Here is a 54,666-nt window from a genome sequence, read left to right on the forward strand (position 1 = left end):
GAAAAAAGCTGGAGAGTCATCTCATTTTGTCTATCTTTTTGACATAAGTGTGTTAGAATGGGAGTGCTTTTTTATTCTCAAATCGGAAGGAAAAGATTCTCATGTCTTTAAGAAATCGGACGGACTGGCAGGAAGCGCTTCGTGCCGTCATGCCCCTGTGCTTCAGCTATATTCCGGTAGGTTTGGCCTGCGGTATGCTGCTGCATCAAGTCGGGTTTAATCCGCTGTTAACTGCCCTGCTGTCATTGGTGGTATTTTCAGGCGGTGCTCAGTTTTTAGTGGTTTCGTTGTTAGCGGTTCATGCTTCGTTTACGTCAATTATCTTGATGGTATTGTTTTTGGAATTGCGTTATGCCTTGTTAGGCTCAAGCTTATCTCACTTTTTTAAGCAGGAGCATCGCGGCTTTCTGGCGCTGTTTTCCCAATCCATGAATGATGAGAATTATGCAGTAAATTATTTAAAATACTCCACCGAACCTACTTGGAATCGCACCCGGGCGCTTTTGGTTAACTGGTTCTCCCAAGCTTCGTGGGTAGTGAGTACGGTATTAGGTACGGTTTTCGGGGCCTTTATCAATGTAGATACGGAATTGGTGCATTTTGCTTTAACGGCGATGTTTATTTTTATGTTTATGATGCAGGTGAAAAACAAACTGCTGCTGGCAACCGGTTTGTTGTCGGGTGCTTTAGCGGTATTCTTCATGTTGCTCTTGAAAAATACCTTTGGTCTGATTCTGGCAACGGTGATTGCTTCATTGACGGGATATTGGTTGGATACGTGTTTGAGAAAGCCGACGTCAGGCAAGGGTGACGATGATTTTTTTCCAGTAAGGGGTGAGGAGGTTCATCATGAGTAATCTGTATTTACTGCTGTTGATACTATGTCTGTTCGTGGCCTCCTATATTCCCCGGGTGTTTCCGATGCTGTATTTTTCCCAGCGCAAGGTGCCTGAATGGTTCAGTGAATGGATGAAGTTTGTCCCAATTTCGCTGTTTGCGGCTTTGGTTTTCAAGGATGTCTTTATCAGCCATGAGCATTTTGAAATTGGCGGCAATATTCGAATTATTGCGATGTTTTTAGTGGCCGGGGTTGCCTACAAAACCCGCTCAATGGCTTGGTCAGTGATTACTGGTTTAGCTGCTGTTTTCCTATTGTCTTTGCTATAAAAAACGAAGGATCTAAGCACCGGAAATTTCCGGCGGCTTAGATCCTTCGTTTTATTATTTAGTTAGCTGTTATCCTTGGTATTCAGCTAAGGGGCGGTAGGTTAAGACCTGCATTTTACGGTAAAATTCAGAAGGCAGTTTTTTCCAGGCCCGCAAGAGCTGCATAAAGTAGCTTTGATCGGCTTTAATAACATATTCGTTTAATAATAGCCCAAATGATTTGCGTTGATCTTGTTTTAGCATATTTTCGTAAGCCTCTTTGGCTTGTTCTTCATTTTCAGCAACATATAAAGTACGGACTTCCACATAGGCGCCTTCAATACTTTGCGTCTCCTCGATAAAATAAATGGTTCTAGTTTCCTCGCTCATTTAAATCATCCTCTCCATACATATAGAATAACCTTTGTTCTTGAATTAATTGTGAACGAATTGGTCTTTTTATCTTGTAAATTCCCTAGGTTTTGGTAAAAAAATGCTAAAGCGGCTGTGTCATCTACACTAAAATCGTAGTGTTTTTGTGAGCAGTATGGTGAAATTTCGTTGCGTTAAGGAGGATTACTAAAGAAATAATAAGTTTTCGTCATCTTCTACAATCAGTAAGTGGTTCATTTGCCTTCAACTCCTTTTTGCATAATAATAGTACCAATATGTTATGAACTGTGTTGAAGTGTTGTTCATTTTGAGTTAACAATGCTCTGCTAATTTAAGATAAATCAAACGATAAAGGGATGAAACGATGTTAGAACTAAAGGATATAAAGAAGTATTACCACGTGGGGGACACCACTACCAAGGCTCTGGACGGAGTATCGGTGGCTTTTCGCCGCCAAGAATTTGTGGCCATTCTTGGTGCCAGCGGATCAGGTAAAACGACCTTGCTGAATGTGATCGGCGGCTTGGATAATTACGACACCGGTGATATGGTGATCAACGGCAAGTCCACCAAAACCTTCAAGGAATCTGACTGGGATGCCTACCGAAACAACTCGATTGGGTTCGTCTTCCAAAGCTACAACTTAATCAGTCACTTAGGCATTATTGACAACGTAGAATTGGGGATGACCTTAAGCGGTGTGCCCAAGGAAGAAAAAACGCAAAAGGCTGAGGAAGCTTTGCGGCGAGTTGGCTTGGCGGATCATATGCACAAAAAGCCCAACCAATTATCGGGTGGACAAATGCAGCGGGTGGCGATCGCTCGGGCGCTGGCTAATGATCCAGACATTTTGCTCTGTGATGAACCAACCGGTGCTTTGGATACTGAAACCAGTATTCAAATTATGAAATTGATCGAAGAACTATCCAAGGAAAAACTGGTGATTATGGTTACCCATAACCCAACCTTGGCGGATGAATATGCCGATCGCATTATCCGTTTTTCCGATGGACAAATTTTGAGCGACTCTCATCCCCATCAAGAACGACCAAAGCCCGATCAATTCAATTTGAAACGGACGAAAATGAAATTCATGACGGCTTTGAAGCTGTCCTTTAACAATTTACGTACCAAAAAAGGTCGGACTTTTTTAACCGCCTTTGCTTCCAGTATCGGGATTATCAGTATTGGGATCGTGCTGTCATTATCCAGCGGCTTCCAGACTCAGATCGATCAGACCCAATCCGAAACCATGGCGAAGTTCCCGATTACGATTTCGCAAGTAGCCACCGATAGAAGTGGAAGACAGGAAGATGCGCTGGGCTCAGATGATGGATCGTATCCCAACACGGATACCGTTACTGCCAAAATTAGTGACCAGGACCGGGCGCAGCATACCAACAAAATCGATCAGGAATATGTCGATTATATCGAAAATATTGATCCAAATCTAAGCAACAACATCGGTTTCACTCGTTTAGTAGGAATGAATTTGTTAAGAGATGTGAATGGCGATGTGGAACCAGTGAAGCTGTCCAACGATGCTTCTGACAGTGCTAGCGCTGGGATGACCAACGCAATGGCCAACATGACCGGCGTCGGTGTTTCTTCTTTTCCGAAGCAATTGAGCGAAGGCAGCAGCAGTTTCCTGGAAGAGAACTATGATTTGTTAGATGGTGCCTATCCTAACTCACCAACGGATGTGGTTTTAATTGTTGATGGCAATAACAATACCAACATCAATTCATTGAAGAATTTAGGCTTTGATGTAAAAGATGGTGAAAAACTTAATTTCGACCAAATCGTAGGAACCAGCTTCAAGCTGATCCACAATAATGATTACTATACCGAATTGCCAACCGGGAATTTTGTCCCAAATACGGATTACAACGAGATTTACAACAACGGCAATAACCAAGAAATGAAGATTTCCGGTGTCCTGCGGGTGAAAGAAAATTCCACCATGAACTTGCTGGCACCTGGAATTGCTTACAGCAACGAATTGACCCAACAAATTGTGGATGAAAACAAAGATTCGGCAATTGTCCAAGCTCAACGGGACAGCGAAACCAACGTAATGACCAATGAACCATTGGATGACAGATCGAAAGAAAGCACTTTGGCTTATCTTGGCGGTGACAGCATCCCTTACAGCATCATGATTTATCCAAACAACTTCAAAGACAAAGAAGCGATTTTGGATTACTTAGACGACTACAACGATGGCAAATCCAAAGAAGACCGGATCATTTACCAAGATTTAGCCGGTACCATGACTGAATTAACCGGTGGTTTGATGGATGCTATCACCTATGTATTGATTGCCTTCGCTGGGATTTCACTAGTGACCAGCATGATCATGATCGGGATTATCACCTATACTTCTGTGATTGAGCGGACTAAGGAAATCGGGGTCTTGAAAGCATTGGGAGCACGGAAGAAAGATATTACCCGGGTGTTCGATGCCGAAACCTGCATTTTAGGTCTGGCTTCCGGAACGTTAGGGGTAGTCCTAGCTTGGGCAGCGACTTTCCCAATCAATCTTGTCTTGTATAATATGACGGAGTTGGAAAATGTAGCTCAGCTGAACCCAATTCACGGCGTCATCTTGATCCTTGTTTCAACCGTTCTAACCATGATCGGCGGACATATTCCAGCAAGAATGGCTGCTAAAAAAGATGCAGCGATTGCTTTGCGGGCGGAATAAAACGAAAAGATCAGTACCTTCAATTCAGAGGGTACTGATCTTTTTTGCGTTAGCCGTAAATAATTGTGTTGATTGTGCTTTGATCCAATCCCTTCAAGACTTGAATCAGCATTTCCCGCGCAGCATCGAAGTCAGCGATGCTGAACATAGTTTGGTGGGTATGAATGTAACGGCCGCTGACGCCGATTACGCTGCTGGGGATTCCTTCATTGGCAGTGTGGGCTGCGCCGGCATCGGTTCCGCCTTTGGACACAAAGTATTGGTAAGGAATATTATGAGTTTCAGCGGTATCCAGCAAGTATTCCCGCAATCTTGGCAATAAAATCATGCCGGGATCTTGAATCCGCAGCAAGGTTCCTTCCCCTAAATGACCAAATGTACCATTGGTAGTCGTTAAGTCATCGGCGGCCGAGCAGTCCACCGCAAAGAACAAATCTGGTTTGAATTTTGTGACAGCAGGTTTCGCCCCTCGCAGGCCAACTTCTTCTTGCACATTGGCACCGGCAATCAGAGTATAATCCAAAGTTTCCTCTTGCAAAGTTTCTAAAGCTTCCAATACTACCGTGCAGCCGTAGCGGTTGTCCCAAGCTTTACTGATAATATTTTTGCCGTTGGCGGTTTTGATGGTTTCTACTTTAGGAACGATCGTGTCGCCAGGCAGGACGCCGTATTCCAACGCTTCGTCTCTAGATTCGAAGCCAGCATCGAATAAAATGTCTTCTACCTTAACTTGGCTTTGTCCGCCGGTTCCTCGTAACAAATGGGGAGGGACGGAAGAAGAGATGCATGGATAATTACCTTTTTTCGTTTTCAAAGTAAAGCGTTGTGCGGAAACGACATAGGGATTCCAGCCGCCAAGTGGTACAACTTTGAACAATCCTCGTGGTGTAATTTCCGTCAACATAAAGCCAACTTCATCCATGTGGGCCGCCACCATTACCCGTGGTGCGTCTTCGGCCGCTTGTTTTAGACCAAAAATTCCACCTAAGCCGTCTTGCTGAACCTTATCCACTAGTGGTGTCAGCTCTTTTTTCATGTAGGCGCGAATGTCGTCTTCAAAGCCGCTGGTGCCTTGTAATTCGGTTAATTCTTTGATGCGTTTATACGTAGATTCCTGCATAGAAATCCTCCTTTTTCTTTTATCTTAATCATTATAATCCTTTTTGATCATTCTGTAAGGTCTGACTTTTGTATGAGCGAATTATTGGTCATGAAAAATAAAAACGAGTAAAGTAAAGTTAAACGGACCTACAATTTTTCTCACTTAAAGAAAGAAGGAAATGTTATGTATACAGATTTGAAAAACAAAGTTGCTGTCATTACAGGCGGATCAAAAGGGATTGGTACAGCCATTTCCAAACGGTTCGGGCAAGAACAAATGAATGTTGTCGTTAACTATCATTCCGATGAAAATGGCGCCAACGAAGCGGTAAAAATTATCGAAGAAGCCGGCGGAAAAGGCGTTGCGGTTCAAGCTGACGTTGGAACTGAAGATGGCGTACAAAAACTAATTGATACTGCGGTTAAAGAATTTGGCGATCTGGATGTTTGGATCAATAATGCCGGTATGGAAAATCAACACGAAACTCATGAATTACCATTGAAGGATTGGGAACGCGTGATTGAAGTGAACTTGACTGGGGTCTTTTTAGGTACAAAAGCGGCCTTGAATTATTTCTTGGAGCATGACAAAAAAGGTAATATTATCAATATGTCTTCCGTTCACGAACAAATTCCTTGGCCTACCTTTGCTCACTATGCCGCATCAAAAGGTGGGGTAAAACTTTTCTCTGAAACAGTAGCGATGGAATATGCGGCTCGCAATATCCGCATCAACAACATTGGACCTGGTGCGATTAACACACCAATCAATGCTAAGAAATTTGCGGACCCTGAACAATTAGCAACAACCACCAGCATGGTGCCAATGCAACGTATTGGTGAACCTAGTGAAGTTGCGGCAGCTGCTGCTTGGTTAGCTTCCGATGAATCTAGCTATGTAACCGGCGTAACACTGTTTGTTGACGGTGGTATGACCTTATATCCAGCCTTCCAAGGTGGACGCGGATAAGGTAGAATGGAGTGGTGACGTATGAATATTTTAATAGCGCTGCTTCCGGCCATTGGTTGGGGAATTCAACCGCTGATTTTGAAAAAAATCGGCGGTCGTCCCACCAATGAAATTTTAGGTACCGGGATTGGTACACTGATTGTCGGAATTATTGTTTATTTCTTTTTCTCTGGGCAAAGTGTTTCTTTTAGCACCTTTATGATCGCATTAGCTTCCGGCGCTTTTTGGGTGATTGGTCAAACCGGGCAATACACGGCCTTTAACCTGTTGGGGGTTTCCCGCACGATGCCGATTTCCACCGGGATTCAATTAGTTGGGACTTCCTTAATCGGGGTGCTGGCTTTTGGTGAATGGGCTGGAACGACGTCGAAAATTATCGGCTTCGGCTCGATTGTACTGCTGATAATTGGGGCAGCGATGACTGCTGTGACTGAAAACGCGGATAATAAAAGTGGAACCACCAAGGGCTTGATTATTCTGGCGACAACTAGTGTGGGGTATTGGGTTTACAGTGCCTTGCCAAAATTAGTTGACGCACCAGGAGATGCGATTTTCTTCCCGCAAATGCTGGGAGTATTTATCGCAGCGATGATCTATGTGGTATTGAAACAACCAAAAGCCTTTGCCAGTGATAAAAGCTGGAAAGCATCAATTGTCGGGATTATCTTTAGTATTTCGGCTTTTGCTTACATCTTTTCTGCTCAAAGAAATGGCGTAGCGACTGCTTATGTAATTACTCAATTAAACGTAGTGATTGCGACTTTAGGCGGTATGTTCATTCTCAAAGAGAAAAAGACACCGAAGGAATTTCGCTTTACTTTGATTGGCTTAGCCTTAATTGTCATTGGGAGTGTAACGACGGCGTTCTTATAGAAAGGAGGAGTTGACCGCGATGTATATTACCATTAAAAATATCTTTCGTTTGGTATTGGTCATTGGTTGCGGTTGGGGAATTGCTTTATTGTTAGGTTTGTTTGAAGGCCGCTTTGAAGTTGGCCAGCTGGTATTTTACACGGTTTTAAGTAATTTACTGATTTTCTTTGCCTATCTTTTCTTAGTGATTAAAAGTCTGATCGACAGTGTGTCGCTGAAGCGTGCCTGGTCAGCGGATTTTTCACCTAACGTGATGGGCGCTTTAACCTTGATGATCGTGATTACCGGGCTGATTTATAACTTTGTCTTGGTACCGACGATTCCAGATACGGCTGAATATGCTGTCAATAATTTGTCAGATATTCTGGTGCATACCTTTACGCCGATCATGGTTTTTGTGGACTGGGTATTGTTTGCCAATACTAGCGATACGAAGAAAATCAAACCGTGGACTTGGGCGATTCTGCCATTAATCTATTGGCTATTTACAATCATACGAGCGCAAATTGGCGGACCGATTATGGGGTTCGGGAGTTATTACCCGTACTTTTTCATCGATGCCGATCAATTGGGCTGGGGTCGCGTGATTCTAAATGTACTGATATTAGTGGTGGTCTTTATCCTGTTCGGTTATTTGATGAAGCTGATTGCTTGGGTAACCAACGGATTTAAGCCATTTACGAAACGAAATCTTCTATAATAAGTCATGCAGCCTGCAGCCGATTGGTTACAGGCTGTTTTTTATCGAAAAGCTATGGTAAAATCAGGTGAGAATACGAAAGGGGTGTCATGTGTGTCGGTGACTCTGTAAAGCATCAGACTTGAAAATTTACAACTGTAATTGTAGTTGTTTATTTGTCGTGCCTTGCAGAATATGCCTATACTGACACTCGTTTGAATCGATACTGACAGTGTTGGCATGGCTTTTAGCTATGCTTTTTTTGCCGTTCATGCTTTTCGCAGTTATATAAGGTTAGAAAGCAATAAATCGTTTACGAAAGATAAATCAGTTCGAGCTGTTTAGCATGATGGTATGCGTATGAAAAATGAATCCCTCAAAATGAGTTAGCTGCCGTCCATGCTTTTCGCAGTATCTTTGGAGCGAAAGAAATTCACTAACTCATTATCTAAACATGGATTCGTACTGTTTAGCATGATGTATGCGTGACGAAAAATGAATCCCTCTTAGTGCTGTAAAAACAGCTACTAGAGAAATTGCATCGATAATACTAATCAAAACTGTTTAGCATAGCATGCGCACAAAATAATTCTGCAAGGACCTACTAACTATTTGGAGGTTTTTGAATTGAATAATGAAGAAAATGCACTGTCGAAAAAATATACGTTAAGAACATTAATTGGATTTGCGGTTCCCACTATGATTATGATGCTGTTTAATGCCTTGTACACTGGGGTGGATGCCATCTTTGTTTCTCGGTATGTCAATACCGATGCCTTGTCAGCCATCAACATCGTCATGCCGGTAACTAGTATTTTGTGGGGATTAGGGACCATGTTTGCTACTGGTGGAAGTGCTCTGATCGCTAAGAAGATGGGAGAGAAAAATGACAAGGAAGCCCGACACAATTTTACTGCAATTATTGTAGTGGGCTGCTTGTTAGGCGTCCTGTTGGCAATATTGGGAACGGTCTTTCTGGATGAGATAATTACAGCGTTAGGTGCCAACGAAAATGTCTTGCCTTATGGTCGGACTTACATGGGATTATTAATCTGGTTTGCGCCAGCTATTTTGATTCAAGTGTTGTTTCAAAATTTGTTTGTTACGGCTGGGAAACCGGAGATGGGTTTGATTGTCATGATCGGTGCAGGCGTGGCCAATCTTGTGTTGGATTTCCTGTTTATTGCGGTATTGAACATGGGCATCTTGGGTGCAGCTTTGGGCACCGGAGTTGGCTATTGTATCTCAACTGTTGCTGGATTGGTTCTGTTTTCGCAACGGAAGGGAACCCTGCATTTTTCTAAACCGCAAATCACTTTACGGGAACTAGGATTGTGCTGTTACAACGGTTCATCAGAAATGGTGACGCAATTAGCGACGGCGATCACTATGTTTATTTTGAATATCACCATGATGCGCTATGCAGGTGCAGATGGCGTGGCGGCCGCAACGATTGTCGGCAACACACAGTATTTGTTTACTACTTTGGTGCTGGGCTTTTCAATGGGAGTGGCCCCTATCATCAGTTATCAGTTTGGTGCCCAAAATCGGAGTGAATTACGGCGGATCATCAAGCTTTGTCTATTCTATGTAGTGGCGATTTCGGTGGTACTGTTTGCAGTATGTGCCCTGACTGCCCCAATGATTTCCGGTTTGTACACTGAAAGAGGATCGGAAGCTTACGAAATTGCGGTGAATGGCTTCCGGATTTTCACCTTCAGCTTCTTGTTTAGCGGGATTGCGGTCTTTACTTCCGCGATGTTTACCGCTTTGTCCAACGGGAAAATATCGGCTATTTTGTCTTTTGTGCGGACCTTTGCATTGCTGACGGTATTTTTGTTGGTGCTTCCTCGAATTTTAGGCGTGAACGGGATTTGGCTGGCGACACCGCTGGCTGATTTTATTGGTGCTTTATTGGCGATAAGTTTGCTGGCAGCTTCTCGGAAAAAGTATTTCGATGTTTAGGCTGTGAGGGAATAGAATAAATCGAAAAATCCTGTCCTTTGTAAATTAAGGGACAGGATTTTTGGGTGCTGGGTAATAAAGCAGCTGGTAACGGATGGTTTGCTGATTGGTGTGTGGTTCATTTTGTCCGAACACTTTATCAGCCATTTGTTTTAGTTGTTGGGATGAATAGTCATCCTCAAAATAGGCTTCGAAAAATTCACGAGTGATTTCTTCGGTAGAAGTAAAAACAAAGTCCCGAGTATTGAAGGATGTGCCGGATTCTGCTAAAAACTGTTGATAGCTTTCCATTAAGTTAGGCTCTTCATTAGCAGGTTCATAAGGCGAAAACAGGCTATCCGTTTGCTGGACTAATCGCAGGATCAAACACCAGCCATGACTTTGGTTGGTAAAATTTAGTAGGTCATCTTTGGTGATTAATGCTGGATTCATCGCGGTAAAGACCACGTCGAAAGTTTGTGAGTTCCTTTGAAAAAAAGTCTCCTGATCCTGGTGGATAAACTGAACATTTTGGTTTTGTTGCTTTGTTTGGGCAATTGCCAGCATTTCCTTAGAAAGATCCACAAAAGTATAATCCGTTATAACATCTTGAAAGCTCGTCAAATAGCGACCACTGCCACCAGCTAAATCCAAAAATGTGGCACTGGGCAGAATATTTTTCTCCAATAAAAACTGCTTTACAGCTTCGGCAATTGGAAAGTTCGATTCCTGCTGGATGCTTTCATATTCGGGAGCAAACTCATCCCAAAATTCTTCCAGCTCCTGCAAATTTTCGTCGGTCATAAGGCTTCCTTCTTTCTGCCCAATAGTATACCATTAGTAATAGAAGAGAAAAAGAAATGGGGAGTTTGATGAAACTAGAACACGTAGCAATGTACGTCCATGATTTGGAAGGCATGCGGGCATTTTTTGAAAAATATTTTGCGGCTAAGAGTAATGATATGTACCACAATACTAAAACTGGTCTGCAAACTTATTTTCTGACTTTTGACGATGGAGCACGTTTGGAATTAATGACTCGTCCAGAAGTTGAAGAGGGCGCGCCATCTTTGTACCAAGCCGGCTTGATTCATTTGGCTTTCAGCGTTGGCAGCAAAGAAAAAGTTGATGCCATGACTAAGCAATTTTTGGCAGACGGCTATCAAGTCTTGTCCGGACCGCGGACAACTGGCGACGGCTATTACGAAAGTGCGATTGTTGCTTTGGAAGGAAATCAGATTGAGATAACTGAATAAGCAAATAAAGCTAGGAAACACTGGGGAGACAATCCTTCAGTGTTTCCTAGCTTTTATTTGTTGTTAGCAAAATAGCTGGTGATAGCCTCTTTTATATCTTTCATATTCCCCATGTAAACATCTTGGAAGGGCAAAGAGATTCCTTTTTTCGTAATCCCATCATTCAGATATTTTTCACTCAAATGCGTGTAGATAATCAGATCGGCTTCGGGAACCTCATTGCTGGCGATATCGTAGCTGATAAATTGAAGATCAATTTCTGGCAGTAAATCAGCCTTTAATTGTTCCTGGTATTTCTTTGCCCCAAGGCCAAACCCAAGGCCACCGACGAAAGCACTCGCGTTTCCGTGAGCATTAATTGAATAGATCCAAACTGCTTTTTTCATGATTTCCTCCTTTATACACGTTGTATTCACTATTTAAAATATAGCACGTTGAAAATATAGTACAAGGAAAAACTAAAGGTTAGATACGAAGCGTTATTAACTAATGTTTTTTGAAAAAACTTTTTATACAAAAGGCTTGGAGAAGTCTTTTTAATTTACAATCATACTGAAATTTATTTCAATGTTGAAAAAAGTATTGTACTCTTTCGTGAAACGTGGTACATTTTATATGAAATTAATTTCTGTAATGAAAAAAATGCTACGTAGTGAAAAATGGAGGGTATTATGACAACGATTGAGGTAAGTAAGTATATTGATCACACTTTGTTGAAAGCGGATTCCACAAAAGTACAAATTGAACAGCTGTGCCAAGAAGCAAGTGAGTATGGATTCAAATCAGTTTGTGTTAATCCTTATTGGGTTTCTACGGCTAATGAATTACTAAAGGATACAGATGTGTTGGTTTGCACAGTTATCGGGTTTCCTTTAGGAGCGTCAACTAAAGAAGCCAAAGTATTCGAAGCAGAGGACGCTCTTGCTAAAGGTGCCGATGAATTAGATATGGTCATCAACATCGGTGCGTTGAAAGATAAAAATGATGAGTACGTCAAAAATGAGATCAAGGCACTAGCAGATACAGCACATAAAGCTGAAAAAATTCTGAAAGTCATTATCGAAACAAGTTTGCTTACTGAGGAAGAGAAAGTAAGAGTTAGTCATCTTTCTTTAGAAGCAGGTGCTGATTTTGTAAAAACATCAACCGGCTTTTCTACTGGTGGAGCGACAGTTACTGACGTAGCATTAATGCGGAAAACAGTCGGACCTGATATGGGTGTGAAGGCCAGCGGCGGAGTAAAAAGTGCCGAAACGGCTCAGCAGATGATTGAGGCAGGGGCTACACGCTTAGGTACCTCGTCAGGTATCGAAATTATGTCTGGCATTAAATAAGGGAGGATTGGTATTTATGAAAGCTGTGAGAATGTACGCTGTAAAAGATTTGCGAGTTGAGGATGTACCAAAGCCTGAACCGAAAAACGATGAAGTTCTATTAAAAATACATGCGGTAGGGGTTTGTGGTTCGGATATACCTAGAGCGTTAATCAAAGGGCCTCATGTATTGCCAATTACATTAGGGCATGAATTTGCTGGAGAAATTATTGAACTGGGTTCTGATGTTAAGGAATGGCAGGTTGGTGATCGAGTAGCAGTGGCACCACTGATTCCTGACTATGAAGATCCTTGGAGTAAAAAAGGCATTTATTCTTTATCTGAAGGCTATAAATATTATGGTTCAAGAAATGACGGCGCTTTTGCCGAGTACTTAGCAGTTAAAGCACTGAATTTAATCAAGTTAGCAGACAATGTTCCTTATGATTGGGGTGCAACGATTGATCCAGCAGCCAATGCCGTTCATGCGTGTCTGCGGGCTGAATTAACCAGTGAAGATAGCGTAGCGGTATATGGGATGGGTGCGATTGGATTATTCGCTGTTCAATATGCCAAAGCCAAAGGTGTGAAAAATATCTTTGCGATTGACATCGACGACCGCAAATTAGAAATCGCCAAACAAAGCGGAGCAACTACAACGATTAATAGTAAGAATGCCGATGCAGTCAAAACGATTCTCGAAGCTACCGATAATCAAGGGGTGAATGTTTCACTGGAAATGTCGGGTACGGAAATTTGTCAGGTTCAAGCTGTTCAAGCCGCTTCTAAAATGGGCAGAGTGGTCTATCTGGGTATCAGTAATGCTAGTCTGACATTCCCGAAAGAAACTGTTGATAAGATTTTGCGTTACCAAGTCAATGTGATGGGCAGCTGGAATTCATTTTCTGATCCTTTCCCTGGTATCGAGTGGACCGAATCAGCTGAGCTTATGGCTAAAGGATTGATGAATCCAGAAATTTTTATTACCCAACGCTTAGGATTGGATGATGTTCCAGATATATTTAAGCAATTAGATAAGAAGGAATTGTATTTTATCAAAATCATGTTTTATCCAAATGATTAATCGGTAGACGATAGAAAGCGGAGGTATAGTATGAAATCTTTTGTAATGGATGAGAACCGAGATTTAGTAGTCAAGGAAATGGAACAGCCGGTATTAGGCAAAGATGACATGATTGTAAAAATCAAAACGGCATCTATCTGTGGAACGGATATGCGAACCTTTCTTAAAGGCAGTCCGAAAATTGATCCACCCAGAATTTTAGGTCATGAATTTTCTGCTGAGGTTTGCGAAGTTAGTCCTTATGCTGAAGAATTAGGCTTTAAGGTAGGTGACCGGGTAACAGCTGCTCCAGCAATCGGTTGTGGTGAATGCTGGTCCTGCAAGACGGGACATACCAATATGTGTGATGACTTGAAAACATTAGGCTTTCAATATGAAGGATCTTTTGCCGAGTATATGGCCATTCCTAACCAAGCACTAAAAATGGGAAATGTGATTAAGCTGCCGGACACAATTGAAGACGACGACGCAACACTGATCGAACCAGCTGCTTGTGCATTAAATGCTCAAAGCTATCTGAATATTTCCGCAGACGAGTATGTTGTCATTTATGGAAGCGGTCTTATCGGTTGTATTCATGCAGAACTGGCAATGATCCAGGGAGCCAAACAAGTTATTATGATTGAACCGATCGAAAGTCGTGGACGCGTGGCTGAAAAAATGGTTCCAGGAGTGAAGTGGTTAAGTTCAAATACGGAAAACATGGCCGAAGAAATCACAAAGTTGACTGAAGGACGAGGCGCCGATGTAGTGATTACGGCTACTTCCTATGCACCAGTTCATACAGAAGCTCAAGTGATTGCTGCGAAAAGAGGCCGCATTTCGTTATTCGGTGGGATTGCCGGGGATGGCAAAGGATACCTTGATTCCAATCTTATACATTACAAAGAATTGCAAATCTTCGGTGTGCATGCGACGACGGTGGATTTCATGAATGAAATCAAAGAGTACATTCTTGCGGGTAAACTGGATTTGAAAAAATATATTGAAAAAGAGGTTGTGATTGATGACATCTTAGAAGGATTTGAGTCAATCAGAGACGAAGGTACTATGAAGGTCGTTATTCATTTCTAGACTAGGAGGTATGAAAAAACCAATGAGCATAAAGTATCCAAAAATATACTTAGTACTAGATAATTGCTTTGCCTTGAAGCGGTGGGTCGAGCCAGCTGAATGGATGAAAATAACCAAGGAAATTGGTTTTGATTATGTTGAAGCCAGCTTCGACAATGAAATTGATTTCTTGTATGCCCCTGACAGTTATATCGAGGAATGGTTTTATACGCTAAAAGAGTGTGAAGATCAATATGGGGTAAAGGTGGTAAACTTCCATACGGGTTATCAAACTTATCGGACGATTGGCTTAGCACATTCGAATCAGGCATATGTTGATGGACTCGAGAATATCTGGTTCAAAAAAGCGATTGATAAGCTATCAAAAAGAGGGAATGGACTAGGTTTTGCCTTCCATGCCGTTCCAGATAATAAAATGAAGAGCAAAGCAGCCTATCGGGAAAGTGAAGACCAAGTAAGGGATTCATTAAATAGACTGTGCGACTATGCTGATCAAGTTGGTGGTACTTGTAAATTAAGTATTGAGGCCATGTATGCACCTCATCAACCACCTTGGACAATCGCAACGACAAAAGAATATTTGAATTATAATCCTGATTTGTACATCACAGTTGATGTCGGTCATATGATTGGTCAGAAAAAATTCCAATTTCCGTCATTGGATGAAGTCGAGCAGGCAGTAAATGAACGTAAAAAACTGGAAAAACCAAGCTTTGTCTTGTTCTCACAAAAGGCCTGTGAAACTTGGGAGCAGCTTAAGGCTAAAGATACAGTTGCTAAAGAAGAAATTGATACTTTCTATAAACTGATTTTAGAAGATGACTATCTTTATTCGAAGGATGCTAGAGATGCTGATCCTTATGCTTGGCTGGAGGAATTAGGTTGCTATTCGCCAATTATTCATTTGCAGCAAACCAATGGGATCTCAGCTTCTCACGCGGCATTTACCACGGAAACTAATCGAACAGGAATTATTGAACCAAAGAAAGTGCTGCAGGCGATTAAAGCGTCTTATGAGAAAGCCCACGAGAATCTTCTTTATGAGGAAGAAAAGAAAGTGGAGGCAATCTATCTTTCCTTTGAAATTTTCTCGTCTAATACAGACACGACACAAGAAATCAAGGATCGGCTAAAGGAAACATTCGATTATTGGCGGCAAGCAGTACCAGCTGATGGCCTGTCGTTAGATGAACTGGTTTAAAAAATGGAGGTGCAGGTATGGAGCAAGATATATTAGATAATTTAGTCGTTTTTCTTGATGGCAGCTACGATAGCGAGTTTGATCTTTTTAAAAAGATTGTCGAATCGGATAAGGTAAAGCACTTCGTCAAAGACAGCTATTACGAAGCAATCACTGCACGAGAAAAAGAATATCCTACAGGTATTTGTGGACCAGTGATTGATTTTGCGATTCCCCACACAGATCCAGAAAATTTAGTAAATCCTTTTGTAGCAATCATAAAACCGTCAGCTCCGGTAACTTTTGAACCAATGGGAATGGCGGAAGAAAAAGTCCGAGCTAAGCTGATCTTGATGCTGGGAGTCAATAAAGATGGACAGCAAATCGAATTATTGCAAAAACTAATGAGCTTTTTCAGTGATGAAGCTGAAGTAACCAGTGTTATGAATGAAACAGATGAAGAAGCAATTAAAGCAAAAATGAAGGCAGCATTATCATAAAAGAAAGAAGGAATTTATTATGGCAAGAATTATTGTAGCATGCGGATCAGGTGTCGCAACTTCACAAACGGTAGCTTCAAAGGTAACTAAGCTTTTAAAAGAAAGAGGTTATAAGGAAGTTGTAGAAGCAGTAGATATCAAATCCATCAAGCAGCACATTAAAACGGCGGATATCTATATTGCAATTACCAAACCAAAGGAACAATATCCGATTCCAGTCTTCAACGGGATTGCCTTCTTAACAGGAATGGGCATGGAAGAGGAACTGAACAAGATTATTGAAGTTATTGACAGCAAGTAAGTATTTGTCTGGAGAAGAATAGTCGGAATTGGATGGTTCTTCTCCAGAGCTTTTAGGAAATCTATTGATTATTGAAAAAGAGTATCGCAAAACTTGGAGGGAAAAAAGTATGGAACTATTGCAAAGTATTGTGAACTACGTGTTGGACATGGGCGCTTCAGTTTTCGTTCCCTTGATTATGCTGGTTATTGCACTGATTGCTAAGATGAAATTTGGAGAAGCCTTTTCTTCGGCACTAACTTTGGGAATCGCCTTTGTTGCAATGAATTTAGTTATTGGATTTATGATGGAATATATTGGCGGAGCAGCTGAAAGTCTTGCGGAAAATACTGGTGTTAATCTGACAGCCGTAGATGGCGGTTGGCCGGGAATGGCCGCTATTTCATGGGCCTGGCCGTTTGCCTTTCTGATGTTTCCATTGCAGCTAGGGATTAATATATTAATGCTAATGTTTAACTTGACTAAAACGCTGAATGTAGACATGTGGAATGTTTGGGCGAAAATCTTCACTGCCGTAATGGTATCTTACATTTCTGGAAGCATCATTGCTGGTTTTATTGTCGCTGCGATTCAAATTGTTGTTGAACTGAAATTTGGCGATTGTATTGGTAAACGGGTGGAAGAGATTACTGGTATACCTGGTGTTACAGTACCTCATTTCATGGCATTAATCGCTGTAATTATGTACCCGCTAAATCGAATCCTTGATTTTATTCCAATCTTTAACAAAGAAATCGATGCTGATTTCCTAAAGGATAAAATTGGAATTCTAGGCGAAAATCATGTAATGGGTGCTATCATCGGGTTGGGTTTAGGTCTTGTATCAGGGTATGGTGTGCAAGGATCACTAATCCTAGCAGTTCAAGCCGGTACTGCTTTGCTGTTGTTCCCTATGATCTCGAAACTATTTGCACAAGCACTTTCTCCAATTTCTGATGCGATCTCTGAAACTATGAGGAAACGATTCAATGGTAAGGAAATCTTTATTGGTTTGGATTGGCCAATTATTGCTGGAAGAAGCGAATTATGGGTAGCCGTTACGTTGACTATTCCGGTATTTATTCTTATGGCTATAATTTTACCTGACAACGGTGTCTTACCTTTTGCTGGAATCATTAATCTATCCTTCGTCATTGGAGCGATTTTGTTAACGAAAGCTAATCTGTTAAGAAGTGTTGTTTTAGGAATCATCTCTACGCCAATCTTTTTATATGCAGCAACTTATTTTGCCCCATATATTACTCAATTGGCAACATCGACAGGAGCAGTTGCGATTGAATCTGGAAAAATGCTGACTTGGAGTTCAATGGGAATTCCAGATTTCATTTTTATCTTTTCAAAAGCAGCACAGCTTAATTGGTGGGCAATTCTATTAGCACTTGTTTGGTTGGGATTGTTCGTATTGTTGTATCGAGATATTATGAAAAAAGACAATGTAACAGCAGCTGATGAAACAATCGCTGCCGAAGTTGAGGATGTATAAAACCGAATAAATCTAGAAGAGGAAGCTTGATTCCGTTTGAGCTTCCTCTTTTTTAAATCGAAAATAATTGTTTCAAATCTAAAAAATACATTAAGGAACTCTATCGTTTTGATTGAACAAGCCACTATTATGATTAAACTAGCCATTTGGAGTAAATTAATAGTATTATCGTAAATGAAAACGGTACTAGTTTTTTTGGATTTCAAATACTTATTTTGCAAAAGGGGTAGGGTGCTATGTCAGACGATTTAATGTTTAGAGTAATAAAAAGGTACTATATTTTAAAGGAGAATCAAGATACGATTGCTCAAAGTGAAAGCACGTCAAAATCGACCATTTCAAGACTGCTAAAGAAGGCGGAAAAACTTGGGTATGTCAGACATGTTGTAGATGTGCCAATCAAATCACAAGATCATCTTGAGGGGAAATTAATCGAAAAGTATGGTCTAAAGAGGGCCAGAGTAGTACCAACAGATGATTCAGATAATCTTGGTTTGATTATGTTCAACGTAACCTTAAGTGCTGGTCAATTTTTGAACCAGATTGTTAAAGCTAATGACATTATCGGTGTCTCTTGGGGGGAAACCATGACGGCCTTCGCTAATAACCTGCCAGAGTATGGTGGAAAGATTAGCAATGTTCAAGTGGTTCAGCTGAATGGGTCAATCTCGGAGCAAAGAGAGTTGATGAATGGCGACAGCATTGTTAGAAGGATTGCGGCAAATTACGATGCCAAAGGGTATGTCTTACCAACACCATCGTTTGTTGACAGTCCAGAGGTAGCCGAGGCATTAAAAAAAGACAGTATGATCAGTAAAAACTTTGAGTTGATGGAGAAAAGCAACATAACAATTTTTAGTGTGGGGTCTATGCGAGACAATTCTGTACTGATCGAAGCTGGCTATTTCACCAAAGAGGATTATGCTGAGCTTAGAAAAAATGATTATCGGGGAGATATTTGTTCCCGCTATATTAAAAGTGACGGCAGCTATGTAAATGATGATTTGTACAACCGTGGCTTAGGAATTTCGTTAGACTCGTTGAAAAAGAAGGAATGCAACATGGGGCTAGTGGCCGGAAAGGATAAATCTCAAGCAGCGATTGCTGCCTTAAAGGGAGGTTATATCACCCATTTATTTATCGATGAGGATACTGCTGAAAAGATATTGGCGGAAGACTAATTGGTTTATCAAAAATTATCAGTTGTTGTATTCCAAAGCACAATCATTTTGAAGATGATTGTGCTTTTTCGATCCTTAAAATGAATATTGGCTAATGGTCTAATGCCATAAGTGGTACAATCTATAGAAGTGACAAAAAATACAAAATGTTCTAAGGTGAACCAATGACAAATATAAAACTTTTTCTAAAAAGAGACATGCTGTTTGCTGTTTCAGGCTTGCTGGCAGTGATTGCTTGTTTAGTGGGGCGGTTGTCTCTAAATTTTATTGATTTCCATGTAATCCTTACTTTACTGGGGTTGATGGCGGTAATCAAGGTGTTGGAACGGCTGGGGGTATTGGATTATTTTGCTGAGAAGATTATCCAGATTTCCCATACTAATCGCAGTTTAATTCGGAATCTGGCTTTTTTGGCCTTTTTTTCTTCGATGATTTTGACCAACGATATTGCCATATTGACCTTGTTGCCGGTGTTTTTGAAGATTGTTCAAAAGACGCCGCAATTCAAAGAGAAGATTATTGGTACGACTTTGATTATTATCGCCGCTAATTTAGGCAGCAGCTGTCTGCCCTTTGGTAATCCGCAAAATCTTTATTTGTTTGCCTATTATCAGATGAGCTTTGGGGATTTTTTAGTACTGCTGTTGCCATTTTTCGGTCTGTCGATCGTGGCATTATTGGTGGCTTGTCAATTTATTCCTAATAAGCAGCTGGAGGTTGTGCCGCAAGAGCGCAGGGCGATCGAAAGGAAAAATTTAGTACTTCCAACGGTGGCGATGATAGTGATGATTTTGTCGGTGCTGCATTTGTTTCCTTATCAAGTGGCGGTGATCCTTGCCATTTTGGCGGCCTTTTTCTCTGATCGGGAAGCTCTTAAGGAGGTTGACTACCGCTTATTAGGCACCTTTGTTTTCTTCTTTCTGATTGTGGGCAATCTGGGGGAAGTGTCGGGTTTTGTAACGATGATTCGCAGGATGCTGGGCAGCTTTACTTCGGTGATGTTTAGTTCGGCCTTGATTAGTCAGGTGATCAGCAATGTTCCGGCGGCCCTGCTGCTGGCACCTTTTACCCAAGAAGCCCATGCGTTGGTTTTGGGTGTAAATATCGGTGGGTTAGGGACCTTGATTGCTTCGCTGGCAAACTTGATTGGCTACAAAGTCTTTGCTGTTTATTTCGTGAAGGAAAAAAAGCAGTTGGTCAAAACCTTTACCATTATTAACGGCATTTTCTTGGTGATTTTCCTAGTATTTTTTTATGGCTTGCAACTGATTGGCGGCTAAAAATGAATAGCAAAATGACAGCAAGGTCTCTTTAATGAGGCCTTGTTTTTTAGTCTTATTTTAAATAAATATTGAATATAAACTATCGAAAAAATTTAAAAACCCCTTTACTTATTAAATAACCTGTGTGATAATTCAAATGATATTGAGAATCATTATCAGTTAAATCGTTAGGAGGAATGTGTATGGAAAAGGCAAGCGTGGGTTATTTGTTTAAGTTGGCTGGGAAATCCAGTATTTTGCTGCTGTTTTCTGCCATCTTTAGTATTATATCGGGAATTATGGACTTTGTGCCCTTGGTGATGTTGTATCGGGTGTTGATGTTTTTATTTGGCGATCAGCCGAATATTGACTTGGCAAGACAGTATGCGATCTATGCCGGAATCGCTATTATTGTAAAATTTTTGGCGATGCTAATTAGCGGGTCGCTTTCCCATATTGGGGCGTTTAATACTTTGTATGAGATTCGCAAGCAGTTGAGTATTCATATCGCTACGTTGAATTTAGGTTTTTTCACTAAGACGACTTCGGGAAAATTGAAGAAGACGATTATTGAAGATACGGAGCGGATTGAACAGATGCTGGCCCATCAGGTACCGGATTTGGCGAAGGCGTTAGTAGCGCCGTTGTTGATGTTTGGCTATTTATGTACCTTGCATGTGGGCTTGGCGTTGTTCTTATTGCTGCCGATTGTGTTGGGTCTGGCGATCATGGCTTTTGGGATGCGCTTCAGCAGTCGCTACATGGCGTGGTATCAAAAGCTGGTGGCTCAGCTGAATTCTTCGATTATGCAGTTTATTAACGGGATGAATGTGATGAAGTCCTTCAACGTGACGGCCAAAGGCTTCAAGCAGTATTCCGATACGGTAGAGGAATATCATGAGATGTGGACGCAATGTTCTAAGGTGCAGTCTTGGCCTTACAGCATGTTCTTAATCATGATCGAATCGGGTCTATTGTTCAGCTTTCCGTTAGGCGGCTGGATGTATTTGCAGGGCAGCGTTGATCTGCCCACCTATCTGTTTTTCTTGATTATGAGTATTGTGTTTCTTTCTTCCTTCAAAAGCTTAAGCGGCTTTATGGTGGCAATTACTCAGATTTTATCGGGAACGGAAAAAATCAAAGATATCATGGATCTGCCACAGCAGCACTTTGGTCAAACCAATCAAGTCTTGGATCAAGTGGAAGTGGCCTTTGAACATGTGCATTTTTCTTATGAAGAGGATGAAGTCCTGCACGATGTGTCCTTGACGATTCCGCCGAATACGCTAACGGCTTTTGTTGGGGTGTCAGGTTCTGGGAAATCAACGACGGCTCAGCTGGTTCCGCGTTTTTGGGATATCCAAAAGGGTCAGATTCGTTTGAATGGCCATTCGATTTCAGATTTCGATGAGCCCAGCTTGATGGAATCCATGAGCTTTGTTTTCCAGGATGCTTTTATGCTGAGCGACACGATTCGCATGAATATTTCTGTGGGGAAAGATTCGGCTACCGAAGAAGAAATTCACGCGGCGGCTGAAGCGGCACAAATTCATGACTTCATCATGAGTCTGCCGGATGGCTACGACACGGTGATGGGGGAAGCGGGTATTAAGATGTCTGGCGGCGAGAAGCAGCGGATTTGTATTGCTCGGGCGATTTTGAAAAATGCGCCGTTGGTTATTTTCGATGAAGCCACCAGCTTTACCGATATTGAAAATGAACGCAAAATTCAGCTGGCTTTAAATGAGCTGCTGCAAAACAAGACGACGATTATGATTGCCCATCGCTTGAATACTATTAAGCATGCTGATCAGATTTGTATCTTTGATCAAGGGCGGATTGTTGAACGGGGCACTCACGAGGAGCTGCTGCTGCGCAAGGGAACGTACGCGAAGCTTTGGGCAATTTATGCAGAGGAGGGGCAACATGATTAGTATTATTCGGAATGTAAAATTCGTCACTGGCGACAATATCAAACTGCTGTATAAACCCTTGTTGTTATCGATTTTGGATGCCTTCTTCAATATGGTTTTTTACTCGGTGATGATTTTGGCGATTGTGAACTTGGTGTCGGATCGTTTTACTCAGACCTTCTTTTTCCAAGGGTTGGCGGTTTTAGTGGTGGTCTTCATTTTGCGGGCGATTTTGGCTAAATATGTCTTCTTCTCGCTGCAAATGAACAGCTCAGCGATTGCTACGGATTTGCGCTTGCGTTTGGCGGATCATGTGCGCAGCTTGAATTCAGGCTATTTTAATCAAAACAGTGTCGGCAAGCTGACCAGTTACTTTTCTACCGATATTTCTGATTTTGAACAGGTCTTGTCTCATCATTTGACGGATTTTGTGAAGGCGATGTTTAGTATTTGTGTCTGTATGCTGGGTGCCTTGATCATTGACTTCCGCTTCGCTGGAGTACTGGTGATTATGATTGCGGTGGCTTTGCCCTTGATGATTAAAGGCGGCGCCGTGGGGAACAAAATTGCACCGGAACATCGGAAAAAAATGAATGACGTGATTTCGCGAGTAGTAGAATACATTAACGGGATCAAAACCTTCCGTTTGTATCAACTAACCGGTACCAAATTCCAGCGTTTGGATGATTCCTTTGTCGAATTAAAGAAATCCTCGATTCGCGTGGAATTGTCGATGATGCCTTATGTGATGATTTTCTCCACAATCGTGTCCTTTATGATTCCAGTGGCTTTAATTTGGGGAACCAATTTGCTGCTGCAAGGGAACACTTCGCCGCAGCAATATGTGGCGGTACTGATGCTGAGCGTGTCTACCTCCAGTCAGCTGATGGTGATTGGGATGCTGTATCCGGAATTGAAATTCATGGCAAAATCGGCGGATAATTTGCGGCATATTTTTGAAACCCAGCCGTTGCCTTATACGAAGGACAGCTTTGAGAGCAGCGATCATACGATTGAGTTTGATGATGTTTCCTTCAGCTATGAAAATGATGTACCGGTGTTGAAGGACTTGTCCTTTACGGTGGAAAATGGCAAGACGACGGCGTTGGTGGGGCCATCTGGTTCTGGTAAATCGACGGTAATCAGCTTGATTTCTCGCTTTTGGGATGTCACAACAGGAAACATCTCAATTGGCGGCGAAAATGTGCGGGAGGTTCGTCCCGATGCGCTGACCGAAGAAATCACCAGCGTGCTGCAGGATGTTTATCTATTCAATGATACGATTTTGAACAACATTCGCATTGCCAAGCCGCAAGCCTCGATGGAGGAAGTGGTGCAGGCCAGCCGCTTAGCTAACTGTCATGAGTTCATCATGCAGCTGGAAAACGGCTACGACACGATGGTAGGTGAAGGCGGCTCGACCTTGAGTGGTGGGGAAAAACAACGGGTTTCGATTGCCCGGGCGCTGCTGAAGGATGCACCGGTGGTCTTGCTGGATGAATCGACTTCCAGCTTGGATGCGGACAACGAAAAGGAAATCAATTTGGCTTTGGATCGGTTGATGGAGCAGAAGACGGTGGTAGTAATCGCTCACCGTTTGAATACCATCATCAATGCCGATCAGATTATCGTTTTAGCCGATGGAGAAATTTTGGAAAAGGGAACACATCAGGAGCTGTGCAACATGAGCGGCTGGTATGCCCAAATGATTCACGAGCAGAAGGTTGCCCGTACGTGGGTGATTGGTGAGCCAATGGAGTTAGAAGAAGCGAAATAGAAGTGGAGACTCTGGCGGGGGCTGGAGTCTTTTTTGACTAGTAGAACGAAATCTTTGTGATTTCGTTGACAACTGGTGGAGAACCCTTTACAATAAACTTATGACTATGAAAGTAATTTAAGTCATAAGTTTTTTAAGGAGAGATAATATATGGCTAGAAGTTTTTCTGAGGATGAGAAAAAACGTATAGGTCAAAATTTAATTATTGAGTGTGAAAAAAGTTGGGCCAGCTATGGTTACAAGAAAACGAATATTGATCAACTTTGCGGGAAGGTCGGTATTTCAAAAGGGGCTTTTTACTTATTTTTTGATTCAAAAGAATGGTTGTTTTGCAGCGTGCTGGATACGATTCAAGAACGCATGATGTGTTTGATTGCTGCAACAATGACTGAAAAGGTTTCTAAACAAAGTATTAGTCAGATGCTAAAAAAGCTCTATCTCGAATACGATAAAACCAATATTCTTACACAGCGAAACAATCCGGATTTTATCGCCTTCTTAAACAGAGCGCCCGAGGAATGGAAGCAGAAGAGTCGAATAATCAGCGACGATTTCATTATGAACAAGCTTTTTGATTCTCAGCTTCAGTTGAAAATGGAGAAGCAGAAGGCGGTGGGTATATTCAATGCCTTGCTTTCTATTGTGACTAATAAGGAAACCATTGGCTATGATCATTTTGAGGTTTTTTCTACACTGCTGGATAGTGTGATTGATAAGATTTATGAATGAAGTGCCGTTAGAACTTTGGTCAGTAAAGGTGACCGATGCAGTTGAAAGAAAATGGAGGAAGAGATGAAAAAACATAATGAGAAAATTATTGAACTGTCACAAGAATTATCTAAAGGAAATGTTCAAAAGTCATGGGAAACGGCCACGAGAGTGACACGCCCTTCCAAAGTAACGCAAGCTGCGTCATTACTAAGTACTACTTTAGGGATAGGGCTGCTGTGCGGTGGACTTATTGGGACGGTTGTAGGAAAAAATGTTATTGGATTAGGCAGTTTGGCGGTTGGTGCTGTGACTATAATATCAAATGTGAAAAACTTGAAAAGAAAGTAAAATTTCACGGGCCATTGTTTCACTTAGAAGGATGGCTTTTTTGTTTCAGAAAAATGATAGTCGTCTTTGTGAATTAGTGTTACAGGTGATAAATTACAATCATGATGAGAATTATGATTGGTAAAAATGTCAGTTCAGCTTATAATTAAAAGAATAAACTAGTGAACCATTGAAAAGGAGGTCCCCATGCACATTGAAACCGCAAACCATGAAGAGCTGCGTCCGTTTCTGACGGAACTGTTTGATACGCAACATCGCCAGCAATTTGGCGAAGAAGTCGTGATTGAAAGTGAACAAGAACTAGCTTTGTGTGCGAAAAAAGAAGATCAGCTGCTGGGGGGCATTATTGCCAAGTATCAGTACCAGACCTTGCATGTCTCCATGTTGGCGGTGGATTCTCAGGCGCGTCAGGGCGGAGTTGGCAGTGCTTTGCTACAGGCGATGGAAGAGCTGGTCTTCGAAAAAGGTGTCCAGACGATTACGTTGACCACCAAGGATTTTCAAGCGGTTGATTTTTATTTGAAGAATGGCTACGAGAAGTTCGCGGAGCTGGAGGATGTTCCGATGGTGGGAACTACCAAATATTATTTTGTCAAAAGGAGAAAATAGATGGAATTAGTTGTAATGCCAGAAGAATTGTCAGTCTTTCAAGTGGCTGATTTAGCGATGTTGGATTTAAGTGTTCGGCCGTTGTTTTTAGGTGTAACGGATGAAGAAAATTCAGTGGTGGCACCTACCGACAGTGTACCGGCAGAAACGATTCAACGAGCAGACGATTGGCGGGGCTTCAAAATTGCTGGGGTTCTGGATTTTGCGTTAGTGGGTATTCTGGCGAAAATCACGGGAATCTTGGCGGAAAAGGAAATCAGTGTGTTTGCCTTGTCTACCTACAATACCGATTATGTGCTGGTTAAGGCGGCAAGTTTTAAGGCTGCGATGGATACCTTGTCAGCTGCTGGATACGAAGTGAAGTAAAAAAAGCATTAGCGACAGTTTTTGTCACTAACACTTTAGCTGTAGACAAAGTTCCTGAAATGGAGGGCTGTCTGCAGTTTTTTATTTACCCGAAGACCGCCAGCATGGTAGAAATAAAGTTTCCAGCCCCATGCAGGATGATACTTGGGATAATGGAGCCATTGTATATTTTTTCGTTCAGCCAGCCTAAAAGCAAGGCACCCATTGCCGTAAAAACAAACATCAGCACGTGATACCACAGGCTAACTTCCATTCCGATCACCAGATAAAGTATATTGTGCATCAGTGCAAATAAAACACCTTGTAAAATAATCCCTGGAACCGTACCAAATTTGCTGCAAAGTCGTTTGCACAGGAACCCTCTGAATAGAATTTCTTCGGCTACTCCGTTGGCGATAAAATTCTCAATCAGCGCCGGCACGATAGCGGCTGCGCCCATTCCAGCATAAGCGTTGCCGGATACAGAGGCACTGTTTTCCAAATATTCTAACGATTTGGCATCGATCAGCTGAGTGAAATCAAAGCTGTAGAAGAAATAATACACAGCAGCGAAAATAATTAATACCCACCACTGACTTTTCAATTGTGGCTTGTATAACCCAATCCATTTGAAAAATCCAACTTCTTTTCTATGCCTAAAAAACCACCATAAAACCGGTATTAGTGAAAAAATGACTAAATTGACGATTGCACCTGTGATGCTTGATAAGATCTCTCCCATGATAATCTCCTTAAAATATGATGAGTAATTTTGGTGTTATGTGGGGCAGTATAGCACAACCATTGCCATTCGTCCATGCAGTTACTGCTGGGTTCTCAAGTTTTTTGCCAAATAAAAAGAGGAATCAGAACCCGATTCCTCTCTACTAGAAATAATAATACTGCACAAACAAAAAGGCGATCAGCACCAAAATGCTTGGCAAGAAGTTGGACACTCGGATCTTGGTGAGCTTAATGATATTCAAGCCAATTCCCAAAATCATCAAACCGCCGATGGCACTGATTTCGTGCATCAAAATATCCAGCAGCTCTTGCGGCAGGTATTTGACAATAAAGCTGGCGAAAATCGTGATGGCACCTTGATAAATCACAACCGGAAACGCCGAGAACAGCACGCCTACACCTAGTGAAGCCGTCAGCATAATCGACATGAATCCATCCATTACGGCTTTAGTGAATAAGGTCTGGTGATTGCCGGCCACGCCGCTTTCGATGGCGCCGATGATACCCATCGAGCCGATCAAGTAAATCAGGGTAGCAGTCACGAAGCCTTCCGCGAAATTACTATTACCGCGAGCGAATTTCCGCTCCAAATACAAGCCGATGTTGTTCATACCGTCTTCGATTTTTAAAAATTCCCCAATCATTCCACCAAGACAAATACTGATAATAATCAAAGTAAAAGAACTGGCCTGAATCGCCATTTGAATCGCCAGCGCGATAACTCCCAGCGCGATCCCCTTGGTGACCGTATCCTTGGTCTGTTCCTTCATATTTTTGAGGACGATGCCTGAAAGACTTCCTCCAATAATTGCTATTCCATTAACAATTGAACCCAACAAGATCATCCTGCAACACCCTTTCAGCGATTCTAAATATTCCGTGAGAATCGTATTAAAATCTTTAATCATCATACTAACATGACTTGTCAGATTTTGGAACAATTACATGAAAAAAGAGTGGAAAGATTTCCACTCTTAGCTGTGTTTTTCCCGTTTGGCTAAGGCCGGCATCACAAAGCCCAGGCCGATTAAAACCACGATTCCCACAATATTCAAAATCAATTGATGCCAGAACAAGGATGAGCCGTAAGCAGCATCCTGCGGCAGAATCCCGAAGAGCGTCGCCAGCACGGTAATAATCAAACACCACCAGCCGACAAAAATCGCCATCCGGTCATTTTTGATAAAGACATAATCCGATTGGAATTTCTGACTGTCCATGCGAATGCGGATAAAGGCATAAAAAATCCAGCAGGTAACTCCCGGCGAAATGATGCCGTTCAGATTCAGCAGCCAGTTGAAAATATCGTTCATATCCGGCAAGAAAACTCCCAACAGTAAAATAAACGCACTTAAACCAGTCGTCAGGATATAGCCATTAATCGGTAGTCCATCAGCGTTTAGCTTAGTCAATTTCTTCGGTAAAAATTGTTTGCCGGTATCCGAGATCAGCATGCGAGTCATGGCATCCAGCAAGACCGCCAACAGCGCACACATGTAAATAATCTGAGTTACCGCAAAAATGTACATCAAGGTGTTGCCTAAATGATAGAACTCACCCAACCGTTGGAAGGCATAATATGAGCCGTTCATTTTCAAATTGTTGGGCAAATTGTGAGCATCGAAGAACACACCAAGTGAAAAGGAACCAAACACCGTTAGGAAAATCGTCATCACCGTCAGCATCACCATTGCCCGCGGAAAATCCCGGTTTGGTTTCTTCATGCGAGTCACAAAAGGCGCCACCAGTTCGGCACCATTAATGGCATAAATCAACAGACCAATCGTCGTTAAATAATGCAAATCGAACTTCGGCAGCAGTGTCCGCCAAGTCATCGGTTGCGTTTCAATATGACCATTGGGCATAAACAGTGAAGTGAAGGTCATGATGACAAACAACACCGCTAGCACAAACATGGCGCCGCCGCCCAGGGTACTCAGCACTTCCAGCGATTTTTTGAAACGCTGCTGCAGAAAAATAAAGGCCAAGAAAATCACGAAGGTTAACAAGGCAAACATGGAATTGGACATGGTGTCCTCCATGGAATCATTGCCGTTGATCAGCCAGCCACCGCCTACCACGACGGCATTAGCGGTATCCACTACGTAAGGAATCGAAGCCGCCCAATAGGTCCAGGCGGTAAAGTAGCCTAGCCGATCGCCGCTAGTGCCTCGCACCCACGAACTCAGGCCGCCGCCTTCATGATTGAAGACCGAGCCTAGTTGACCTACCATCAGTGAATAAGGAATCACGTATAAAAGCAGTAAAATAATCCAAGAGGTAATGACACCCATCCCTTGGTTGGCAAAGTTGTAAATAATGTCGTCAAAACCGATCACGGTGACAAATGACATCAAGGCCAGCACCGGCCAGGAAATAAATTTTTTCTTTTCTTCCATCTAAAAGCCCTCCAAATTATGATTTTTCACAATCAACTGCGATATCACACGGAGGCTTGTTTCGATAGTCGGTCACCATCGAAGTACTTCCTTTCTACTATTATATATAGGTAAAATACGATTTATCTTGCCACAAAAGAAGAGCCGCCGTCAACTATTTAAGAAAAATAATTCTGAGGTCCCATAGACAAGCAAAGGGGAATTTGCTATCGTAGAAAAAATGCGAGAATGAGGAAGTGGTGAATAAAATGGGTGTGAAATTAAAAGATCTATTGCTGCTGCCGTCGCTGCGGGAAGCCGAAGTGATTGCTGGGCATAATAGTTTAACCAATACTGTAACATCTTTATCGTTTTTGGAAGTTTCCGATATGGATTTTTTTAACAATAATATTGCGCTGGAGCATGAGTATTATGCCGGCGAGCTGGTGATTACCTCGCTTTTCAGTATTCGCAACGATGTGAAGAAGCAGTGTGATACGATTCGTTATCTTCACAGCGTCGGTGAGGTCGGGATGCTGCTGTATTATGTAGGGATTGTGATTCCGAAGCTTTCCCCGGAAGTCATCAAGGTGGCCGATGAGCTGGATTTTGTGATTATTCTGATGCCGAAAAATAATGTGTCGCTGCGCTACAATGAAGCGATTGTGGAGATTATGTCGGAAATTCTGAAGGAGAAATCGCCGGACAATATCGTGAACGAAGTGTTGGAGAAGGCTTCTTTGCTGCCGGAGCATTTGCGGAGTGTTGAGATGACTCTGAAAATTTTGTCCGATATTTTGCGGGCTAATATTATTTTGACCAATGCCGATGGACAGGTGATTAACCAGATCAAATGGCCCCGGAATTCCACGATGGATGTGGCGCAATTTGTGAAACAGAATCCGATCGAGGACGGCTTGCAGGAGCAAAAGGATGAATTTTCCTTCTATTATAAAGAGATTTATCATAAGGACAATGGTGTCTTGAATCTGTACCTGATTCGCGAGCATAATCTGCTGACGCAAGTGGAGTGCGAGCAAGCGGTGGAGCTAGTCCGGGTTTCTTTGAATCTATGGGGCAAAAAGCATGGTGAAGTCAGCGAGTATGCTTTGCTACAGGCGATTTTAAATGATGAAAGTGAAAAAATGTACCGTTTAGCCAAGAGTCTGGCGGTGGATGTGAAGGCTATCGACATGATGTGGCTGCTGCAGCTAAAGGATTTGCAGCAGGAAAAGGAAATCAAAGCGGAGCTGCTGGAGTATGTAGCGAAATTTTACCGGACCTGTGTGGTGCAGGTGGTGGACAATCAGCTGGTGGTGCTTTTGGGAAATTATCGCCACAACGATTCCGAGCTGGAGCTGAGCAATGAGTACATGAACATCACCCAGTATCAGGAGCAGATCGCAAGCTTGGTTCTGTGCCCACGGATGCGCAATACCACCGATGTCCGCAATACCTACCAGCTGGTGAGTGAAGTGTCCGCTCAGGTGCCGACTGTTTTTAAAGCCCGCAAGAATTTCTCTATTAGCGAGATGCGGCAGGTTGCGTATGCCATTAAGATGGTGCAGTCAGGTGAAGCCGAAGTGGAAGGTTGGCTGGCGCTGTTGGAACCGATTATGGACAACCAAGAATACATGACCACCCTGTGCAGCTTTTTGTTGGATTCCAGCGCCGATTTCCAGCGCTGCAGCGAGCTGTTGTTTATCCATAAAAACACCGTTAAATACCGCATCAAAAAAATCAGCGAACTGCTGGGCTATGATGTCACGCACTTTTCCGAAAGCTACGAGTGCTACATCGCCTGCATGATTTACTGTATGATTAATCGCTAAGTCTAGACTCAGGTCTAGGCTTTTTTCAAATGGACTGGAAGCTTCTGCAAATCCAGCTGCCGCAAATTTTTCCTGAACTTGTAGGAAAGATAAAGTGCTCGTATATACAGATCGATCCCGATGGACAGCCAAATCCCGGCAATGCCCCAGCCTAAATATTGCCCCAACACCATTACGCCAATAATTCTCAAGCCCCACATACCCACAGCGGTACTGTACAGCGGCGACTTGGTATCCCCCATGCCTTGCAGCGAACCGGTGGTGATCAAGCTGATGGCTAAGCCGGGTTGATTAAAGGCATCGATCCGCAAAGCTGTTACAATCTGGGAAATGGCGGTGGCGTCATTCGTAAACACCCGAGCAAAATACGGGGAGCCTACAAACAAAATTACCCCTAAGCCGCTCATAAAAATGACCCCATACTTAGCAGCCAGAAAGGCCACTCGCTTGGCTTGCGGATAATCCTTCGCCCCGATGCTGACACCTACCAAAGTAGAGGCGGCCGTCGCCAAACCATAAGCCGGCATGTAGACGAAGCTTTCGATATTTCCCGCAATTGAATGAGCCGCAAAAGTTTTTGCCCCGATGGCTACAATTAGGCCGAAATACAGCACCTGACCAAGCCGCATGACCAGCCGTTCCAATGCTGCTGGAATCGACAGTTGGATTAGCGGTCGAAAATTACTGACGGAGAAGACTTCTTTGATAGTAAAAGCCACCGTCGATTGTTTGATTTTATTAAAAAGCAGGAGACAACCCAACAAGCGAGACACACTGGTGCCGATCGCTGTCCCTAAAATGCCTAACGCCGGAATTGGTCCGAAGCCAAAGATTAAAATAAAATCTAGTCCGACATTTAACAGATTCACCACGACGCTAATTTTCATCGGCGTTTTAGTATCACCGGTAGCTCGCAAGATACTGCCGAAAATGGTCATCACTGATAAAAAGATCGAAGTTCCGCCAACGACAAAGAAGAAGGTTAGTGAATAGTCCATCACTTGGGCACTTGCGCCCATCAGCTGTAAAATCGGCCGACCGAAAAGCAAAGTGCCAAGGCCAAACAATGCGCCGATTAAAATTGCCAAAAAGGTGGACTGCCGCGCGATCAAGGTCGCGTCCTCGGGTTCCTTGGCGCCGATGTGCTGGGCGATTAAGGAAGAACTGCCGACACCTAGCGCAATAAAAATCGCTAAATAAACATTTAACACCGAATTTGCCACACCAACAGCGGTTACCGCCAGTAAGCCGATCTTCGACACTAACAATGTATCAACAAAACCCACCAGCGTCTGTAAAAGGTTTTCGATTGTTGCCGGAATTGCCAGGTTCAGTAGTCTTTTTTCTAAAGTTGGTTCCATTTATATCACCTGCTTTTCGTTTATATGCCCTATGGGGGTATCTGGTATAATAAGCATATAAAATTGTTGGGATTTAGTCAATAGCTGAGGCTATTTTCTCGATTTACCAGCAGTTTTCGCCAAAGAATGGTTTACAATCAGTCTTCCCTCGTGCTATCTTTGTAGGAAACAATACGGAAAATCGTAAACAAAAAGCAGGGGAGACTGAACAATGAGTCATTTACCAGATCATCAAGTGGATGCGTTAGTGAAGCGGATTAATCGGATTGAAGGTCAGATCGGCGGCATCAAGAAGATGATTATCGCCGAAAAGCCTTACGATGAAATTATCATCCAGCTCAATTCGACTCGTTCAGCGATGCAAAACATCAGCAAACTCTTGCTGGAGGCGCAGGCGGACCATTCGCTGTTGAACGTGGCCGACGGTGGTTCCTTAGACAAAGAAATGGAAAAGCTGCAAAAAGTGATTAAGCAATATAATAGGATGAATTAGCATTAAGCTCATTTGCCGAGTTGGTCTAGACGGTTGTCTAGGCTTTTTTGGTGCTGATCTAAATAAGTAGACAGTTCTGTTTGCGCGATTTTTCATGGTTGTTCCTGTAAAAAGAATGATTTTTGAAGAAAAATGGCAGAAAACTCATCTTATTTTTATTTTGTGGGCATTTACTGGTAAAATAAAGAGAGGGAGGTGCGAGATGATCGAAACAGAACGCTTAGTATTACGAGAGTGGGGAACATCAAACCTGCCTGATTTGAAGCGTTTTTTACAAGATGCCGAGGTTATGTGGGCCTATGAGCATGCCTTTTCTGATGAAGAAGTGACGAATTGGCTGCAGTGGAATATGGATTCTTATCGAGAAAACGGCTATGGCCTGTGGGCGATGGTACATAAAGCGACCGGCGAAATTATCGGCGAGTGCGGCATCACACCGCAAACTGTCGACGGGGTTGTTTATCCAGAAATTGGTTATCACTTAGTCAAAAGCTACTGGCACCATGGTTATGCCGTTGAAGCGGCTCAAGCCGTGAAGGTCTGGGGCTTTGAAGAAAAGGAATTTCCAGAACTGATTTCTACAGTGCGGGATACCAACTTGGCCTCCATGAATGTAGCGATTCGCAATGGCATGATCGTGAAGAAACGTTATGTGAAGCACTATCGGGGGATTGATATGCCCCATTATGTGTTTAGTATACGTAACGAGAATTAGTCCCATTTTATTAGAAGAAATGAATATCTTATCAATAAGGAGGAATGTGATTTAATGAAGAAAACCTTCAAAGAAGTAGTAATGGCAATTGTACCTATGACAGTCTTGATTATCATCCTGACGCTGGTTTTTGCACCGTTGGGGTTGGAAGAGATGCTGACATTTCTAGTGGGCGCGGGAATTATGATGATTGGGATGACCTTGTTTTTGTTTGGCTCTGATTATTCCATGATGGAAGTCGGAGATTTGTTAGGGAAGTTTTTGATTAAAAAGCGGAGTTTACCGCTGCTGGTGAGTCTAGCCTTTATTATTGGAATTGTTATCACCATTGCTGAGCCTTCCGTTCAGGTCTTGGCGCAGCAAGTACGGGAAATATCCGACGGGGCGATTCCCCGCACGATTTTAATCGGGGTCGTAAGTGTCGGCACTGGGATCTTCTTAGCCTTCGCGGTATTGCGGATGGTCTTTAAGTTCTCTTACTTGAAAATGATGGCGGTAGGCTATGCTGCAATTTTAGTCGCCTCATTTTTCACCGATCCACAGTTTATGCCGATCGCTTTTGATGCTGGTGGTGTAACGACGGGGCCGGTAACAGTGCCCTTTATTTTATCCTTTGCCACCGGGTTAACTAGTATGGTTAAACAAGGCAAAAATGAAAATGACAGCTTCGGCATGGTGGGTGTTTCTTCACTAGGTCCGGTCTTGGCTGTAATGCTGTTGGGAGTGATCTTCCGATGAGCTTAGATATCAATGATTTGTTGGCGCGGATTTTGACTGGGATCGATGGAGTCACGTGGGATGTTGTTTTGTCAGTTGCTCCGATTGTTTTGATTTTTGTGGTATTGAATGCTACCAGCTTTAAGCTGCGGAAGCGGCGTTTTGCGACGATTATGAAGAGCTTTTTGATTACCACCATCGGACTGATTTTGTTCCTGCATGGGGTAAACATTGCTTACTTGCCGATTGGTCAGCATTTAGGCGGCGCGATTGCGGCCATGGACAACAACTGGATTTTGATTCCGTTAGGCTTTGCGATGGGTTTTCTAGTTGGCTTTGCGGAACCGGCGATTCACGTAATGGTGAAGCAGGTGGAGGACCAAAGCGATGGGCGGATTAAGGGCAATTTGCTGCTGGCTTCCATCTCAATTGGGATCGGGATAGCGGTTAGTCTGTCGATGTGGCGTCTGTTGGCGGGATTTTCGTTGTATTACTTTTTAATTCCAGGTTACCTTTTGGTCTTTATTCTTGGACGGAAAGTCGATAAAATGTTCTTAGCCATGGCCTTTGATAATGGCGGAGTGGCAACGGGTCCGATGTGTTCCACCTTTATTTTAGCGATGTGTGTCTCGATCGCTTCTCAGATCGAAGGCCGTGACCCGATGATTGACGGATTTGGCGTTGTGGCAATGATTGCTTTAACCCCTATTTTAACTACGTTGGTTTTAGGGTATATTTATAAGATGAAGGACGAGCGCGATCGGAAATTCAGACAGGCGATACAGGATAGTGAGGGAGAAGAAGATGAGTAAATTAGTAGCATTGGACTTGAAAATGATTGTAACGATTGTTGACGGAGGAACGGGACAGGATGTTGTTGATTTCTCAAAGGAAGCCGGAGCAGTTGGCGGCACCATTTTGCACGGCCGCGGTTCAGGCGTGCATGATACCGGGAAATTTTTCGGCTTGGAGATTCAGCCGGAAAAAGACATTGTACTAACCTTGGTACCAGATGAACTGGAGCTTGATGTGATGGAAACCATCGGCAAAGGCATCAAAATCGGTAAACCAGGCAATGGCGTATGCTTCTCAGTCGATATCGCCAAAGCGATGGGGATGACCTCGATTAAGACTTTTGGGGAAACCAAAACGATGGATGAATTGAATAGTTAAGATTAATGAACCGAGGCTGTCCGATGGGATGGGCTCGGTTTTTTTGTGGGGGATACTGCCTTCAAAGATCAATAAAAGAGATACCTGAGACCTTGCTTTCAGTCTACCGTTTTTTGTAATTACGGTAATTACATGGTAAAATTACTTTGTATGGAGGAGGGCTTACAATGGATACAGTAAAAACTAGAAAACAGGGAAATGCTGTAATGGTGACAATTGCCAGCAAATTTGATGTTCAAGCAGGGACTACTTACTACATCAACAAGGAGGAAGACGGTACGATTATTTTAATTCCTAAGGTGGAGGATTACTTTGCTGACGCATCGACGGGAGAATTTATCGATGATGAAGACGAATTAGCTAAAAATATTGAAGTAAAGGACAGCGATTTGGATGATTAATCAGGGTGCAATTATATATATTGATTTTGAACCATCAAAGGGAAGTGAGATCAAGAAAAGAAGACCTGCTGTTGTAATTAGCAGAACTGAGTACAACCAAGCATCCAATTTAATTATTGTGTGCCCGATTACTTCAAGCACTAAGGCGCGACCTTATTTTGTTGAAATAAACAATGAGAGTTTAAAGACTGGCAGCAAAGTCAATACGAAACAAGTCTATAGCCTTGACTACACATCAGCTGGCGGAAGAAATGTCAAAGTCATCGGACAGTTGACCAAGAGAGAGCTGTTAAATGTTGCACAGCATTTCATGTTGAATTTCAATTTTCCCATATAAAATGAACCGAGGCTGTCTAAAAATGGACAGGCCTCGGTTTTCTGTGTCTATGCAATTAGTTTACCAAAGAGCAAGCGGCTGTTTGGTAGTAGGTTCTGGATATAACTGGTCAATGACCGCTAGTTCGTCATCGCTTAACTGAATATCGGCTGCTTTTACGTTGTCCAGTACATGCTGCGGGTTGCTGGATTGTGGGATGGCAATAGTGTGACCGTCGCGGATGCACCAGGCCAGTAATAATTGGAAAATGGTGCATTGATGATTAGCAGCAATCGCTAACAGCTCCTGCTGGCTGGAAAAGTTCTTGCCTGATTTATCGCCTTTGGCCACTGGCGCATAAGCAATCAAAGGCATTTTGTTTTCTCTCATCAAAGGCAGCAAATCATATTCAATCCCGCGATCTCCTAAATTGTAACGCACTTGATTGGAGTCGCAAGCAGCGCCTTCTTTGAAGCTTAGGACTTTTTGTAGATCAGCTGCATCCAAATTAGAAACGCCCCAAGAACGGATTTTTCCTTTTCTTTTCTCTGCATCCAGCGCTTCGACGGTTTCTTGCAGGGGAATACTTCCTTGCCAGTGTAATAAATACTGATCCAAATAATCGGTTTTCAGCCGTTTTAAGCTTTTGTCCAGACTTTTTGATAATTTCGCTTTGGAGGCATTTTCCGGTAACACTTTTGAAATCAGAAAAAGGTCCTCTCTTTTGAAGGGCCCAATTGCTTCGGCTACTAGTTTTTCTGCCTTGCCCTGGCCATACATTTCGGCGGTATCAATGACTTGAAGGCCGTGCTCAATTCCGGTTTGTAAGGCTCGAATTTCTTCGTCTCGTTTTCTGGCATCATCTCCGGTGGTCCAAGTGCCAAAGCCAATCGGAAATACCGATCTTTCGGCAATCTTTACTAAGTTCATCGTTTTTCACATCATTTCTATTTTTATTCGGAGCTTCGTTATTACAATTTTAGCTTAAAGCAAAGGTAATCCAAACAGTCAATTTGCTTTTGCTTTTGGAAAATTGCTTGGTTCAGCTGCCTTTTGTGCTGATTCAACAGATTGGCCTGATCCCGTTGATTGCTTTGTTGAAAGCAATGGACAAACTGGTCAATAAATTCCTCGCTGCAGCCGGCGTCCTGCAAATTTGTTCTCATTTCTTCGATACAATAGTTTGTTTCTTTCATAATACCCACCCTTTGTTAATACCAATCATGTTTTTCATTTCGATCCAAGGCGTTCATTGCCGCCATTTCTTCGTCAGTCAGCTCAAAGTCGTACAGCTGGGTGTTCTCAAGGATATGATCCGGGTTGCTGGAACCAGGGATAACCACAACACCTTTTTGCAAATTCCACCGCAAAATGACCTGTGCTGCCGATTTTCTATGGGCTTCGGCAATTTCAGTGATGACTTCATCGCCTAATAATTCTCTGGTGTGACCGCGGCCGCCTAAAGGATACCAACCTTGCACTACAATGTCTAAATCTTGAATGTAGGGAATCACGTCATTTTCCTGATAGTAAGGGTGAATTTCGTTTTGCACCAAAGCGGGGGTAATGGATACCTGCGGCAAAAATTCCTCTAATTCTTCCACGTACCAGTTGGACAGTCCGATGGAGCGGATTTTTTCGTCAGTGACGGCTTGTTCCATGGCTTGATAAGCCTCGACATCGTTGCTGCCGGGGTGGTGCAGGAGCATCATATCCACATAGTCCAGATTCAGCCGTTCCAATGCTTGATCAATCGCGGTTTCGGCATCGTCAAACTGACTAGGATAAAGCTTGGTAATCAGGAAAATTTCTTCTCGTGGCACGTCGGATTGGTTGATGGCTTCCCCGATACTTTCTTCGTTGCTGTAAATATAGGCGGTATCGATTAAGCGCACGCCGCTGTCTAAAGCTGCCGTGACAGATTGAATCGCTTCTTCATCTTCTAAGCTGTAAGTTCCCAGACCGTTGATCGGCATGGTGTATCCGCTATTTAAGGTAACTTGCCGATTGTCAAAATCAAAGGCGCTGGCGTTTCCGCTGGAATTCGCTGTAGTAGTGCCTGTGGAATTTGCGGCTCCGGTATTGTCAGTAGATGAAGATGTATTTTCTGATTGACTGCAGCCGGTTATTGCTAATGATATTAGTAAAAATGCTAATCCTATTAGTTTTTTCATATGAACCTCCGTTTTTAGTGTGAAGTAAATTTGCTAGTTCACCTATTCTTTCCATAAGTGTAAGGGAGAGCTCCAGTAATTACCAATACTTGTTTTCTATAACCAGTTATGCTTGATAGTTATATCTAGGGTTGCTATACTGACGGTAATATAGAAGAAAGAATGTGATGAGATGGATATTCGTGTCCTAAATTATTTTTTAACCGTTGCCAGGGAAGGCAGTATGACTGGCGCTGCTCGGATTTTGCATGTATCTCAGCCGACTTTGTCCAAGCAATTGAAAAACTTGGAGGAGGAGTTGGGGCGCAAGCTGTTTAATCGCACCAATTATAGTATCAAGCTGACTAATGATGGCATGCTGCTGCGTAAGCGCGCAGAGGATTTAATTGAGCTTTTTGAGAAGACTCAGCAGGAATTTGAAAACTTAGATGAAGAATCCGGCGGGGATGTTTACATCGGCTCGGCGGAAACCGATGCTTTTCGCTACTTTGCCTGCTCCATGATGGATTTGAAGAACCAGTATCCTGATATGAAGTATCATCTAACCAGCGGCAATTCCTTTGACGTTACGGAGCGCTTGGATCGGGGGATGGATGATTTCGCCATTGTGGTAGATCCGATTGATCTGTCAAAATACAACTATATTACTTTTCCAGCAACCGATGTCTGGGGGATTGTGATGCACAAGGATAGCGAGCTGGCTGCCAAGGAAAATGTTACTGTCGACGACCTGACTGATCTGCCATTAATTGTCTCCAAGCAAGCGATGCAAACAGATATCTCCAAGAATCAGTTCGCCGAATGGTTTGGGGAAACTCTTGATCGACTGAAAATCGTGGGGACCTATTCGCTGCCTTTCAATGCCTTCATTATGGCAAGAGAAGGCTTCGGCAATGTGCTGGCTTTTGAAAAAATGATAAATGTGGCTACAGAAAATGATTTAGTCTTCAGACCTCTTGAACCGCGTGTGGAATGCAAGTTGTACGTGATTTGGAAAAAGTATCAAGTTTTCTCACCAGCTGCGGCGCTGTTTTTGGAATCAATTCAGAAGAAACTTTCTTAACAGGATCTTCTCAGTTATACTTTTACGCTATATCTAACTATGAATTATAAGTATTAGACAATACTCCAGAATGGAACTACACTTTGGTCATAGCTTTGAGAGAGTCAAAGTGGAATCTTAACTATAACTGGAGGAATCGATCATGGGTTCATTAGAAGAAAAAGTTGTTGTAATTATGGGAGCATCTAGCGGAATTGGAGAAGCCACCGCAAAATTGCTGGCAGAAAAAGGTGCTAAATTAGTAATTGCCGCAAGACGGGTGGATCGTTTGGAAGAAATTAAAGCTGCGTATCCTGATAAAGAAATCGTGATCCAGCAGGCCGACGTGATCAAAATGGAAGAAGTTCAAAAAGTCATCGACACAGCGGTGGACACCTTTGGCCGAGTGGATGTGCTTTACAACAATGCTGGCATCATGCCGTTAGCACCATTGAAAGAAACTCGATTGGACGAATGGAAACAAATGCTGGATGTCAATGTCATGGGCGTATTGAACGGGATTGCGGCGGTGCTGCCAGTGATGATCAAACAAAAATCCGGGCATGTGATTGCGACGGATTCAGTCGCTGGGCATGTCGTTTATCCTGATTCCGCGGTTTATTGCGGGACCAAATTTGCTGTACGAGCAATCATGGAAGGCCTGCGTCAAGAGCATAGAGAAGATATGATTAAATCCACAATTATCTCACCAGGAGCAGTAGCTACCGAGTTGTACCAAACAATTGCCGACAAGGAAGCTGGCGAAGCGTTGTACCAAGACCAGCTTGCCAATGGTTTGCGGGCGATTGATGTGGCCGAAGCTGTCGTTTTCGCCATTGATACACCGGAAAGAATGTCTGTCAGCAACATGCTGATTCGTCCGACGACGCAAGTAATGTAAAGCAGAAACAGAACTGTCTGGAAAGCGTGTGCCCACATGCTTTTCGCAGGTAGTTCTGTTTTTTTGAAAATTGAGTTACTAAAAAACATCTGGGAGGAATCAATTTGACAAACAAACAATCTATTTTTGATAAAGCAAAACAAGGGGAACGTCTGAATGTAAACAGCCCCGAATTTAGTGAACTGGAGCCGGTCCTGCAAAAAGGTGTGAATATTCTAAAGAAATTTAATACCGAACAAAATACTGACCAGGAGCGGCGTGAACTATTAGCCCAATTATTTGATCAAGAAATTGCGCCATCCACCACCATCATGCCGCCTTTTAATGTCGATTTTGCGAACCAAGTAACTATCGGCAAGGATGTGTATATTAATAAGGATGTCTCGTTTGTCGCTTTAGGAACTATTCATCTAGAAGATGGGGTCTTAATTGCCGCCAAAGCGAGTATTGTTTCGATTAACCATGTGGAGAAACCATCGGAACGGCAGGATTTGTTACCCAAGGTGGTACATATCAAGGAGAATGCCTGGATCGGTGCGGGAGCCATTGTCTTGCCAGGGGTAACTGTAGGCAAAAATGCCATTGTTGGCGCTGGAGCGGTCGTTACCCGTGATGTTCCAGACGATACGGTTGTTGCAGGAAACCCAGCAAGAGAAATTCGAAAAATTAGATGTTAGTTTTTATATAGAAGGAAAAGCAGCGCTAGTGTATAAGCAATGTCATAGAGTAAGAATATAGGAGGAATGACTGATGACTGAAAAAAACATCTTTGAGCGCGAGCTCAGTGGTATGCCGGTTTCTTCAAAAGAAGCCGAGTTTGCGGAAATTCGCCACATTCAAGAAGCAAATTGGAAACTGCTGGCCACATTTAACAGCCTTTACCACGATGAAGAACGAACGAGAGAGTTTTTAGAAAAATTGACAGGGCGCGAGCTTGCGCCAAATGTTCGCATCTTAGCAACATTTCACACGGATTATGGCAGAAATACCTTTTTTGGTGAAAATGTCTTTGTCAACACGAATTGTACCTTCATGGACCGAGGCGGCATAACGATCGGGGAAAATACCTTAATCGCCCCCAACGTCAGCATTACTACCATCAATCATGACCTGAACCCTCAAAAAAGAGACGTCACTACCTGCCAGCCAGTTAAGATTGGCGCAAATGTCTGGATAGGGATCGGCGCGATTATTTTGCCGGGCATTACTATCGGCGATGGAGCGATTATTGGCGCTGGATCGGTAGTTACCAAGGATGTAGCGCCAAATGCGATTGTGGTCGGAAATCCTGCGAGACAGGTACAGACGGTGGATTAAAAGGAATAATTGGATTTTCTGTGTAGCAGATTACTGCAAGAGCTCTTACCCAATTAAGGGCGGGGCTTTTTGATGATTTATAGCAAAACTTCCAAATATTGCAAGACCTTTTTCTCCATATTAAACATCCGCGCATAATCCATCAATTTCGTAACATTTTTATCTTTTGAACGTACGTACTGTTTCAGAGCAGGAATCAGTTGTTCCTTGTCTGCTTCGTATTTCGGTTTAAGCAGATCAATCAAGGTTCGTTCAATTTCAAAGACATTTACAGTTGTCCCGCCAGAACGTTCAATGCTAGTGATGCCAGCTTCAACATCTTGAGTGGAGATAATTGGTTGGATGCCAGCATCTTTTGCTCGCAATGTATTGAAGCCTAACGGAAAGGTCATTTGTATTTGTAGAGGGACACGATCGGAGTAGCCTAGCAGATACAAAGCAGTTTCATGGGAAAAAATTCCTTGAGGGAAACGATGCTGCAGCAAAAAATAGTCGTCGACATAGCCAAAATCCATGACATAGACTCCTCGCTCAACACGGATTATCTTCTCCTCATTCTCTAGCTGTGATAAAGCTTTTCGGGATAACCCTTTGTCGGACACCATCTTCGTAGTGATTATTCCATTTTGTTTTTTTCCTAGGGATAAAATTTTCTCTTTTGCTAACATGAATTTTCACCTCCAGAAACAAATATGCTAACATCTTATGTACATGTTAGCATATTTGTTTCCGAGGTTCAATAAAGTGAAAAAGCAGGTCTAAAAAATATGGCTAAAATAAATGGTGTTAAGTATCCGCAAATCCTTTTATCTATGGTTAATTATGATTTCGATTATGATATAATTACGGTACTAACTGACAATCAGCTCATGAACGGGGGCCTTTTCCCGAAAGGATGGTGGTGCTTATGGTAAGTACTAAAATTCAAGAAAGGAGAGGGCAATTTGTCTGTCGAGGACGTATTGACGTTACTGTTTCTCGGAGCAACTTTTTTGTTGACTCTGCTAAACTTTATCGTCGTCCTCATCGAAAAAATAGGACAGAAAAAATAACCGTTCATAGTACTGATCCCAAAAAGTTTGACTTTAAGGGAGAAAGTACAAGCTGTCACAGGCTAACGGTTATTTTTCTTATATAAAATAATCTTAGGCCGCCGTTCTTGAAACGGTCGACGGTTGGTGCGATAAGGAGGGTGTTCGAGCACTCTCCCTTTCGTGTATATTATAGCATCTTTTTTGTGGGCTATCAATTTGGATAATTTGTAAATGAGCTAAAACGAGGTGATCTTAATGAAAAGAATCGCTACTGAAGATTTTGAAAAGGACCTGTTCAGCATTCTAAATGATGCAGCAAATTCCAATACTGGAATTGAAATTGTAACTCATTTGGAAGATCATGTTGTGATGATTCCTAAAAGTAAATGGATGGCCCTGCAGGAAGAACTGCATCTTCACAGAACGGGAACGCTAGATCATGTTTTGAAGCTAATGGAAAACGAGAGCGATAATGACTTTGTGGAAGTTTAAAGTGTTATAATATAATAAATTGTATTTCTTATAAGCGAGTCTTGCCGCGCCTCTCCGCGATGCGTATCAGGCAAGGCCTGTTTTTTTAGGGAAGAACCAAACCTGTCATATTCAATCGAAGGAATCACTCACCTTAACTTTGTTTATATATAATCAGAAAGGGCCTGAACTACATGACGAATATCAAACCCATTTCCCAGCTGCGAAACTACAATAAAATTCTCGAAGAAGTTAAACCTAACCAGCCATTGTTCCTGACTGAAAACGGTCATGCTAAATATGCAATTGTTGATATAGAAGAGTATGAGCAGTTCATAATGGGACTAGAACTGTTTGAAAAATTGGAGCAAACGAAGAGCGACAAGACCTATGATAATAGAGACATAATGAAAGAATTCGGATTTTAGTAAATCGAAGAAATGCCATTCCATCCACCATTACGCGGATGGATTTTTTTGGCTTTACTTAAGAATCAAAAACTTTTTAAAGAAGGACAGCTAGGATAAAGTTGGAAATGTTGCACAAAATTTCGTTTTAACATTCAGCACTTATGTCTCAGCTGAATCTTGATGAACCCTTTGTCTAATAGAAAACATGTTACAATTATGCTACTATTAATGAAGCAAGAAACTATTTTTTTAGTTACAGCACAACGCGAAAGCCCGACCCGTGCGAGGGGTTTGGGCTTTTTTGGGCAATAAAGTTGAAAGTAAAGGGGATGCTTCAATTGTCGATTAATGCTAAAGCTTTAGAACGAGGTTTTTGGGATAATGTCTCATTTAAGGATAAAACGGGCGAGTTGCTGGCAATTGCGACCAACATGAATTGGAGTTTCGCAGAACTGGCTGAGCAAGTAGGTGTTTCCGAAGAACGTCTTGATAATCTCATTACCTTTGAAGAGGTCGATGATGAGCTGGTCACTGGTGCACTATTAAAGTTGCTTCCAGTAGCCGAAAGACGTTTGCAAGAGCACAAGAGAAATCTTGAGCAGAAAATAGATTTATCCTGCTGGAACAGTTACCAGACATCATTTTATCGAATACGAAGGCCTCAAAAATGAGCAAGCTTTGTCACCAGAGGAAGCCTACCATTTTGACACGCCATGTACATTAACGCGCCAATTCGAATTATTACGTGCAGCCGGATTCAGCGATGTTCGACTGAGCTGGCAAAGGGAGCACAACATTCCTTAATTGCTTACGTATAAAAATAGAACCAAAGGAGGTGCACCATGCCCGCAAACTCAGAAAAAATCTTACTAGTGGACGATGAACAAGACATCTTAACTCTGCTGGAGGACGTTCTACGCCAAGAGGGCTATCAAAATATTTTAAAAGCTGCCACTGGCGAACTGGCTGTGGCGCTGTGCCGGGAAGAGAAGCCGGACGCGATTGTGCTGGATATTATGCTGCCAGGAATTGATGGCATCGAAGTCTGCAAGCAAATCCGGGAATTTTCCTATTGCCCGATTGTCTTTCTGTCTTCCAAAAATGACGACATCGACAAGCTGCTGGGCTTGAGCATCGGCGGCGATGACTATGTTACCAAGCCGTTTAGCCCAAAGGAAGTGGCCTATCGGATCAAAGCTCAGCTGCGTCGAAAATCCTATGAACAAGCGAATAATCAAAAAGCCGCCATCGAAATCGGCACGATCCGCATCGATACCGACAGCCAACGGGTCTATAAAGTTGACAAAGAAATCAGTCTGACCGCCCGTGAGTACCAGCTGCTGGAATATATGGCGCAAAACGCCGGCAAGATCATCAGCAAAGAACGTCTCTACGAACAGGTGTGGGGAGAATACGCCAGCGGAGTGGACAATACCATGATGGTGCACATTCACCACCTGCGGGAAAAGCTGGAAAATGACCCTTCCCAGCCAAAGCTGATCGTAACGGTCAAAGGCCTGGGCTACAAACTGGAACAGGTGTAGCTTATGAAAAAATCCAGCTACAAATCCATCCTGATCCTCTACAGTACGCTGTTTATTTTAGCGATCCTCGTGATCCTGATCGGACTGGGACTGTTGGCAAAAGTCATCACCGCCACCGATCCCAATGGCAACACCGTCAAAAGCAGCTGGCCCCAGGAGTTCACCGACAATTTTTCAGCTTATTTTGATCTTGAGGACGAGGTTCCCCAAGTCAATCAAACCGGCCAGCAGCAGTTAAACCAAAACCACCTGTGGCTGCAGGTACTGGACGAAAACGGCGAAGTCATTCTGGCTCATAATACCTCGGACCAGCAGGCGACCCACTATGCGCCGATGGACATTTTAGCCCTGTATCAAGGGGAAGAAAGCACGGCGGAAACCATTTTTGCCAACCAAGTCACCACCAGCGGCGGGGAATGGACCTATCTCATCGGCTTTCCTATGAACATCGCCAAGGTGACGATGTTTGTGGATGGAGATAGTTTTTCCGGCGGCAAGAGCCTGGTGATCCCGCTGATGACAGCGGCAGGTCTCTTGATGCTGGTGATCGGCGGCGTGTTCGGCGTCTGGATTATCCGTCACATGGGAAAATTGACCCAAGCCATCGGCCAAATTTCCTATCGCCTGTATGAACCGATCGAAGGTAACGGACCCTTTCAGGATGTATACGACAGCTTGAACGAAATGAACAGTGAATTGCAAAAGGGTGACCGGGAACTGGCCCAAAATGAAAAAATGCGGAAGGAATGGATCACCAACATCACCCACGATCTGAAAACCCCGCTGTCACCGATTCGCGGCTACGGCGAGCTTTTGGCGGACCCGGATAATGATTTAACGCCAGAAAAGCGGGTCCAGTATGGTGAGATCATTTTACGAAACACCGCCTACACGGAAAAACTGGTGAACGATTTGAAGCTGACTTATCAGCTGAAAAATAAGATGCTGCCGCTGGACAAAAAGTCCGCGAACCTGACGCAATTTGTCAAGGAGCTGGTGATTGAGGTCCTGAATCACCATGAATATGCCAATCGCGAAATCACCTTTGAAACAGACAGCGAAGCGATCGAATTCAGCTTCGACCCAACCCTGTTAAAACGCGGCATCAATAATCTGCTGTACAATGCCTTGATCCACAATCCCCAGGAGACGGCGATTCAGGTCTCCCTGCAGATGAGTGACGGCATTCGCATCATCATCCAGGATAACGGCAAGGGCATGACGCCGGAGGAAAGCGATCGGCTGTTTGAGCGTTACTATCGCGGCACCAACACCGAAGCCAATACTGGCGGCACCGGGCTGGGCATGGCGATTGCCAAACAAATCATTGAGATTCATGACGGCACATTGGTTGTCGGAAGTGCGCCGGGAAAAGGCACCCGCATCATCATCATTTTTCCAACTTAAGGTTAAACTAAGGTTGCCTGAAAGACAGGTTAAGGCTGTGAACGTATGCTTAGTTCACAGTCTTATTTGTGTTGGAGGTGAAAGGGTGAAAAGGAAACGAAAAATTTGGCCGCTTACGTTAACGGCGGTAATTACCTTGGGGCTGTCTTGTCTGGCATTTGCCTTGCTGCTGCGGCCGCGGCCTTTAGAAATTGAAACAATCGACCTGAACACAGTGGCAGACGGGACTTATACCGGCATTTATCAAAATAAAATTCTGCTGGCGGTGGTTCAGCTGGAGGTGGCCGACCACGAGATTACCAGCATTGAGATTTTGGAACACAAGGAGGCCTATTTGCCGCAAGCCTGCCAGATTTCCCAAGAAGTAGTGGCGGATCAGTCACTGGAGGTGGATACCATCAGCGGCGCCACCTTTACCTGCGATACCGTACGAAAAGCCATCGAGGATGCGCTGCAACAGGGCATTACTCAACCATAGAGGGGTGAAAAAGTGAAAATTATTTTGAAATACATCTTAAACAGTATTAAGGAACGAAAACTGCGCACCATGGTGATGCTGCTGTCGGTGACCTTATCCACCACGCTGCTGTTTGTCTCCTTCGGCATCGGTGCGTCCTATGAAAGCGCCCAGCGGAAAATGGCTATCGGTTATGCCGGGAAAGCTCGGATTGCCGTCACCAACACCGCGGAAAGCAACTGGATCACCAAAGCCGAAATTCCGGAGGCGGAGGGGATTCAGCAGGCTGTTGGATTGCTTCAAGCCGATGGACTTTACGACAAGGACGGTTACTATGAAAACTTCGACCTGATCGGCGGCGAGCTGGCAGATTTGGAAGCTATCAACGCTCCGAGGGTTCAAAGTGGGGATTTATCCGACTTCAGTGGGGATCAAATCGCCGTGCCGGATCGTTTTGCCAGCAAATACGGCACCAAAGTGGGGGATACGGTTCGGCTGAAGATCGCCGGCGACTACCACGAGCTTGAAGTTGCTGCCATTTGTGCCTACGATACGATTTTCCTGCGGAGCACGCGAGGCTTTAACGCGCTGATTCCTTTTGAGACGCTATCGAAAATTGTCGGGTCAGACCAAGCCTACAGTGAAATCCTGATTGTACCGGAAAGCGGTGCGGATACCGATCAATTACAGGCTGATTTGTCTGGGAACATGAGCACCCACGCCTACGAGGTTTCAGCGGTCTATAACGAAACTGCGGTGGCCGCCAACGCCCAACAAAAATCGATGCCTTTTTACCTGATCAGCTTTTTTACTTTAACCATTAGCAGCTTTATCATCTATTCCAGCTACAAAATCATTACTTCCGAGCGCTTAAAGGCGATCGGCACCTTCCGCAGTATTGGCGCCGATCAACGAACGGTGCGCAATATATTGATGGCGGAAAGCTTGGTTTATGGCGTTTCCGGCAGCTTGTTGGGGATTCCGGCGGGCTATCTGACGCTGAAGTTTCTGCTGTATGGCATGAGCGACACCGCTTCTTACGGGATCGAAATTCCGTTGGTGGTTTCACCCTTGAACGTGATTTTTTCTTGTGGTGTAGCGATTATCGTGTCAGTCTTGGGTGCCTATATTCCAGTGAAGCGAGCCAGCAAATTGCCGGTTAAAGATGTGGTGCTGGGAACGGTGGAGGAAAAGCCGGTTTCCAACCAAAAGATTCTGTTGTTGGGGCTGCTGCTGTTTATCATTTCGATTATTTTGCCGCGGATCACCAGCGGGGAAATGGTCACGGTGGCCGGCGGTGTCTCTTTGATCACTTTGCTGGTGGGAGCGATTATGATTGTGCCGTTGTTGATCAACGCCATGTCGCAGGTTTTGGAAAAAGTTTATGGCCTGCTTTTTGGTAATGTCGGCAAGCTGGCCGCCCGCAATCTGCGAGGCAACAAAAATACCAATCAAAACGCCACTCTGCTGTTTATCAGCATCTCGGCTATTATCGTAATCAGCACCGTGGGAAGCTTTGTGAATGTCTATATTGGCGATGTTTTCCGCGATGCCAGTTTGGACGGTTTTTCCGATGCCGTGGTGAATGAAGATTTTATTGATGAAGTCAGAAATTTGGACACCGTCAGTGAAGTGCTGCCGTTGTATGTGCTGGACGAGACCGTTCAAGTCAACGGGGAATCGCTGCGGATGGAGTCCACCGATGATATAAAATTATTCAACGAAATGCTGGGGATGAATTACAGCGGCGATGAATCGGCAACGATGGAAAGAGAATTCGATCAAGGACGCAATGTCATGCTGAACCGTGATGTCATCAGTGCCATGAATCTGCAAATTGGCGACGCTGTGAATTTGAGCGGCCCGGATGGAATTTTCAGCTACACGGTGGCTGGCAGCTTCCAATCTCGCGCCGATGATGTGGCGGCTGTGATCCCATCCAGCTATGCAAAGGCTGATTTTTCTCCAACAGAATACGGGTTCTTCGCCTTTAAAGCTGGCGATCCCGAGGCGGTCATGACTCAGCTCCGGGACATGTTGGGTGAGCAGCAGCATTGGAGCCGCACGGTGGAAGAATACACCAACGATGCCTCCGAGACCATCGACACCTTTCTTTCACCGATGCAGAAGCTGACCTGGTTCATTCTGCTGCTGGCGACTGTCGGGATCATCAATAATTTGCTGATTAATTATATTCAGAAAAAACGGGCCATCGCCATGTACAAGTCGGTGGGACTAAGCAACGCCCAGAACCTGAAAATGACCATGATCGAAGGCTTTTCCGTGGGACTGTTGGGGGCCTTGCTGGCGGTCGCGGTGTCTTATGTAGAAATCAAAACCGTGTTCCTCGTAGCCGGACCGAAGATTTCCATGGAGCCGCAGCTGGAATTATCCACCTTCCTATTTGCCGCCTTGATGGGCATTGTCATCACCCTGATCGGTTCCGTGGTGCCGATTGTCAAAGGAGCCACCATGAAACTGGTAGAGGAAATCAAATTTGAGTAAGCCAAAATGAACCGGAAAGATTCCAGAAAGGATAGGAATATGACGAGAAATAATGGACTTGTGGCCGTAGAAGGTCAAAATATCACCAAACAATTTGAGGTCGGCACGGTAGATACCACCGTGCTGCGGGACCTGTCAGTGAAAATCGATCGAGGCGAATTTGTCTCCATCATGGGACCCTCTGGTTCCGGTAAAAGTACCCTGCTGTATATTTTGAGCGGGCTGGATGTGCCCACAAAAGGCAGTGTCCTGCTGAACGGGCGGGATATTTCCGGGATGGACGATGGCAAAATGAGTGTCATGCGCCGCCGCAGTATCGGCTTTGTCTTCCAGTTTTACAACCTGATTCCCAATTTGAACGTGGAGGAAAATATTCTGCTGCCGGTTTTATTGGACGGAAAAGATATGAAGGCTTATAAGAAAAAGCTGGATCACATTTTGGAAATTGTCGGCCTGACTGAACGTCGCAAGCATACGCCCCGGGAGCTTTCCGGCGGCCAACAGCAGCGGGTAGCGATTGCCCGCGCGCTGATCAACGACCCAGATATCATCTTCGCCGACGAACCTACCGGCAATCTCGACAGCAAATCCGGCACCGAGATTTTGGAATTGCTGCGGGAAATCAATCAAGTACAAGGGAAAACCATCCTGATGGTGACTCACTCCGAGGACGCCGCCAAGTATGGCAATCGGACGATTTATGTTCGCGATGGCGTGGTGGAGCAGGGGTGATTGGATAAAAAATTGTCTAAAGCATGTTACAGTGCTTTAGGCTTTTTTTGGTTTGAGGATCACTAGAATATCTCCTTCCAGCAAAATATAAACCACTAAATGCAATATATACTTTACATTTAGTTGGATATAACCTACAATAGGTTTATCGAAAGAGAAAGGACAAAACGGTCGTATGAAAAATAAACGAATCAAAATCGCCCGCATCGAATGCGACATGAGTCAAGAGGATTTGGCAAACGCAATTGGGGTCACCAGACAGACAATCGGCTTGATCGAGGCGGGGAAGTACAATCCCACCTTGAAGCTGTGCATCGCCATCTGCAAAACACTAAATAAAACACTAAACGATCTATTTTGGGAGGAATAAGAGATGAAGACGAAAACAATTAAGGATGAACGGGTTACGCAGTTAAAAGACAAAATACAGAGTGAGGCTTATTTAGTAGTTACGGCGGGGTTGTTTATATCGATGCTGGTTAAACAAGTCGCATTCGATCAGCCTTTGTCAGCTTTTTCTACTGAATTAATCGTTATGTTGATTGGAGCTGTCTACGCTTCTGCAAGAGGATCAATGCTAGGCTACAGCTCAACCAGCACTTCCCGATTTGGAAAAAAATCGATGGTAATAGTTGCAATAGTGGTAAGTGTGTTTGTGGCTGTTCTTAGCGGCGTGCACAATTATTCAGCTTATGGGGACAAATATACCAGCATATTCGATTTCCACTTTATTGTTGCTATAGGATTCACCTTCGTTTCGTCCTTTATCTTCACTTCGATCATCCTTGGCGCTGTCTATCTTGTGGAAGAACATGGCCAAAAGCGCCTGGAAAAGAAACTAGAGGATGAGGAAGAGTAGGCGGAGTACAGTAGTTTGTTACCCCCGTCGAACCCACTCCTTAACGTGTTCTGGGACATTATCTGGCAGAATAAGTGAGCCATCGCCATCAGCTTTTAGACTTACTCGTTTAGATTTTTTAGGATTTGAAAGAATCGGAGGAATCGTTTCTTCGGCTATCTTTCGGAAAATAAACGGCTTTATTTCGTCACCGTTTGTCATTCCTAAGTCATCCAAGATTTTCTTTTCAGCATCGGTTAGATGTATTTCAATATTAGGCAAAGCCAGCAACTCCTTTTCTATTTTTTCAGCAAAAAGACTTTTAGACAGTCTGATTATAGCATGAAAAGGCTGATTTATCGGCCTTCAGAAAAGAAACCAACAAACAAGCGGTTGACATTCAACCAAATATGCTCTAAGGTTTAGAGGAACATGCGGAGGCGCTCATTCTTAGAAATGATAGCCGGACAAGCTGACAGGTGAAACTCCTGTTTTCTTGTCCGGCTTTTTTTCGTAAAAGGAGAAAAGGCTTTCGCGGTTACAGGTATCCGGCTTCCAAAGCTGAACAAGTTTGCGGAGCCATAAAAATATATAGGTTTTCACAATTAGTAAGCTGTTTAACTATGTTTACGGTGTCCGGCTTCCCAAACTAGCTTTGTCGGCATTAAGCAAAAATTGGGAGAAACTTGAGGAGCAGTTTATCCCAATTTTAGTCTTAATGCTCCAAAGCTGAACGAGTTTGGAAAGCCTTTATAATAATCAAGGAGGATTTTTACATGGAACTGCTGCAAAAGAGAATACGTCCACTTTATTTCAGGTATTTGGCGGCTGCGTTTGGCAGCACCATGATTACTTCCATCTACAGTATTGTGGATATGGTGGTGGTTGGGCAATACGAAGGGCCAAGCGGGACTGCCGCGCTGGCGATTTTCGCGCCCATTTGGAATATTATTTTCAGTTTGGGGCTGCTGACGGGGATTGGTGGCTCGGTATTATACAGCGCCGCCAAGGGCAAAGCCAAACAAGACGACAGTGCCAACGCTATCTTCACCACTGCTGTGATTGGAACGACAGTTTTGGCGCTGATCAGCTGGCTGGGGGTCATATTTTTCGATCGTCAGCTTTTAATGCTCTTTGGTGCAGAGGAAACGCTGCTGCCACTGGCCTTAAATTATTTAAAACCGTTGAAATTTGTGATTCCGTTTTTCACCTTTAGCCAGCTGCTGGCGGCTTTTTTGCGAAACGACAACAATCCCGGACTGGCTACGCTGGCCGTATTGATCTCAGGGGTTGTGAATATTGTTGGTGATATTTTCTTCACCTTCACCTTGGATATGGGGATTTTTGGTGCCGGACTGGCAACAGGGCTTAGCGGTGTTATATCCGTGTTGATCATGCTGCTCCATTTCAAGGGTAAAAAGAATACCCTGAAGCTGGTAAAACCCAACGGCCTGACTCAAAAAACGCGCAAGATTGTTACCACCGGTTTCTCCACCTTTTTTATCGACATTGCGATGGGGATTTTGACTATGTTCTTTAACCGTCAAATTATTCGCTATGCCGGTACAGACTCCCTAGCGGTTTACGGAGTGATCGTAAATATTAGTACAGTTGTTCAGTGCTGTGCCTACAGTGTCGGGCAGGCGGCCCAGCCGATCCTGTCAATCAATTACGGAGCAAAAGAGTGGGGGAGAATTAAGGAGACCTTGAAATATGCCTTGTGGACTGTGGCTTTTTTCAGCCTGGTGTGTACGTCAGTTACCCTGGCGTTTCCGAATGGCTTTGTCCGAGTGTTTATGGCTCCGACGGAAAGTGTGCTGGCCGTGGCGCCAACCATCATTCGGCGTTATTGTCTGTCATTTTTGCTGATGCCCTTTAATGTGTTTTCTACGTACTATTTTCAAAGTCTGCTGAAACCATGGGCCTCCTTCGCCGTTTCTTTATCCCGTGGTTTTGCCATCAGCGGTACGTTGATCTTCGCATTGCCAAGGCTGTTTGGCGGCGATGCCATGTGGTTTGCCATGTCGATTACGGAATTAATCGTGGCAATTGGTGCTCTCTCTTTGATGGTCTTTTACACCAAAGCATTGAGCAAAAAGAAGGCCGGTGCCATCACATTAGCCCAATAAGAAAAAAGCGTCAGAATCCTTTTTACACCGGGATTCTGACGCTTTTTACGTGTACTATCTCACAGCAAGATCTCCAAATAAGGTTGAATCTTCGCTTCCAGCTTAAAGAGTCGCGCATAGTCATTCAGTTTGGCGATGTTGCATGCGTCTGAGCGTATGTATTGCTTCAAAGCAGACATGAGCAGCTCTTTGTCGGCTTTGTATTTTGATTTCAGTAAATCGATTAAGGTTCGTTCAATTTCATAAACCTTGATGGCGGCATGATTAGAACGTTCGATGCTAGTGATGCCAGTCGTGAGTTCATTGCTGGCAATAATTGGTTGCACCTGGACTTTTTTCGCCCTAGAGGTGTTAAAGCCCCGGGGGAAAGTCATGTGTATTATCTCCGGCGCACTCTCTGTGTACCCCAACAGATACAAGGCTGTTTCGTGTGAGAAGATCCCCTGCGGCAAGCGTTGTTGAATGATCAAGTAGTGATCGACGTAATTGGAGGCCATCACATAGATACCTCGTTCCACTCGAAAAATCAATTTTTCATCTTCCAATTGGGACAATGCCTTGCGCGAATAGCCAAGATCGGTCACCATTTTGGACGTAATTACCCCATTTTGTTCTTTTCCCAGACGTAAAATATGCTGTTTATTAGACATCAAAATTCTCCTTTTAAGAAACAAAGTGACTACAATAGGATAACTTTGTTAGTCACTTTGTTTCCCTGATTAAGTGAAAAAGCTCAATCATTAGAATATCGTTATCTTTATGAGAATGCAATCCTTTCTAGGAGATAAGAATCCTCTTTTAGAGCTGTTGTGAAGCGAATGTTATCGATTTTGAAGCTGAATACCGTGTTTGTTTTATATATTTTCGTTTAGATATAAAAAAAATCCGCTGAAAACATTGTAAAAACAGGATTTATTGCAATAACTTGGAAAATGTTTTAAAAAAACAATTGACAGTGAACGAAAAGTGCGGTAGCCTGTAATCGTCGATATCGCACAAAATGAAAACTAGTCAATAAAAAAAGGAGGCATGCAACTTGCAAGAATTACAAATTTCCCGTCTGTTTACATGGAAGCGCTCCACCGTCGAATCCCGCGTTGGGACATTCTACAATGAAACCGGGGACTCAAAAAATACCATCAAGTACCTAGTCGCCCTGCAAATTCGCGATGAATTAAGCGTTGAGGATTTCAGCTTCGTGCTGAAGGAATTAGTCCGCCATATTTTCTTAAAAACCAAAACAACCCGCGCTCTGCGCCGCTATTATTATTTGTTTCTAGATTATTTTACCGCCAAGGAATGGAAGCACTTAACGTCCCGTCTGTTTACCGTCAAACGCTTTGTCACTGAAAAACTGACCCAACTAATGGACCTGATCGAAGAAGTCCGTCCCGAAGCATTTGCGGTACCTTGACGAGACAGAAA

61 protein-coding genes and 1 pseudogene are annotated in these 54,666 nt (G+C 43.4%); 48 read left to right on the forward strand and 14 right to left on the reverse strand.

Features of this window, described 5'->3' with window-relative positions; translation table 11 throughout:
* Positions 1-101 precede the first annotated feature (101 nt).
* Positions 102-857, forward strand: coding sequence for an AzlC family ABC transporter permease (locus JZO70_RS15800; RefSeq protein ID WP_207674633.1), 756 nt, complete (start codon positions 102-104; stop codon positions 855-857).
* Positions 850-1,167 carry an AzlD domain-containing protein gene (locus JZO70_RS15805; protein ID WP_207674634.1) on the forward strand — a complete coding sequence of 106 codons (318 nt, stop codon included), beginning with the start codon at positions 850-852 and terminating at the stop codon, positions 1,165-1,167. Before JZO70_RS15800 ends, JZO70_RS15805 begins: the two co-directional genes overlap by 8 nt.
* A 69-nt stretch (positions 1,168-1,236) precedes the next feature.
* Here JZO70_RS15805 and JZO70_RS15810 read toward each other — a convergent pair whose 3' ends face one another.
* Entirely contained in the window at positions 1,237-1,536 is a 300-nt protein-coding gene (locus JZO70_RS15810; RefSeq protein ID WP_207674635.1) for a hypothetical protein, read from the reverse strand.
* Between the two features lie 367 nt (positions 1,537-1,903).
* Between JZO70_RS15810 and JZO70_RS15815 the strand changes: the two genes are divergently transcribed.
* Positions 1,904-4,246, forward strand: coding sequence for an ABC transporter ATP-binding protein/permease (locus JZO70_RS15815; RefSeq protein WP_207674636.1), 2,343 nt, complete (start codon positions 1,904-1,906; stop codon positions 4,244-4,246).
* A gap of 49 nt (positions 4,247-4,295) precedes the next feature.
* Here JZO70_RS15815 and pepA read toward each other — a convergent pair whose 3' ends face one another.
* Positions 4,296-5,366 carry a glutamyl aminopeptidase gene (gene pepA, locus JZO70_RS15820; RefSeq protein WP_207674637.1) on the reverse strand — a complete coding sequence of 357 codons (1,071 nt, stop codon included), beginning with the start codon at positions 5,364-5,366 and terminating at the stop codon, positions 4,296-4,298.
* 165 nt (positions 5,367-5,531) lie between these two features.
* Between pepA and JZO70_RS15825 the strand changes: the two genes are divergently transcribed.
* The 4 genes from JZO70_RS15825 to JZO70_RS15840 all read left to right on the forward strand — a co-directional run bounded on the left by JZO70_RS15825 (position 5,532) and on the right by JZO70_RS15840 (position 9,834).
* Positions 5,532-6,317 carry a glucose-1-dehydrogenase gene (locus JZO70_RS15825; protein WP_207674638.1) on the forward strand — a complete coding sequence of 262 codons (786 nt, stop codon included), beginning with the start codon at positions 5,532-5,534 and terminating at the stop codon, positions 6,315-6,317.
* A gap of 21 nt (positions 6,318-6,338) precedes the next feature.
* The gene (locus JZO70_RS15830) at positions 6,339-7,190 is read left to right on the forward strand and encodes a GRP family sugar transporter (protein ID WP_207674639.1); all 852 of its coding nucleotides are present in this window, start codon (positions 6,339-6,341) and stop codon (positions 7,188-7,190) included.
* Positions 7,191-7,209: 19 nt separating this feature from the next.
* Positions 7,210-7,890: a Pr6Pr family membrane protein gene (locus JZO70_RS15835; RefSeq protein WP_207674640.1), complete on the forward strand. Its 681-nt coding sequence runs from the start codon at positions 7,210-7,212 to the stop codon at positions 7,888-7,890.
* Between the two features lie 606 nt (positions 7,891-8,496).
* Entirely contained in the window at positions 8,497-9,834 is a 1,338-nt protein-coding gene (locus JZO70_RS15840) for an MATE family efflux transporter (RefSeq protein ID WP_207674641.1), read from the forward strand.
* Between the two features lie 45 nt (positions 9,835-9,879).
* Here JZO70_RS15840 and JZO70_RS15845 read toward each other — a convergent pair whose 3' ends face one another.
* Positions 9,880-10,617: a class I SAM-dependent methyltransferase gene (locus tag JZO70_RS15845; protein ID WP_207674642.1), complete on the reverse strand. Its 738-nt coding sequence runs from the start codon at positions 10,615-10,617 to the stop codon at positions 9,880-9,882.
* Positions 10,618-10,685: 68 nt separating this feature from the next.
* Here JZO70_RS15845 and JZO70_RS15850 point away from each other — a divergent pair, with 68 nt between their 5' ends.
* A complete protein-coding gene (locus JZO70_RS15850; protein WP_207674643.1) occupies positions 10,686-11,069 on the forward strand; it encodes a VOC family protein in 384 nt (127 codons plus the stop codon).
* 53 nt (positions 11,070-11,122) lie between these two features.
* On the opposite strand, the gene JZO70_RS15855 is transcribed toward JZO70_RS15850, so the two are convergent.
* Complete coding sequence (locus JZO70_RS15855; protein WP_207674644.1) at positions 11,123-11,455, reverse strand: hypothetical protein; 333 nt, start codon at positions 11,453-11,455, stop codon at positions 11,123-11,125.
* A 294-nt stretch (positions 11,456-11,749) separates the two neighbouring features.
* Between JZO70_RS15855 and deoC the strand changes: the two genes are divergently transcribed.
* From deoC to JZO70_RS15930, 15 genes are all read left to right on the forward strand, one after another.
* A complete protein-coding gene (deoC, locus tag JZO70_RS15860) occupies positions 11,750-12,403 on the forward strand; it encodes a deoxyribose-phosphate aldolase (RefSeq protein ID WP_207674696.1) in 654 nt (217 codons plus the stop codon).
* A 16-nt stretch (positions 12,404-12,419) separates the two neighbouring features.
* A complete protein-coding gene (locus JZO70_RS15865) occupies positions 12,420-13,466 on the forward strand; it encodes a galactitol-1-phosphate 5-dehydrogenase (RefSeq protein WP_207674645.1) in 1,047 nt (348 codons plus the stop codon).
* A gap of 30 nt (positions 13,467-13,496) precedes the next feature.
* On the forward strand, positions 13,497-14,540 hold the full coding sequence (locus JZO70_RS15870) for an alcohol dehydrogenase catalytic domain-containing protein (protein WP_207674646.1): 1,044 nt from the start codon (positions 13,497-13,499) through the stop codon (positions 14,538-14,540).
* Between the two features lie 22 nt (positions 14,541-14,562).
* Positions 14,563-15,741, forward strand: a complete 1,179-nt coding sequence (locus JZO70_RS15875) for a TIM barrel protein (protein ID WP_207674647.1) — start codon at positions 14,563-14,565, stop codon at positions 15,739-15,741.
* A gap of 17 nt (positions 15,742-15,758) precedes the next feature.
* Positions 15,759-16,220 carry a PTS sugar transporter subunit IIA gene (locus JZO70_RS15880; protein WP_207674648.1) on the forward strand — a complete coding sequence of 154 codons (462 nt, stop codon included), beginning with the start codon at positions 15,759-15,761 and terminating at the stop codon, positions 16,218-16,220.
* 19 nt (positions 16,221-16,239) lie between these two features.
* Entirely contained in the window at positions 16,240-16,521 is a 282-nt protein-coding gene (locus JZO70_RS15885) for a PTS sugar transporter subunit IIB (protein ID WP_207674649.1), read from the forward strand.
* 109 nt (positions 16,522-16,630) lie between these two features.
* Positions 16,631-18,004 carry a PTS galactitol transporter subunit IIC gene (locus JZO70_RS15890; RefSeq protein WP_207674650.1) on the forward strand — a complete coding sequence of 458 codons (1,374 nt, stop codon included), beginning with the start codon at positions 16,631-16,633 and terminating at the stop codon, positions 18,002-18,004.
* A gap of 236 nt (positions 18,005-18,240) precedes the next feature.
* Complete coding sequence (locus JZO70_RS15895; RefSeq protein ID WP_207674651.1) at positions 18,241-19,185, forward strand: sugar-binding transcriptional regulator; 945 nt, start codon at positions 18,241-18,243, stop codon at positions 19,183-19,185.
* Between the two features lie 164 nt (positions 19,186-19,349).
* A complete protein-coding gene (locus JZO70_RS15900; RefSeq protein ID WP_207674652.1) occupies positions 19,350-20,465 on the forward strand; it encodes an SLC13 family permease in 1,116 nt (371 codons plus the stop codon).
* A 185-nt stretch (positions 20,466-20,650) separates the two neighbouring features.
* Positions 20,651-22,381 (forward strand): ABC transporter ATP-binding protein, encoded by a 1,731-nt coding sequence (locus JZO70_RS15905; protein WP_207674653.1) that lies wholly within the window; start codon positions 20,651-20,653, stop codon positions 22,379-22,381.
* The gene (locus JZO70_RS15910) at positions 22,374-24,137 is read left to right on the forward strand and encodes an ABC transporter ATP-binding protein (protein WP_207674654.1); all 1,764 of its coding nucleotides are present in this window, start codon (positions 22,374-22,376) and stop codon (positions 24,135-24,137) included. The genes JZO70_RS15905 and JZO70_RS15910 overlap by 8 nt, the downstream gene beginning before the upstream one ends.
* Positions 24,138-24,287: 150 nt before the next feature.
* Positions 24,288-24,866 carry a TetR/AcrR family transcriptional regulator gene (locus tag JZO70_RS15915; RefSeq protein WP_207674655.1) on the forward strand — a complete coding sequence of 193 codons (579 nt, stop codon included), beginning with the start codon at positions 24,288-24,290 and terminating at the stop codon, positions 24,864-24,866.
* 63 nt (positions 24,867-24,929) lie between these two features.
* On the forward strand, positions 24,930-25,196 hold the full coding sequence (locus JZO70_RS15920; protein WP_207674656.1) for a hypothetical protein: 267 nt from the start codon (positions 24,930-24,932) through the stop codon (positions 25,194-25,196).
* A 186-nt stretch (positions 25,197-25,382) separates the two neighbouring features.
* Positions 25,383-25,805, forward strand: coding sequence for a GNAT family N-acetyltransferase (locus tag JZO70_RS15925; RefSeq protein ID WP_207674657.1), 423 nt, complete (start codon positions 25,383-25,385; stop codon positions 25,803-25,805).
* Positions 25,806-26,171: an ACT domain-containing protein gene (locus JZO70_RS15930; RefSeq protein WP_207674658.1), complete on the forward strand. Its 366-nt coding sequence runs from the start codon at positions 25,806-25,808 to the stop codon at positions 26,169-26,171.
* An 85-nt stretch (positions 26,172-26,256) separates the two neighbouring features.
* Here the strand turns inward: JZO70_RS15930 and JZO70_RS15935 are convergent, their stop codons facing one another.
* The 3 genes from JZO70_RS15935 to JZO70_RS15945 form a co-directional block, all read right to left on the reverse strand.
* Positions 26,257-26,892 (reverse strand): CPBP family intramembrane glutamic endopeptidase, encoded by a 636-nt coding sequence (locus tag JZO70_RS15935; protein ID WP_207674659.1) that lies wholly within the window; start codon positions 26,890-26,892, stop codon positions 26,257-26,259.
* 145 nt (positions 26,893-27,037) lie between these two features.
* Complete coding sequence (locus JZO70_RS15940; RefSeq protein ID WP_207674660.1) at positions 27,038-27,739, reverse strand: DUF554 domain-containing protein; 702 nt, start codon at positions 27,737-27,739, stop codon at positions 27,038-27,040.
* 129 nt (positions 27,740-27,868) lie between these two features.
* Entirely contained in the window at positions 27,869-29,293 is a 1,425-nt protein-coding gene (locus tag JZO70_RS15945) for an APC family permease (RefSeq protein WP_207674661.1), read from the reverse strand.
* 248 nt (positions 29,294-29,541) lie between these two features.
* Here JZO70_RS15945 and JZO70_RS15950 point away from each other — a divergent pair, with 248 nt between their 5' ends.
* On the forward strand, positions 29,542-31,104 hold the full coding sequence (locus tag JZO70_RS15950; RefSeq protein WP_207674697.1) for a PucR family transcriptional regulator: 1,563 nt from the start codon (positions 29,542-29,544) through the stop codon (positions 31,102-31,104).
* 14 nt (positions 31,105-31,118) lie between these two features.
* Here the strand turns inward: JZO70_RS15950 and JZO70_RS15955 are convergent, their stop codons facing one another.
* On the reverse strand, positions 31,119-32,465 hold the full coding sequence (locus JZO70_RS15955) for an MATE family efflux transporter (protein WP_207674662.1): 1,347 nt from the start codon (positions 32,463-32,465) through the stop codon (positions 31,119-31,121).
* A gap of 211 nt (positions 32,466-32,676) precedes the next feature.
* On the opposite strand from JZO70_RS15955, the gene JZO70_RS15960 reads away from it, so the two are divergent.
* From JZO70_RS15960 to JZO70_RS15990, 7 genes are all read left to right on the forward strand, one after another.
* The gene (locus tag JZO70_RS15960; RefSeq protein ID WP_207674663.1) at positions 32,677-32,958 is read left to right on the forward strand and encodes a metal-sensitive transcriptional regulator; all 282 of its coding nucleotides are present in this window, start codon (positions 32,677-32,679) and stop codon (positions 32,956-32,958) included.
* Between the two features lie 202 nt (positions 32,959-33,160).
* Positions 33,161-33,673, forward strand: a complete 513-nt coding sequence (locus tag JZO70_RS15965) for a GNAT family N-acetyltransferase (protein ID WP_207674664.1) — start codon at positions 33,161-33,163, stop codon at positions 33,671-33,673.
* Between the two features lie 54 nt (positions 33,674-33,727).
* A complete protein-coding gene (locus tag JZO70_RS15970; protein WP_207674665.1) occupies positions 33,728-34,411 on the forward strand; it encodes a DUF1538 domain-containing protein in 684 nt (227 codons plus the stop codon).
* A complete protein-coding gene (locus tag JZO70_RS15975) occupies positions 34,408-35,202 on the forward strand; it encodes a DUF1538 domain-containing protein (RefSeq protein ID WP_207674666.1) in 795 nt (264 codons plus the stop codon). The genes JZO70_RS15970 and JZO70_RS15975 overlap by 4 nt, the downstream gene beginning before the upstream one ends.
* On the forward strand, positions 35,195-35,563 hold the full coding sequence (locus JZO70_RS15980) for a P-II family nitrogen regulator (protein WP_207674667.1): 369 nt from the start codon (positions 35,195-35,197) through the stop codon (positions 35,561-35,563). Before JZO70_RS15975 ends, JZO70_RS15980 begins: the two co-directional genes overlap by 8 nt.
* A gap of 167 nt (positions 35,564-35,730) precedes the next feature.
* A complete protein-coding gene (mazE, locus tag JZO70_RS15985) occupies positions 35,731-35,964 on the forward strand; it encodes a type II toxin-antitoxin system PemI/MazE family antitoxin (RefSeq protein ID WP_207674668.1) in 234 nt (77 codons plus the stop codon).
* Complete coding sequence (locus JZO70_RS15990; RefSeq protein ID WP_207674669.1) at positions 35,957-36,301, forward strand: type II toxin-antitoxin system PemK/MazF family toxin; 345 nt, start codon at positions 35,957-35,959, stop codon at positions 36,299-36,301. The genes mazE and JZO70_RS15990 overlap by 8 nt, the downstream gene beginning before the upstream one ends.
* A 60-nt stretch (positions 36,302-36,361) precedes the next feature.
* On the opposite strand, the gene JZO70_RS15995 is transcribed toward JZO70_RS15990, so the two are convergent.
* Genes JZO70_RS15995 through JZO70_RS16005 form a run of 3 tightly spaced genes read right to left on the reverse strand, consistent with a single transcriptional unit; the run spans position 36,362 to position 38,454 of the window.
* Positions 36,362-37,210 (reverse strand): aldo/keto reductase, encoded by an 849-nt coding sequence (locus JZO70_RS15995; RefSeq protein ID WP_207674670.1) that lies wholly within the window; start codon positions 37,208-37,210, stop codon positions 36,362-36,364.
* Positions 37,211-37,251: 41 nt separating this feature from the next.
* On the reverse strand, positions 37,252-37,476 hold the full coding sequence (locus JZO70_RS16000; RefSeq protein WP_207674671.1) for a hypothetical protein: 225 nt from the start codon (positions 37,474-37,476) through the stop codon (positions 37,252-37,254).
* Positions 37,477-37,491: 15 nt separating this feature from the next.
* Entirely contained in the window at positions 37,492-38,454 is a 963-nt protein-coding gene (locus tag JZO70_RS16005) for an aldo/keto reductase family protein (protein ID WP_207674672.1), read from the reverse strand.
* A gap of 172 nt (positions 38,455-38,626) precedes the next feature.
* Between JZO70_RS16005 and JZO70_RS16010 the strand changes: the two genes are divergently transcribed.
* The 4 genes and pseudogenes from JZO70_RS16010 to JZO70_RS22755 form a co-directional block, all read left to right on the forward strand.
* On the forward strand, positions 38,627-39,517 hold the full coding sequence (locus JZO70_RS16010) for a LysR family transcriptional regulator (RefSeq protein ID WP_207674673.1): 891 nt from the start codon (positions 38,627-38,629) through the stop codon (positions 39,515-39,517).
* Positions 39,518-39,659: 142 nt separating this feature from the next.
* Positions 39,660-40,397 (forward strand): SDR family oxidoreductase, encoded by a 738-nt coding sequence (locus JZO70_RS16015; protein ID WP_207674674.1) that lies wholly within the window; start codon positions 39,660-39,662, stop codon positions 40,395-40,397.
* A 104-nt stretch (positions 40,398-40,501) separates the two neighbouring features.
* Positions 40,502-41,074 (forward strand): DapH/DapD/GlmU-related protein, encoded by a 573-nt coding sequence (locus JZO70_RS16020; protein WP_242703972.1) that lies wholly within the window; start codon positions 40,502-40,504, stop codon positions 41,072-41,074.
* A gap of 478 nt (positions 41,075-41,552) precedes the next feature.
* Positions 41,553-41,714 (forward strand): annotated as a pseudogene (locus JZO70_RS22755) (DapH/DapD/GlmU-related protein); the annotation flags it as partial.
* 77 nt (positions 41,715-41,791) lie between these two features.
* Here JZO70_RS22755 and JZO70_RS16030 read toward each other — a convergent pair.
* The gene (locus JZO70_RS16030; protein ID WP_207674675.1) at positions 41,792-42,382 is read right to left on the reverse strand and encodes a type IV toxin-antitoxin system AbiEi family antitoxin domain-containing protein; all 591 of its coding nucleotides are present in this window, start codon (positions 42,380-42,382) and stop codon (positions 41,792-41,794) included.
* A gap of 276 nt (positions 42,383-42,658) precedes the next feature.
* On the opposite strand from JZO70_RS16030, the gene JZO70_RS22760 reads away from it, so the two are divergent.
* From JZO70_RS22760 to JZO70_RS16085, 11 genes are all read left to right on the forward strand, one after another.
* On the forward strand, positions 42,659-42,766 hold the full coding sequence (locus JZO70_RS22760) for a putative holin-like toxin (protein WP_207674676.1): 108 nt from the start codon (positions 42,659-42,661) through the stop codon (positions 42,764-42,766).
* A gap of 237 nt (positions 42,767-43,003) precedes the next feature.
* On the forward strand, positions 43,004-43,240 hold the full coding sequence (locus tag JZO70_RS16040; protein ID WP_207674677.1) for a prevent-host-death protein: 237 nt from the start codon (positions 43,004-43,006) through the stop codon (positions 43,238-43,240).
* Between the two features lie 173 nt (positions 43,241-43,413).
* On the forward strand, positions 43,414-43,647 hold the full coding sequence (locus JZO70_RS16045) for a type II toxin-antitoxin system Phd/YefM family antitoxin (protein ID WP_207674678.1): 234 nt from the start codon (positions 43,414-43,416) through the stop codon (positions 43,645-43,647).
* A 320-nt stretch (positions 43,648-43,967) separates the two neighbouring features.
* Complete coding sequence (locus JZO70_RS16050) at positions 43,968-44,300, forward strand: hypothetical protein (protein WP_207674679.1); 333 nt, start codon at positions 43,968-43,970, stop codon at positions 44,298-44,300.
* Positions 44,301-44,471: 171 nt separating this feature from the next.
* Entirely contained in the window at positions 44,472-45,173 is a 702-nt protein-coding gene (locus JZO70_RS16055) for a response regulator transcription factor (RefSeq protein WP_207674680.1), read from the forward strand.
* 93 nt (positions 45,174-45,266) lie between these two features.
* Positions 45,267-46,580 carry a sensor histidine kinase gene (locus JZO70_RS16060; RefSeq protein ID WP_207674681.1) on the forward strand — a complete coding sequence of 438 codons (1,314 nt, stop codon included), beginning with the start codon at positions 45,267-45,269 and terminating at the stop codon, positions 46,578-46,580.
* 85 nt (positions 46,581-46,665) lie between these two features.
* Positions 46,666-47,058 (forward strand): FMN-binding protein, encoded by a 393-nt coding sequence (locus JZO70_RS16065; protein WP_207674682.1) that lies wholly within the window; start codon positions 46,666-46,668, stop codon positions 47,056-47,058.
* Between the two features lie 12 nt (positions 47,059-47,070).
* On the forward strand, positions 47,071-49,542 hold the full coding sequence (locus JZO70_RS22475; protein WP_207674683.1) for an FtsX-like permease family protein: 2,472 nt from the start codon (positions 47,071-47,073) through the stop codon (positions 49,540-49,542).
* A gap of 39 nt (positions 49,543-49,581) precedes the next feature.
* Positions 49,582-50,274, forward strand: coding sequence for an ABC transporter ATP-binding protein (locus JZO70_RS16075; RefSeq protein ID WP_207674684.1), 693 nt, complete (start codon positions 49,582-49,584; stop codon positions 50,272-50,274).
* A gap of 175 nt (positions 50,275-50,449) precedes the next feature.
* On the forward strand, positions 50,450-50,644 hold the full coding sequence (locus JZO70_RS16080) for a helix-turn-helix transcriptional regulator (RefSeq protein ID WP_207674685.1): 195 nt from the start codon (positions 50,450-50,452) through the stop codon (positions 50,642-50,644).
* Between the two features lie 3 nt (positions 50,645-50,647).
* Entirely contained in the window at positions 50,648-51,133 is a 486-nt protein-coding gene (locus JZO70_RS16085; RefSeq protein WP_207674686.1) for a DUF6773 family protein, read from the forward strand.
* Between the two features lie 18 nt (positions 51,134-51,151).
* Here JZO70_RS16085 and JZO70_RS16090 read toward each other — a convergent pair whose 3' ends face one another.
* Positions 51,152-51,394: a hypothetical protein gene (locus JZO70_RS16090; RefSeq protein ID WP_207674687.1), complete on the reverse strand. Its 243-nt coding sequence runs from the start codon at positions 51,392-51,394 to the stop codon at positions 51,152-51,154.
* Positions 51,395-51,957: 563 nt separating this feature from the next.
* Here JZO70_RS16090 and JZO70_RS16095 point away from each other — a divergent pair.
* Positions 51,958-53,241 carry an MATE family efflux transporter gene (locus JZO70_RS16095; protein WP_207674688.1) on the forward strand — a complete coding sequence of 428 codons (1,284 nt, stop codon included), beginning with the start codon at positions 51,958-51,960 and terminating at the stop codon, positions 53,239-53,241.
* 59 nt (positions 53,242-53,300) lie between these two features.
* Here JZO70_RS16095 and JZO70_RS16100 read toward each other — a convergent pair whose 3' ends face one another.
* Entirely contained in the window at positions 53,301-53,891 is a 591-nt protein-coding gene (locus JZO70_RS16100) for a type IV toxin-antitoxin system AbiEi family antitoxin domain-containing protein (RefSeq protein WP_207674689.1), read from the reverse strand.
* Positions 53,892-54,277: 386 nt separating this feature from the next.
* Here JZO70_RS16100 and JZO70_RS16105 point away from each other — a divergent pair, with 386 nt between their 5' ends.
* A complete protein-coding gene (locus JZO70_RS16105) occupies positions 54,278-54,655 on the forward strand; it encodes a hypothetical protein (RefSeq protein ID WP_207674690.1) in 378 nt (125 codons plus the stop codon).
* The last annotated feature ends 11 nt before the right edge of the window (positions 54,656-54,666 follow it).

The organism is Candidatus Enterococcus moelleringii (assembly GCF_017377575.1).
Taxonomy (GTDB): Bacteria; Bacillota; Bacilli; order Lactobacillales; family Enterococcaceae; genus Enterococcus_A; species Enterococcus_A moelleringii.

What these genes read in the sequence shown, in the direction of transcription:
- JZO70_RS15800 (WP_207674633.1), top strand. Translation starts at nt 102, where the DNA reads ATGTCTTTAAGAAATCGGACGGACTGGCAGGAAGCGCTTCGTGCCGTC.
- JZO70_RS15805 (WP_207674634.1), top strand. Translation starts at nt 850, where the DNA reads ATGAGTAATCTGTATTTACTGCTGTTGATACTATGTCTGTTCGTGGCC.
- JZO70_RS15810 (WP_207674635.1), bottom strand. Translation starts at nt 1,536, where the DNA reads ATGAGCGAGGAAACTAGAACCATTTATTTTATCGAGGAGACGCAAAGT.
- JZO70_RS15815 (WP_207674636.1), top strand. Translation starts at nt 1,904, where the DNA reads ATGTTAGAACTAAAGGATATAAAGAAGTATTACCACGTGGGGGACACC.
- pepA (WP_207674637.1), bottom strand. Translation starts at nt 5,366, where the DNA reads ATGCAGGAATCTACGTATAAACGCATCAAAGAATTAACCGAATTACAA.
- JZO70_RS15825 (WP_207674638.1), top strand. Translation starts at nt 5,532, where the DNA reads ATGTATACAGATTTGAAAAACAAAGTTGCTGTCATTACAGGCGGATCA.
- JZO70_RS15830 (WP_207674639.1), top strand. Translation starts at nt 6,339, where the DNA reads ATGAATATTTTAATAGCGCTGCTTCCGGCCATTGGTTGGGGAATTCAA.
- JZO70_RS15835 (WP_207674640.1), top strand. Translation starts at nt 7,210, where the DNA reads ATGTATATTACCATTAAAAATATCTTTCGTTTGGTATTGGTCATTGGT.
- JZO70_RS15845 (WP_207674642.1), bottom strand. Translation starts at nt 10,617, where the DNA reads ATGACCGACGAAAATTTGCAGGAGCTGGAAGAATTTTGGGATGAGTTT.
- JZO70_RS15850 (WP_207674643.1), top strand. Translation starts at nt 10,686, where the DNA reads ATGAAACTAGAACACGTAGCAATGTACGTCCATGATTTGGAAGGCATG.
- JZO70_RS15855 (WP_207674644.1), bottom strand. Translation starts at nt 11,455, where the DNA reads ATGAAAAAAGCAGTTTGGATCTATTCAATTAATGCTCACGGAAACGCG.
- JZO70_RS15865 (WP_207674645.1), top strand. Translation starts at nt 12,420, where the DNA reads ATGAAAGCTGTGAGAATGTACGCTGTAAAAGATTTGCGAGTTGAGGAT.
- JZO70_RS15870 (WP_207674646.1), top strand. Translation starts at nt 13,497, where the DNA reads ATGAAATCTTTTGTAATGGATGAGAACCGAGATTTAGTAGTCAAGGAA.
- JZO70_RS15875 (WP_207674647.1), top strand. Translation starts at nt 14,563, where the DNA reads ATGAGCATAAAGTATCCAAAAATATACTTAGTACTAGATAATTGCTTT.
- JZO70_RS15880 (WP_207674648.1), top strand. Translation starts at nt 15,759, where the DNA reads ATGGAGCAAGATATATTAGATAATTTAGTCGTTTTTCTTGATGGCAGC.
- JZO70_RS15885 (WP_207674649.1), top strand. Translation starts at nt 16,240, where the DNA reads ATGGCAAGAATTATTGTAGCATGCGGATCAGGTGTCGCAACTTCACAA.
- JZO70_RS15890 (WP_207674650.1), top strand. Translation starts at nt 16,631, where the DNA reads ATGGAACTATTGCAAAGTATTGTGAACTACGTGTTGGACATGGGCGCT.
- JZO70_RS15895 (WP_207674651.1), top strand. Translation starts at nt 18,241, where the DNA reads ATGTCAGACGATTTAATGTTTAGAGTAATAAAAAGGTACTATATTTTA.
- JZO70_RS15900 (WP_207674652.1), top strand. Translation starts at nt 19,350, where the DNA reads ATGACAAATATAAAACTTTTTCTAAAAAGAGACATGCTGTTTGCTGTT.
- JZO70_RS15905 (WP_207674653.1), top strand. Translation starts at nt 20,651, where the DNA reads ATGGAAAAGGCAAGCGTGGGTTATTTGTTTAAGTTGGCTGGGAAATCC.
- JZO70_RS15910 (WP_207674654.1), top strand. Translation starts at nt 22,374, where the DNA reads ATGATTAGTATTATTCGGAATGTAAAATTCGTCACTGGCGACAATATC.
- JZO70_RS15915 (WP_207674655.1), top strand. Translation starts at nt 24,288, where the DNA reads ATGGCTAGAAGTTTTTCTGAGGATGAGAAAAAACGTATAGGTCAAAAT.
- JZO70_RS15920 (WP_207674656.1), top strand. Translation starts at nt 24,930, where the DNA reads ATGAAAAAACATAATGAGAAAATTATTGAACTGTCACAAGAATTATCT.
- JZO70_RS15925 (WP_207674657.1), top strand. Translation starts at nt 25,383, where the DNA reads ATGCACATTGAAACCGCAAACCATGAAGAGCTGCGTCCGTTTCTGACG.
- JZO70_RS15930 (WP_207674658.1), top strand. Translation starts at nt 25,806, where the DNA reads ATGGAATTAGTTGTAATGCCAGAAGAATTGTCAGTCTTTCAAGTGGCT.
- JZO70_RS15935 (WP_207674659.1), bottom strand. Translation starts at nt 26,892, where the DNA reads ATGGGAGAGATCTTATCAAGCATCACAGGTGCAATCGTCAATTTAGTC.
- JZO70_RS15940 (WP_207674660.1), bottom strand. Translation starts at nt 27,739, where the DNA reads ATGATCTTGTTGGGTTCAATTGTTAATGGAATAGCAATTATTGGAGGA.
- JZO70_RS15945 (WP_207674661.1), bottom strand. Translation starts at nt 29,293, where the DNA reads ATGGAAGAAAAGAAAAAATTTATTTCCTGGCCGGTGCTGGCCTTGATG.
- JZO70_RS15950 (WP_207674697.1), top strand. Translation starts at nt 29,542, where the DNA reads ATGGGTGTGAAATTAAAAGATCTATTGCTGCTGCCGTCGCTGCGGGAA.
- JZO70_RS15955 (WP_207674662.1), bottom strand. Translation starts at nt 32,465, where the DNA reads ATGGAACCAACTTTAGAAAAAAGACTACTGAACCTGGCAATTCCGGCA.
- JZO70_RS15960 (WP_207674663.1), top strand. Translation starts at nt 32,677, where the DNA reads ATGAGTCATTTACCAGATCATCAAGTGGATGCGTTAGTGAAGCGGATT.
- JZO70_RS15965 (WP_207674664.1), top strand. Translation starts at nt 33,161, where the DNA reads ATGATCGAAACAGAACGCTTAGTATTACGAGAGTGGGGAACATCAAAC.
- JZO70_RS15970 (WP_207674665.1), top strand. Translation starts at nt 33,728, where the DNA reads ATGAAGAAAACCTTCAAAGAAGTAGTAATGGCAATTGTACCTATGACA.
- JZO70_RS15975 (WP_207674666.1), top strand. Translation starts at nt 34,408, where the DNA reads ATGAGCTTAGATATCAATGATTTGTTGGCGCGGATTTTGACTGGGATC.
- JZO70_RS15980 (WP_207674667.1), top strand. Translation starts at nt 35,195, where the DNA reads ATGAGTAAATTAGTAGCATTGGACTTGAAAATGATTGTAACGATTGTT.
- mazE (WP_207674668.1), top strand. Translation starts at nt 35,731, where the DNA reads ATGGATACAGTAAAAACTAGAAAACAGGGAAATGCTGTAATGGTGACA.
- JZO70_RS15990 (WP_207674669.1), top strand. Translation starts at nt 35,957, where the DNA reads ATGATTAATCAGGGTGCAATTATATATATTGATTTTGAACCATCAAAG.
- JZO70_RS15995 (WP_207674670.1), bottom strand. Translation starts at nt 37,210, where the DNA reads ATGAACTTAGTAAAGATTGCCGAAAGATCGGTATTTCCGATTGGCTTT.
- JZO70_RS16000 (WP_207674671.1), bottom strand. Translation starts at nt 37,476, where the DNA reads ATGAAAGAAACAAACTATTGTATCGAAGAAATGAGAACAAATTTGCAG.
- JZO70_RS16005 (WP_207674672.1), bottom strand. Translation starts at nt 38,454, where the DNA reads ATGAAAAAACTAATAGGATTAGCATTTTTACTAATATCATTAGCAATA.
- JZO70_RS16010 (WP_207674673.1), top strand. Translation starts at nt 38,627, where the DNA reads ATGGATATTCGTGTCCTAAATTATTTTTTAACCGTTGCCAGGGAAGGC.
- JZO70_RS16015 (WP_207674674.1), top strand. Translation starts at nt 39,660, where the DNA reads ATGGGTTCATTAGAAGAAAAAGTTGTTGTAATTATGGGAGCATCTAGC.
- JZO70_RS16030 (WP_207674675.1), bottom strand. Translation starts at nt 42,382, where the DNA reads ATGTTAGCAAAAGAGAAAATTTTATCCCTAGGAAAAAAACAAAATGGA.
- JZO70_RS16040 (WP_207674677.1), top strand. Translation starts at nt 43,004, where the DNA reads ATGAAAAGAATCGCTACTGAAGATTTTGAAAAGGACCTGTTCAGCATT.
- JZO70_RS16045 (WP_207674678.1), top strand. Translation starts at nt 43,414, where the DNA reads ATGACGAATATCAAACCCATTTCCCAGCTGCGAAACTACAATAAAATT.
- JZO70_RS16055 (WP_207674680.1), top strand. Translation starts at nt 44,472, where the DNA reads ATGCCCGCAAACTCAGAAAAAATCTTACTAGTGGACGATGAACAAGAC.
- JZO70_RS16075 (WP_207674684.1), top strand. Translation starts at nt 49,582, where the DNA reads ATGACGAGAAATAATGGACTTGTGGCCGTAGAAGGTCAAAATATCACC.
- JZO70_RS16080 (WP_207674685.1), top strand. Translation starts at nt 50,450, where the DNA reads ATGAAAAATAAACGAATCAAAATCGCCCGCATCGAATGCGACATGAGT.
- JZO70_RS16085 (WP_207674686.1), top strand. Translation starts at nt 50,648, where the DNA reads ATGAAGACGAAAACAATTAAGGATGAACGGGTTACGCAGTTAAAAGAC.
- JZO70_RS16095 (WP_207674688.1), top strand. Translation starts at nt 51,958, where the DNA reads ATGATTACTTCCATCTACAGTATTGTGGATATGGTGGTGGTTGGGCAA.
- JZO70_RS16100 (WP_207674689.1), bottom strand. Translation starts at nt 53,891, where the DNA reads ATGTCTAATAAACAGCATATTTTACGTCTGGGAAAAGAACAAAATGGG.